40 protein-coding genes and 1 pseudogene (1 of these 41 running past the window's edge) are annotated in these 50,743 nt (G+C 44.7%); 17 read left to right on the forward strand and 24 right to left on the reverse strand.

Translation table 11 applies throughout. The features are described 5' to 3' along the window. Positions 1-545 carry the 5' portion of a DNA polymerase III subunit epsilon gene (gene dnaQ, locus L5M38_RS04370; RefSeq protein ID WP_198573302.1) on the reverse strand. The gene continues 184 nt to the left of window position 1, outside the view, so only the first 545 of its 729 coding nucleotides appear in the window; it begins with the start codon at positions 543-545; its stop codon lies beyond the left edge, outside the window. A gap of 70 nt (positions 546-615) precedes the next feature. Between dnaQ and rnhA the strand changes: the two genes are divergently transcribed. Beyond that, the gene (gene rnhA / locus L5M38_RS04375) at positions 616-1,086 is read left to right on the forward strand and encodes a ribonuclease HI (RefSeq protein ID WP_006081489.1); all 471 of its coding nucleotides are present in this window, start codon (positions 616-618) and stop codon (positions 1,084-1,086) included. Between the two features lie 196 nt (positions 1,087-1,282). On the opposite strand, the gene L5M38_RS04380 is transcribed toward rnhA, so the two are convergent. Both L5M38_RS04380 and L5M38_RS04385 read right to left on the reverse strand, forming a co-directional pair. Further along, positions 1,283-2,191: a LysR substrate-binding domain-containing protein gene (locus tag L5M38_RS04380; protein WP_105252337.1), complete on the reverse strand. Its 909-nt coding sequence runs from the start codon at positions 2,189-2,191 to the stop codon at positions 1,283-1,285. A gap of 33 nt (positions 2,192-2,224) precedes the next feature. Beyond that, positions 2,225-2,962, reverse strand: coding sequence for a class I SAM-dependent methyltransferase (locus tag L5M38_RS04385; RefSeq protein WP_263166328.1), 738 nt, complete (start codon positions 2,960-2,962; stop codon positions 2,225-2,227). A 153-nt stretch (positions 2,963-3,115) separates the two neighbouring features. On the opposite strand from L5M38_RS04385, the gene gloB reads away from it, so the two are divergent. Continuing rightward, positions 3,116-3,907: a hydroxyacylglutathione hydrolase gene (gene gloB / locus L5M38_RS04390; protein ID WP_263166329.1), complete on the forward strand. Its 792-nt coding sequence runs from the start codon at positions 3,116-3,118 to the stop codon at positions 3,905-3,907. 232 nt (positions 3,908-4,139) lie between these two features. After that, positions 4,140-5,687: a LysM peptidoglycan-binding domain-containing protein gene (locus L5M38_RS04395; RefSeq protein WP_168827800.1), complete on the forward strand. Its 1,548-nt coding sequence runs from the start codon at positions 4,140-4,142 to the stop codon at positions 5,685-5,687. Between the two features lie 128 nt (positions 5,688-5,815). Here L5M38_RS04395 and L5M38_RS04400 read toward each other — a convergent pair whose 3' ends face one another. Genes L5M38_RS04400 through L5M38_RS04410 form a run of 3 tightly spaced genes read right to left on the reverse strand, consistent with a single transcriptional unit; the run spans position 5,816 to position 8,814 of the window. Then, positions 5,816-6,436: a BsuPI-related putative proteinase inhibitor gene (locus L5M38_RS04400; protein WP_113939588.1), complete on the reverse strand. Its 621-nt coding sequence runs from the start codon at positions 6,434-6,436 to the stop codon at positions 5,816-5,818. Then, positions 6,436-8,262 carry an AsmA family protein gene (locus L5M38_RS04405; RefSeq protein ID WP_263166332.1) on the reverse strand — a complete coding sequence of 609 codons (1,827 nt, stop codon included), beginning with the start codon at positions 8,260-8,262 and terminating at the stop codon, positions 6,436-6,438. The genes L5M38_RS04400 and L5M38_RS04405 overlap by 1 nt, the downstream gene beginning before the upstream one ends. A gap of 57 nt (positions 8,263-8,319) precedes the next feature. Continuing rightward, positions 8,320-8,814, reverse strand: a complete 495-nt coding sequence (locus tag L5M38_RS04410; RefSeq protein ID WP_028760092.1) for a putative 4-hydroxy-4-methyl-2-oxoglutarate aldolase — start codon at positions 8,812-8,814, stop codon at positions 8,320-8,322. A 220-nt stretch (positions 8,815-9,034) separates the two neighbouring features. Between L5M38_RS04410 and L5M38_RS04415 the strand changes: the two genes are divergently transcribed. Further along, positions 9,035-9,355 (forward strand): hypothetical protein, encoded by a 321-nt coding sequence (locus L5M38_RS04415; protein ID WP_028760093.1) that lies wholly within the window; start codon positions 9,035-9,037, stop codon positions 9,353-9,355. A 251-nt stretch (positions 9,356-9,606) separates the two neighbouring features. Here L5M38_RS04415 and L5M38_RS04420 read toward each other — a convergent pair whose 3' ends face one another. After that, the gene (locus L5M38_RS04420; protein WP_263166334.1) at positions 9,607-11,379 is read right to left on the reverse strand and encodes a DUF885 domain-containing protein; all 1,773 of its coding nucleotides are present in this window, start codon (positions 11,377-11,379) and stop codon (positions 9,607-9,609) included. A gap of 312 nt (positions 11,380-11,691) precedes the next feature. On the opposite strand from L5M38_RS04420, the gene L5M38_RS04425 reads away from it, so the two are divergent. From L5M38_RS04425 to L5M38_RS04440, 4 genes are all read left to right on the forward strand, one after another. Then, a complete protein-coding gene (locus L5M38_RS04425; RefSeq protein WP_263166337.1) occupies positions 11,692-13,095 on the forward strand; it encodes a DEAD/DEAH box helicase in 1,404 nt (467 codons plus the stop codon). A gap of 61 nt (positions 13,096-13,156) precedes the next feature. Continuing rightward, a complete protein-coding gene (locus tag L5M38_RS04430) occupies positions 13,157-13,657 on the forward strand; it encodes a peptidylprolyl isomerase (RefSeq protein WP_263138382.1) in 501 nt (166 codons plus the stop codon). Positions 13,658-14,329: 672 nt separating this feature from the next. Then, positions 14,330-14,584 carry a hypothetical protein gene (locus L5M38_RS04435; RefSeq protein WP_263166339.1) on the forward strand — a complete coding sequence of 85 codons (255 nt, stop codon included), beginning with the start codon at positions 14,330-14,332 and terminating at the stop codon, positions 14,582-14,584. 3 nt (positions 14,585-14,587) lie between these two features. Next, complete coding sequence (locus tag L5M38_RS04440; protein ID WP_263166571.1) at positions 14,588-15,220, forward strand: DMT family transporter; 633 nt, start codon at positions 14,588-14,590, stop codon at positions 15,218-15,220. Between the two features lie 562 nt (positions 15,221-15,782). Here the strand turns inward: L5M38_RS04440 and L5M38_RS04445 are convergent. The 16 genes from L5M38_RS04445 to L5M38_RS04520 all read right to left on the reverse strand — a co-directional run bounded on the left by L5M38_RS04445 (position 15,783) and on the right by L5M38_RS04520 (position 44,060). Continuing rightward, entirely contained in the window at positions 15,783-15,941 is a 159-nt protein-coding gene (locus L5M38_RS04445; protein ID WP_263166341.1) for a hypothetical protein, read from the reverse strand. A 208-nt stretch (positions 15,942-16,149) separates the two neighbouring features. Continuing rightward, positions 16,150-16,851 (reverse strand): GIY-YIG nuclease family protein, encoded by a 702-nt coding sequence (locus L5M38_RS04450; RefSeq protein WP_263166343.1) that lies wholly within the window; start codon positions 16,849-16,851, stop codon positions 16,150-16,152. 159 nt (positions 16,852-17,010) lie between these two features. Further along, positions 17,011-18,447 (reverse strand): hypothetical protein, encoded by a 1,437-nt coding sequence (locus L5M38_RS04455; protein ID WP_263166345.1) that lies wholly within the window; start codon positions 18,445-18,447, stop codon positions 17,011-17,013. Position 18,448: 1 nt separating this feature from the next. Continuing rightward, positions 18,449-23,452: an AAA domain-containing protein gene (locus L5M38_RS04460; protein ID WP_263178437.1), complete on the reverse strand. Its 5,004-nt coding sequence runs from the start codon at positions 23,450-23,452 to the stop codon at positions 18,449-18,451. A 279-nt stretch (positions 23,453-23,731) separates the two neighbouring features. Then, the gene (locus tag L5M38_RS04465) at positions 23,732-26,836 is read right to left on the reverse strand and encodes a type III restriction-modification system endonuclease (protein WP_263178438.1); all 3,105 of its coding nucleotides are present in this window, start codon (positions 26,834-26,836) and stop codon (positions 23,732-23,734) included. Between the two features lie 12 nt (positions 26,837-26,848). Beyond that, entirely contained in the window at positions 26,849-28,780 is a 1,932-nt protein-coding gene (locus tag L5M38_RS04470) for a site-specific DNA-methyltransferase (RefSeq protein ID WP_263178442.1), read from the reverse strand. A gap of 75 nt (positions 28,781-28,855) precedes the next feature. Then, complete coding sequence (locus tag L5M38_RS04475) at positions 28,856-30,472, reverse strand: DUF2130 domain-containing protein (RefSeq protein WP_263178443.1); 1,617 nt, start codon at positions 30,470-30,472, stop codon at positions 28,856-28,858. Positions 30,473-30,474: 2 nt separating this feature from the next. Then, positions 30,475-32,355 carry an ATP-dependent nuclease gene (locus tag L5M38_RS04480; RefSeq protein ID WP_263166353.1) on the reverse strand — a complete coding sequence of 627 codons (1,881 nt, stop codon included), beginning with the start codon at positions 32,353-32,355 and terminating at the stop codon, positions 30,475-30,477. A gap of 34 nt (positions 32,356-32,389) precedes the next feature. Further along, positions 32,390-33,079: a DUF4391 domain-containing protein gene (locus L5M38_RS04485; protein WP_263166356.1), complete on the reverse strand. Its 690-nt coding sequence runs from the start codon at positions 33,077-33,079 to the stop codon at positions 32,390-32,392. Then, complete coding sequence (locus L5M38_RS04490; RefSeq protein WP_263166357.1) at positions 33,076-36,375, reverse strand: helicase-related protein; 3,300 nt, start codon at positions 36,373-36,375, stop codon at positions 33,076-33,078. Before L5M38_RS04490 ends, L5M38_RS04485 begins: the two co-directional genes overlap by 4 nt. A 106-nt stretch (positions 36,376-36,481) precedes the next feature. Then, positions 36,482-37,417 (reverse strand): restriction endonuclease, encoded by a 936-nt coding sequence (locus L5M38_RS04495; protein WP_263166358.1) that lies wholly within the window; start codon positions 37,415-37,417, stop codon positions 36,482-36,484. A 253-nt stretch (positions 37,418-37,670) separates the two neighbouring features. Then, entirely contained in the window at positions 37,671-38,279 is a 609-nt protein-coding gene (locus L5M38_RS04500; protein ID WP_263178444.1) for a condensin complex protein MksE, read from the reverse strand. 6 nt (positions 38,280-38,285) lie between these two features. Then, positions 38,286-39,677, reverse strand: a complete 1,392-nt coding sequence (locus tag L5M38_RS04505; RefSeq protein WP_261731168.1) for a hypothetical protein — start codon at positions 39,675-39,677, stop codon at positions 38,286-38,288. Between the two features lies 1 nt (position 39,678). Next, the gene (locus L5M38_RS04510) at positions 39,679-42,621 is read right to left on the reverse strand and encodes a hypothetical protein (RefSeq protein WP_263178445.1); all 2,943 of its coding nucleotides are present in this window, start codon (positions 42,619-42,621) and stop codon (positions 39,679-39,681) included. Continuing rightward, complete coding sequence (locus L5M38_RS04515) at positions 42,618-43,427, reverse strand: Wadjet anti-phage system protein JetD domain-containing protein (protein ID WP_115014925.1); 810 nt, start codon at positions 43,425-43,427, stop codon at positions 42,618-42,620. Before L5M38_RS04515 ends, L5M38_RS04510 begins: the two co-directional genes overlap by 4 nt. A gap of 3 nt (positions 43,428-43,430) precedes the next feature. Further along, positions 43,431-44,060: a WYL domain-containing protein gene (locus L5M38_RS04520; protein WP_263166572.1), complete on the reverse strand. Its 630-nt coding sequence runs from the start codon at positions 44,058-44,060 to the stop codon at positions 43,431-43,433. Positions 44,061-44,697: 637 nt separating this feature from the next. Between L5M38_RS04520 and radC the strand changes: the two genes are divergently transcribed. From radC to L5M38_RS04560, 8 genes are all read left to right on the forward strand, one after another. Then, positions 44,698-45,204 (forward strand): RadC family protein, encoded by a 507-nt coding sequence (radC, locus tag L5M38_RS04525; RefSeq protein ID WP_263178446.1) that lies wholly within the window; start codon positions 44,698-44,700, stop codon positions 45,202-45,204. 40 nt (positions 45,205-45,244) lie between these two features. After that, the gene (locus tag L5M38_RS04530; protein ID WP_263178447.1) at positions 45,245-45,607 is read left to right on the forward strand and encodes a hypothetical protein; all 363 of its coding nucleotides are present in this window, start codon (positions 45,245-45,247) and stop codon (positions 45,605-45,607) included. A 139-nt stretch (positions 45,608-45,746) separates the two neighbouring features. Beyond that, complete coding sequence (locus tag L5M38_RS04535; RefSeq protein WP_263178448.1) at positions 45,747-46,103, forward strand: type IV toxin-antitoxin system YeeU family antitoxin; 357 nt, start codon at positions 45,747-45,749, stop codon at positions 46,101-46,103. A 246-nt stretch (positions 46,104-46,349) separates the two neighbouring features. Then, a complete protein-coding gene (locus tag L5M38_RS04540) occupies positions 46,350-46,763 on the forward strand; it encodes a DUF2787 domain-containing protein (RefSeq protein WP_263166368.1) in 414 nt (137 codons plus the stop codon). Between the two features lie 194 nt (positions 46,764-46,957). Continuing rightward, entirely contained in the window at positions 46,958-47,365 is a 408-nt protein-coding gene (locus L5M38_RS04545) for a DUF2787 domain-containing protein (protein ID WP_263178449.1), read from the forward strand. 108 nt (positions 47,366-47,473) lie between these two features. Beyond that, the gene (locus L5M38_RS04550) at positions 47,474-48,040 is read left to right on the forward strand and encodes a site-specific integrase (RefSeq protein WP_263177401.1); all 567 of its coding nucleotides are present in this window, start codon (positions 47,474-47,476) and stop codon (positions 48,038-48,040) included. A gap of 80 nt (positions 48,041-48,120) precedes the next feature. Continuing rightward, entirely contained in the window at positions 48,121-48,843 is a 723-nt protein-coding gene (locus L5M38_RS04555) for a lecithin retinol acyltransferase family protein (protein ID WP_263178450.1), read from the forward strand. A 284-nt stretch (positions 48,844-49,127) separates the two neighbouring features. Then, entirely contained in the window at positions 49,128-49,412 is a 285-nt protein-coding gene (locus L5M38_RS04560) for a CopG family ribbon-helix-helix protein (protein WP_011920070.1), read from the forward strand. A gap of 183 nt (positions 49,413-49,595) precedes the next feature. Here the strand turns inward: L5M38_RS04560 and L5M38_RS04565 are convergent, their stop codons facing one another. Further along, positions 49,596-50,339: a hypothetical protein gene (locus L5M38_RS04565; protein ID WP_259215834.1), complete on the reverse strand. Its 744-nt coding sequence runs from the start codon at positions 50,337-50,339 to the stop codon at positions 49,596-49,598. Between the two features lie 262 nt (positions 50,340-50,601). On the opposite strand from L5M38_RS04565, the pseudogene L5M38_RS04570 reads away from it, so the two are divergent. Then, positions 50,602-50,743, forward strand: a pseudogene (locus tag L5M38_RS04570) (IS4 family transposase); the annotation flags it as partial.

A 50,743-nucleotide genomic window follows, 5' to 3' on the forward strand; every position in this document is an offset into this window, starting at 1 on the left:
GTCATGATCAGATAAACATCAGCGAGGATCTCGGCATCGAGTAATGCGCCGTGGTACTCGCGGCGAGAAGTATCGACGCCGTAACGCTTACAGAGCGCGTCGAGATTGTTTTTCTGACCGGGATGTAAAAACTTAGCAATCTCTAAGGTATCGAGGATCTGACAAATATCAGCGGTTTTCGGACCACGCGGCTGCAGCAGTGAAAACTCATGATCCATGAAGTTCACGTCGAAGTTCGCGTTATGTGCGACGATTTCAGCGCCGTCGATAAAGTTGATAAACTCTTGAGCAATTTGATGGAAACGCGGCTCTTTGGAAACGCGTTCATCGGTAATACCGTGAACAGCGATAGCTTCGAGATCAATTGCTTGACCAGGATTGATATATTGGTGGTAATAACGCCCCGTCAAACGACGGTTTACCACTTCCACACAACCAATCTCGATGATCCGATGGCCTAAATAGATGGCGCCGCTGCCTTGGTTCATACCTGTGGTTTCGGTATCTAAAATAACCTGACGGCTAGCATTAGAGATAATATTCATGTTTTTATGCGCTTCTTATGACAATTTTTAGTTATACTCGGCCGAAATTCCCGGCTATGGTAACAATTTGATGACTGAACTAAAACTGATCCACATCTTCACTGACGGCTCTTGCTTAGGCAATCCCGGTCCTGGCGGCTATGGCATTGTAATGAATTATAAAGGCCATACAAAGGAGATGTCCGACGGTTTTGCGCTCACGACCAATAATCGCATGGAATTGTTAGCCCCAATCATAGCGTTAGAAAGCTTGAAAGAGCCTTGCCAAGTCGTGCTCACCAGCGACAGCCAATATATGCGCCAAGGCATAATGACATGGATACATGGCTGGAAGAAAAAAGGTTGGATGACATCAAACCGTACCCCAGTCAAAAACGTTGACCTATGGAAACGATTAGATAAAGCCTCACAGATGCACACTATCGACTGGCAATGGGTTAAAGGTCACGCGGGCCACGCCGAAAACGAACGTTGCGATGTGTTAGCTCGCACCGCAGCAGAATCTAAACCAACCCAACCCGATTTAGGTTATCAGCCTTAACCCTGTGGCCCTTAGCTTAAACGAGCAAAATTCGTATAGCCAAAGTTGATATAAGCTAAATTCGAAAAAGTAAGTTCGATGCCATCACGCCTAAGCTAAACACTTAGGCGTGATGATTTATTTCACTACTCATCTCACTGTCAGTCCACCGTTAACATTTATGCTCACTATTTATGAGCCATTGCTATCAAACGGTTTATTTCAATTCCACACCTGCAATATTGAAAAAATTCTCACAAAACAGCACAAAAGCTTGACCTAGGGATGTCGCCTGACGGCTCTTATGGGTGATGCGATAAAACTGCCGCTCGAGTACGAGTCCCTCAATCGTGACTAACGCCAACTCTTTACGACTGATTTCTTTCTCCAGCGCCAACTCAGATAACACCCCAAGCCCAGCACCTTGTTTCACAGCCAATTTAATCGCATCCGGCGTAGTAAAGCAGAATTTAGCCTCTGGCTGCATATCCAACTCATTGGCGGCATTTACAAAATATTCGCGAGTGCCCGATCCTTCCTCACGTAGCACCCAAGATAGGCCTTTAACCGCCGCAGGTTTAACCACTTTCCCCGCCAGAGGATGCGCCGGATGACAAAACACCAGCAACCTATCCTTATGCCATGCCTCGACACTCAAACGATTGTCAGTGCAATGGCCTTCAATAAAACCCATTTCAGAGCGGAACTGCGCAACCGCTTGGATCACATCTTGAGTATTAGTAATTGCCACATCCACATGGGTTTGAGTATGTTGCTGACAAAATGCCACTGCGGCTTTCGCCATCAGATAATTGCCGATTGTCGAACTGGCACTGATGCTTAAACGCCCAACCAGATCACCACCATGATAAGTAAATGCCTGCTCAATTTGTTCAACACGGTGTAATAGATCCGTTGCCAATGGCAGCAGTAAATTACCCTGGGAGTTAAGCTGTAATCGATTGCCAATACGTTCAAATAGGCGGGCATTTAGCTGCTTTTCTAATTCAGCCAAGGCCATAGATGTCGCCGGTGGTGATAAATTCACTTGTTCAGCCGCCTTTGCGACTTGGCCGCTACGTGCCACAGCCTCAAATACTGCCAGTTGTCTTAAGGTGATCCGCATATAAAAACCTGTACTTAAAATGGAAATGCCTTATCAGTTTTCCGAATGCTCTGATAAATGTCCCGAACGACCCGCAGTCGGTGCCGTGGTCCAATTTGTCTGCCGCACCTTACGTTTATCGCGAATAGGTGTGAGTGGCGACTCGAGTTTACGTGCCACAATTAAATACAAACTGCCCGCGCTAGGAAGCCATGACGCTAAACTCTGTTGCAAAAATTTGCCTTGGGTAAACTCGCCCATTAATGGGTGATAGACCAAACGCTCATCCCCCACCACTTGATAACCTAATAAACCTAACCAATCTCGCACCCTCGAAGGCATAAAAAAACGGCCATTCCAAGGAAGACAATCCTGATATTTAGGCCATAACTTACCCAAAAATACCGGACTCAAGGGATTAAAACCGACGATAAAAAGATAGCCTCCGGCGATGAGTACCCTATCGGTTTCGCGAAGAATACGGTAAGGATCGGGTTCAAATTCGAGCAATAGACTCATTACCACCGCATCTATCGCCGCATTCTGCAGGGGTAGATGGCAAAAATCGCCTTCAATAGAGGCGCCTTTAGATGGCGAGAGTGAAAAATGATGGGCGACTGGCGATGCCATGCTCGACAATTCGGCACTCAAAGGCCCTAACTTTAATAAATGATAACCAAAGACTCTTGGCCACCACTCTTCAAGCTGTTTAGCGACGGCTTGCTGTAGTGCCTCACCATTGGGTAGGTCACTCCATTGTTCGGGCTTGAGCTCAGTACTAAAATGCGACACAGAGTTCCTCCGTTAGTTGGGTAGACAAGTATCCAATGGGGTCAAAGATGACCACATTCTGCCACAGGGCAAAAGCGGCAAAGGTCGCCAAGGGCCGTTCACTCATGGATAATATCTTTATCTTCAAATTGAAATACGGACATAGGCAGTTCTATGCTCACTATAACAGCGATCAAAGCCTTTAATGACAATTATATCTGGGTGTTACAACAACAGCCCCATACTCAGGTTTATGTTGTCGATCCCGGCGATGCAAGTGTGGTCATTGACTATCTGCAAGCCAATCAACTCACGCTAGCGGGTATTTTACTGACCCACCACCACAATGACCATACGGGTGGCGTAGCAGCGCTTCAAACCTATAGTCATAATAGACTCAGGGTTTATGGCCCAGATAATGAGAAGATCGAAGGCATCACACATCCACTGCACGCAAAAGCCAAGCCCAGATTCACACTGGAGTATCTCAGCGCTGAGCTGCAAGTCTTAGATGTACCAGGCCACACAGCAGGACATATAGCCTACGTTGTTGAAGATGCCTTATTTTGCGGTGACACCCTGTTTAGCGGCGGCTGCGGACGCTTATTTGAAGGCACGCCAGCGCAAATGCTCAACTCACTACAGCAACTTGCCCAGCTTCCCGCCGACACTCGGGTGTATTGTGCCCATGAATACACACTTTCAAACCTCAAATTTGCCCTCGCGGTCAATCCCAACAATCGCGAGCTCCAAGACTATAACGAACGCGCGATGCAGTTACGTCGCCAAGACAAGGCGACTGTTCCCTCCACCATCGCTTTAGAGCGTGCCATCAATCCCTTTTTACGCCCTAGCGACACTGAAATTGTTGATAACATAAAACAGCATTTTAGCAGTCTAAATCACGCAAATTTAGACGAACTCAGCGGTTTTACCTTACTCAGACAGTGGAAAGATAATTTTTGATCACAAAAGCAATATTATAGATTGAAATTCAAACAGTTTTTCTCATTTTTGATGATGTAAGTCAAAAATGGCCTTACATTATGTACGATAATTAAGGGACAAGATCGAAAAGATCCCATAGAATGGCTCGTTTTGCGTGAAAACTTTGCGCACTGCGTCGTCTTTATCTTCATATAAAACATACTGTTACTATAAAGAAAAGCGATGCACTAACAGAGGACTACCGTTTTCAATGAGAGTATCACTTTATGTTGTTGTAGGGGGATTTGCCCTACTCACAGGCTGTCAAACATTAGACAACCATGGCGTTAACCAAACAGAAGTTGAAGCCGTCACAACCGAAAATACAGTCCCAGAATATTACCTCGCAACCGAGGCTCCATCGGCGCAAATTACCGATGTGTGGGAGCGAATTCGTCAGGGCATGCAGTTACCGGTTCCAGATCAAAAATTGGTGAATCAATACCGTGATTGGTACATCAAAAATCCACAGCATCTGGCGATCATCTCGGAACGTGCTGCTCCTTATATGTACATGATTGTAGAAGAACTTGAAAAGCGTCATCTTCCTATTGAGATAGCTTTGTTACCCATAATTGAAAGCGCCTTTGATCCTTCCGCATCATCGACTGGCGCGGCATCGGGTCTGTGGCAATTTACCACACCTATGGCCAGTCATTTCGGTTTAGAAATGAACTGGTGGTATGACGGTCGTCGTGATGTCCCCGCATCAACGACTGCGGCGCTCGATATGCTGGAATACCTCTACGATAAAACCAATAACAATTGGCTTTATGCTATTGCTGCCTATAACTCGGGTGAATCACGGGTGCTCAATGCAATCAAACGTAACGAGAAAAAAGGCTTAAAAACGGATTTTTGGTCATTGGATTTGCCCAGAGAGACGGAGCGCTATGTGCCGCAACTGCTCGCACTGGCAGAAGTCATTAAACACGCTGATGAATATGGTATTTCTTTAGCGCCAATTGACAACAATCCGACAATTGAAGTGGTTGATATTGATAGCCAAATTGATTTAGCCATGGCGGCAGGTTTTGCCAATATGACCACGCTTGAGTTACAAAAACTCAACCCAGGTTATAACCGCTGGGCTACATCGCCACTTGGTCCGCACACCTTAGTGCTACCAATTGATAAATCGGAAGAATTTAAAAAAGCGCTCGCTGAAACAGAAACCGAAGATAGGATCAGCTGGTTACGTTACACGATCAAATCTGGCGATAGCATTGGCAAGATTGCTACGCAGCACCATACGACCGTTGCCGCTATTCGCGCCGCCAACGGCATGAAAAGCAACACGATCGTCGCAGGCAAGCATTTGATTATTCCTGTCGATGCGCAAGACAAACAGCTTTATGCCCTGTCAACTAAGCAGCAATTGCCGAAAAAATCACATGCTGCAGTTGAATCAACAAAAATTGCTTATCAGGTTAAGTCAGGAGACACACTCTCAGAAATAGCCCAAGCCCATAAAGTGACGGTGAAACAACTCAGCACTTGGAACAAATTGGCTAAGAATAGCAAGCTACAAAACGGTCAGCAGTTAGTGATCTTAGCACCAAAGGAGCTTGAGCAAACCGCACAAATTCGTACTGTTAGTTACAAGGTAAAATCCGGTGATTCACTTGCCCGTATCGCCAATAAATTTAACGTAACTGTTGCCGAGCTACTCGAGTGGAATAGCCTAGCGCAATCACAGTATTTACAACCAGGCCAAGTGATCAAATTAGTGGTTGATGAAACTAAGTTGAGTGCGTAAGGACTAAACTGGCACATAGTTCGAACGGATTAGTGCTATAAATCTGAGCCATAGATAACAAAAAGGCAGCAACCCTATCGGATTGCTGCCTTTTTCTATTACGGGCTTTTCTATTATGAGAGGCGGCGTTATTCCATCGTCAGTAATAAGACAACGGGCGCCATAACAACGGCATCAGACTCTAATGCTTTAGCGGCAAAATGCGCTTCTAAGCGAGCACCATCTGCAGGTATTCCTGCAAATGCTTTGGGCGGAATACTAAATGAAGTCGTGATCACTTTCCCTGCCGCCAATTGGCTATCACGTAATGCTTGGGTAAACATCATATCATCCGACCAAGCCCACAGACGTTTGCCCTCTTGCGTTACCAACCACAAATCCGCCGTCATCCCAGAGTTATAACGTAGGCCGACAGCATAGGTTTGTGGATTTGTCACAGTCAATGTCGCCTTAACCGACTGCTTAAAATCGATAAAAGGTTCTAGAGTTAATTCGCCGCGAAGCAAGCCTTGTGCCTTTTCTGCCATCACAGGTTCAGCCTTTAATGTCGGAGTGCTTTTAAGCCCAGAAACATCGAGCGCCAGATCGGCAGCGCGAATAATCTCAGGCTGAACGGCCGCAGCTGTTGTAGTCTCACCCTTGGTTGACTGACTCGTGTCAGCGGCTTCGGGCGCCGAGCACCCAACAAGTTGCCCGCCGACAAAAGCACTCGCGCAAACAAGTAATGCGTAACGCGTTGAAGCAACCATTAAAAACCGCCTAGTTTTTTCAATAAGGAGTCTTTTAATTTTTCCTTAGCTTTGTCGGTTTCTTCCTTTAGCTGATTATTCAGTAAGGCTTTAGTATCCAAAGCATATTCAGGTTTTTGGAAAGTGCCTGTAATCGCCAACGGAATGTCAACTCCAGCCAGCGCATCTTTGTCGCTACCACCCTGACCCTTCAATGAATTCACTAGGCTAGCGGTTAGTCTGTAGTCCAAGGCTTCAGTCAATAAATTCGCAGTGCCTTTACCATCCAAACGCAGTAAAGGCGAAGACAAGGCAAGATCTGGATTCGTGGCAACGCCATTATCCAACGAGAAACTGCCCGTCAGACTCGAGAAGTCAGTTTTGCGCTCCGCCTTCGTTTCTGGCGATAAGTCGCCCTTTAACTTAGCTTGGGCGCTGCGGATCATCTGTGGAATATTTACCCCGTACAGAGCACCGTCATTAATATCAAAATGACCATTCGCTAACAGGTTTTTCTTTAACTGCTCAGGGATCAAACTCTTACCTTTCCCCTTCACATCAAAGTTGGCTGTACCCGCCAGTAAATCCACATCCGCTGCATCTTTCAGCAAAGGACGAATTTGTACGCCCGTCACTTTTTTATCGAATTGATAACTTGCCACCGCTTGACGAGCATCAACCTGAGCGCTCACCAGCAACTGACCTTGATATAAATCCGCATTCAGTTTCGTCAAATCTAACACGCCATTTTTAATGCCCACATCCATTAACCAATTTTGAGTCGACAGATTCGCGACCTTAATAGACTTAACAGTCAACTTGAGTTTTACATCAAGCTGCTTAAGGGCTGAGAGATCAGGCTCAACTTCCTGAGTGTTTGCTGCTGGCGCTTGTTCAGCGGTGGCCGCAGCCTCTGTTTTTGGTAGCAGTGTATCTAAATCAATATCACCAACTTGAAAATCAGCATTAATTTGTGGGATTTTCGTACCATAATTAACACCCACTTTACCCGCAGCGGTAATGCTCGCCGCGGTAAGCTGCGCAATATCGACGGACAATTGCTGTTTATCAAGGGCGATTTGAGTTGCTAAGCTGACAGATGTTTCGAGTTTCTTGTTCGGAATACTCTCACCTTCCACCACAGTATCAATTTTCAGCCCATTGATAACGAGTTGTTTAAAGTCTCGACTGAGTTTTAGTTCACCTTTAGCTTCGCTACTTATCGTCATATCCGGCATAGTTGCACTGAATTCAAAGGCGATAGGCGCAAATTTATCTAAAGAGAACTCACCTAGGGTGAAGCTACTTAAGGTAAAGACTTGAGTCTGCTTATTAGCTTCGTCAATCATATTAATTTGGGTATTGGTGATAGAAATGCCACCAATATTAATGTCGTTAAGTTTGGCATTCGATGAGGATTCGGCGGCAGTTGGAGACGCAGTTTTTGGGCTATTATCGCCACTCAACCCATCGAAACTGCTAGTGCCATTTTTACGGGTGACTAAATTGATCGTTGCGCCATCGAGACTCAATTCTGCAATTTCAATTTTCTGACTAAACAACGGCATTAGCGCCACTTCAGCAACGGCTTTTTTGACTTCTAACATAGCCTTAGGCGTAAAGCCTTCAGGGTTAGATAAAGACACCCCTCCTAAATTAATACCTATAACAGGGAAAAATGTCCAAGATAAATCGTCAGAAATGACTAATTCACGACCCGTTTGTTTTTTTACGGCATCGACTATTTCAGGTTTAAAATCATTAGGGTCGAAAAAGACGGTGAGATAAACGGTGACTAAAAGAATGAGCGTCACCATTAAGGCTAAGAGCCACTTAATGAATTTCATATAAATATCCTTATCAAAAACAACTTGAATTTATAGCAACTAATGCATTTAGAAATGTTAATTTAAAAATGCAAAGTTCAACATTTCATCACTTACTGCAATACCATTTTCATCCGCATAGAGCATCATACCGGGCTTAACCGTCACGCCCCCCATATCGACAGCCACATTAATTTGGCCTTGACCTAACTTTTCGGTTTTTATCGGCATAGCCCCTAAGGCAAAGACACCTAAGCTGAAAGTATTTAATCTTGCCACATCGCGAACACAACCATTAATCACTATCCCTTGCCAACCATTATCTAAGGCGCTCTGCGCTATGAGATCCCCTAACAATGCGCGGCGCAGAGAACCGCCGCCATCGACAACGAGCACTTTTCCATGCCCATCCTGTGCAAGTATCTCTTTTACCTTTGAATTATCCTCAAAGCACTTTACTGTGACTATCTCACCCCAGAAGAGCCGTTTACCACCAAAGGGTTTAAATGCAAGGGGAAGTAACTGTAATTTAGACGGATAGTGGTCGAATAAATCTGGTAGTAGATCAAGCATTTGAATCTCCATGATAGTCTATAACTTTAGACTACTCATAATTGTAGACCCCGACAAGGTCAAAGCAAAAATCAGCGGAATTTTTTATTTCATTTTAACGTGCAAAGGCTTGGTGTATATTGGCATAAGCATTATAATCTGCGATAGTTAACGTCCTATGACACTCTTTAAAGTTTCATACATTTGTTCCCACACCTCTTTGTTATAAAGCGAAAACCAAATGACAACTGATCTTGATTTACAGAGCGCAATCGCAGCTCTTGATGAGTATGGATATGATAAGAAAGTCTCAACGGATCTTGAGCAAGCACGTAACAAGCAACAAATGGGTAAATATATTAAATCTCTCGACTATAGTTTACGTCGACTATTGATATTACAAGAAACCGTTAATGAGTTAGTTGAAGAAAAGAAACATCAATTAGCTCAGCAAGAGAATATTCAAACCTACAAAACAAAAATCATTAACTTGTCGAGAGAATTTAACATTTCTTACGATGAAGTATTAGCGCTGATGGCATCATCTAAATCTAAGAAGTAAATTTATCGCCATTGTGCTCTATCACCTCGCAGTTAAATTGTTTGATTAACATCTGCATATGCCATATAACGAAATATATACTTTTTCGGTTATATGGCAGAATTTTCGGCTTTTCATTATTCGCACAGTGTTAACGATTTCATTTCATAAGTAACAATGCCAACTTATGTTAAGCTCACACTATACCTGTCTAGCGATTTGGTATAAAAAAGCAGAGCCTAAGCTCTGCTGATTTATATCAATATGCGAACTTATTTGCTCTGCATTAATTGGCGAATATATTTCACTGGTGCACTACCATAACTCAAGAATGTTTCGTGGAAGGTTTTAAGGTCAAAATCTTTACCTTGCGATTTTTTGTATTCTTCACGGAAATCATAGATTTCTCGATAACCGGAATAGTAACTCGTCAGTTGCACTTGACTAAGTGTCGCACGGCGCCACTTGCCTTCGGCTTCAGCTTGCTGTTGGAAGGCTTCATTCATCATCAGGGCAATAGCTTGGTCTTCGGTCATGCCTTTCACATGAATGCTATAATCCAAAATAGTGTTACAGATAACACGTAAATTCCACTTGTAGTACATCAACCACATTTCAGGCTCAAAATTACCATAGCCTTCTTCTAACATCATACGCTCGGTATAAACCGCCCAACCTTCAACCATAGCGCCATTGCCAAATAAACTTTTCACTAAACTCGGAGATTGATTAGAGTAAACGAGTTGAGTGTAGTGCCCTGGGATGGCTTCATGAATATTGAGGATTTGCAGGATCCAGTGATTATATTCACGTAAGTAACTCTCGGCAGACTCATCACTCATGCCATCGAGTGGCGTCACGTTATAATAAGTATTACCTGACTTCTCATAGGGTCCAGGCGCACTAATTGATGCACCGGCATAACCACGCATATATTCGGGCGTTTCACGAACAACGAGTGGCTTTTTAGGATCCAATGTGACTAGTTTTTTCATATTTACAAATTCAATCAGCTCTGGAATTTGCTTACGCACTTCATTCACGAATTCATCGCGCTGAACATGCTGAGTCGATAATTTATCGATTAATTGGCGAATGGCGAGCTTACTGTCAGCAGGTTTTGGCGTAGTAAAATATTTAGGCCATAACTTATCGGTAATTTTGGCCATTTCTCCTTGAACACGCTCTTTATCGGCTACGGCTTTTTGATATAGCTGTTTCGCCGTCATCCCCGCTTGAATATCAAAGGCAAATTTTTGCTCATATAACACCTCGCCAATTCTAAAACTACGTGCTCCATCTTTTTTAAGTTGAACCACTAATTTGTCTAACCAAGCGATATGGCCGTTAATCGCGGCAGTTGCTGCATCGAAACGCGTTTTAAATAACGCTTTTTCCGCATCAGTCAGACCAGAGTCGGCGACCTGTTTTAATAAGTCATCGGAAAAAACCGAAAATGCACCTTGATTCTGCAGCACAGCTAACTCAGTGTGCTCCAATGTTGGTTTGCTAATGTTCGCCTGCGCGGCAGCATAATAAGCTGGCACATTTTCTAAACGCGCTAATACCGAACGTAATCTGTCATCTAATGGAGCGAAATTTTCATTGATGATTTGGGCAAAACCGCCCGATACGTTGTAGCTTGAAGGATCCCACTGCCAGGATTTAAAACTGTCAATTTCCCATGCCATGCTACCGAGTAAATTGTCGATCAGATGGTAATCAATCAGCTCATTCGGCGTTAGCGACTTTTGCTCGAACTGAGTCAATTGCGCTTGCTGAGCTTTCACAAACGCTAAGGTCTTTGCTCGACCTGCTGCATCGGGGATTTCAAGGTAACCATCGTTAACATGCTTGCCACTGTATAAGGCCCAAGTCGGTGATAATTCCCACAATGAATCAATAAAGGATGCTGAAAATTGCTCAAATGAGTGGGCTTTAACTTCAGGTGCGACTACGGGCGCGGTTTGACTCGTATGGGATTGACAACCAGCAAGGCTGGCCAGCGATAGCACTATCGCAAGGGAAATAGCGTTTTTTTTCATTATTATGGGTCCTTTGTTAAGATTTATCAGGCATACAAAAATTACCTCAGTTAATCATATTGCCCCAATAATTGCAGCTATGTTAGCCATGAATACATGCGCGGTTACAAAATTGTAAGTTCTCAATATTTTACCGCCTATCATTCGCCTATTCGACGTATAAGCCCCTCTTTACCAAACACACACACAAATAATGATAATCGCCTATTCTGTTTCACCTCCTGCTATAATATCGCCCTGCTTCACTGTTCATGCTTTAGCGTAACAGTTTGCTTATACATTATTGACCTGACCCTTTACCTGAGACATTCAATGCCATTTTCCAAACTTGGATTAAGCGATCCGATTTTAAGAGCCATCACTGAGCTCGGCTATTCACAACCTACTCCGATCCAAGAAAAAGCCATTCCGGTGATCTTGAAAGGCAAAAACCTGCTTGCTGGCGCGCAAACAGGTACAGGTAAAACCGCCAGTTTTGTGTTGCCAATACTGCAAATGTTCGCCGACATGCCGAAAATCCGTGCTAAACGCGTTCGTGCATTAATCTTAACGCCAACCCGCGAATTGGCCGTTCAGGTAGAAGACAATATTGCCAAGTACGCCAAATACCTGCCGCTGACGTCTATGGCCATGTATGGTGGCGTGGATGCCACACCGCAGAAACAGCGTCTTATTGAAGGCGTCGATATTCTGGTGGCAACACCCGGTAGATTGCTCGATATGTACACCCAAAGAGCGATTCATTTCGATGAAATCTCGGTATTAGTCCTAGATGAAGCCGATAGAATGCTCGATATGGGATTTATCGAAGACATCAATAAGATCATCGAACGTCTGCCAACAGAACGCCAAAATCTGTTGTTTTCGGCAACCTTATCTAAGCAAGTGCGCTTTTTAGCGAAAACAGCGGTTGAAAACCCTGTCGAAATTGAAATTGCCCGCGACAGCGCAAATGCACCGCAAATCGACCAATGGTTGATCACTGTCGATAAAGATAAAAAGTCGGCCCTGTTAAGCAAACTCATCACTGAACAAGCGTGGGAACAGGCACTGATCTTTATCCAGACGAAACAAGGCGCCGCCAAACTGGTTAGCCAACTCGAAAAACGTGGCATTGCCGCCGAAGCCATTCACAGCGGTCGCAGCCAAGCGGTACGCGAGCAACTATTAGTGGATTTCAAATCTGGCAAACTACGCTTTTTAGTCGCGACTGGCGTTGCTTCCCGCGGTATCGATATCGACGCCCTCACCCGTGTGGTCAATTATGATTTGCCCGATGAAGCCGATGATTATATTCACCGTATTGGCCGAACCGGTCGTGCAGGCGCCTGCGGCGAAGCCATCTCCTTTGTTTCTAAAGATGATTTTAGGAATCTATGTGCTATCGAGCGGCGTCTAGGTCACCTCATAGTGCGTAAAGAAATTGAAGGCTTTGTGCCGAACAAAGAAGTGCCTGTGTCTATTCTCGATTTTGTGCCCAAAAATACTACGCCAAAAACCTTTAAAGCCCGGGCACCTGAGGCCAGATCCTCGCGCCCCGCGAAAGAAGGCTCCTTTGAAACCGCCCATGCGAAAAAGCATCGCAGCGCGAAATCAAAGCCAGAGGTTAAAGCCAATGTAACACGGCCGCAATCTATTCAGACTGACAATGGTAACGAGACAACAGGTCGCAGCGCGCCCTTTAATCCGTGGAATAGCGGCCCTAAAACTAAGTAATAACTCAGTACAAGTCGTGACTTATTAGATATAAAAACTCATTAAGATAGAAGATATTAGCATGATTACATTTAGCACCAATCTAGGCGACATCACTATAGAACTCGATTTTGAACATGCGCCTGTCAGTTCAAAAAACTTTGTCCGCTATTGTGAAGAAGGCTTCTTTGAACACACGATTTTTCACCGAGTGATCAAAGGCTTTATGATCCAAGGCGGCGGGTTTACCGCAAAAATGAAGGAAAAACCAACCCACGAGCCTATCGTTAACGAAGCCAACAAAGGCCTAAGTAACACCATAGGCACAATCGCTATGGCTCGCACCGATGCGCCTCACTCGGCCACCGCGCAATTCTTCATCAACACAGCCAATAATGACTTTTTAGACCATACTGCCACCACCAATAACGGTTGGGGCTACGCGGTATTTGGTAAGGTTACTGCGGGAATGGACATTATCCAGCAAATTGAGAAAGTCAAAACCTCCACGGTCGCTGGCCACGAAGACGTGCCCCGTGAACCTATCGTCATCGAGAAAGTAACGATTAATATCCAAAGTTAATTTTTAAAACAATAAGACTTTTTCGTTAATATGATTAATCGCTCAGTTTTAGTTAAGCGATTAATCATTTCCCCAAAGTTATTTAGTTAACTTTTCAGTACCATTCAACGCAATTTCATTTTATATAAACCTAAAAACACTAAATCCCCAATACAAAATCACTTAGTATAAAATCAACTGATGGATTATTTAAGCGTTGCCATTATTGACTTAAGACTACTACATATAAAATTAACCTCACAATATAGACCTCTTTCAAACAATGTTATTCATCATAAAAGCTGAAAAACAGCAGCACATACCTGACATCAATATCTTATACTAGCCGCACAAGTTGATAATATTAAAACAATACACCAACCATAATCCTTATGGTAAAAAGAGGCTTAACTTGCCATCTGATATAGATAAAAAAACCATATCTGTATCTATTATCATTTCTTGCTAATGCTTATTATCCCTATTTATTTTTAAGCCAGAATCATTACTACCTTAAGCAGCGAATCCTATTCAGATAAGCAGAGAAAGCTTGCTATAGTGATCAGAAAATGATGTTTCTATTGGATTCTAATAAGCTATATCGTAACTTCTGTGTCTTTGTTGATTAAACCAGAACTCTCATGACAAAACTTTTTGACTAGAGATAGCGTCTAAGCATTTAGGGAATTTATTTTGAATAATAGAAAAGGTAGTCTGTTTATGGTTGCTGCGATGGCAGCATTTTCTATTGAAGACATGCTGATCAAATCCGCAGCAGAAACCACCTCTATCGGCCTCATTTTAGCGTTATTTGGCCTAGGTGGAATGTTGATTTTTATACTGTTAACCTGGCGAAAGGGTGAAACTGTGCTTCATCCTGCAGTCTTGTCTACCCCCATATTAGTACGTGCACTATGTGAAATCGTCGGCCGATTCTGTTTTGCTTAAGCCATCACGTTAACACCACTCTCAAGTGCATCCGCTATTTTGCAAGCCACACCTTTAATCGCCATGCTTGGCGCGGCATTGTTGTTCGGTGAACAAGTGAATCACAAGAGATGGCTTGCAGTATTGATTGGTTTTATGGGCGTGCTGATGATCATTCGTCCAGGACTTGATGGTTTTGAGGCCACATCTTTATTCGCCGTTATCGCTACCTTAGGTTTTGCAGGACGCGATTTAGCAACACGCGCAGCCTCTCCCGTATTATCTAATATGCAGCTTGGAGTGTATGGTTTTTTTGTGTTGATTCCTACAGGCTTAGCGATACTGATTTACCAAAATGAAGCAATACAGTTTAGTGCTACCGCAGCAATACAAATAATTGGAGCAATCGTCTTTGGTGTAGTTGCCTATAATGCGCTGACAATCGCTATGCGCACTGGAGATGTATCGGTAGTAAGCCCCTTTCGTTATACACGTTTACTCTTTGCCTTAGCTTTAGGAATATTTATATTTGGAGAATCCCCAGATTTGCTGACTATTCTGGGAAGCCTACTCATAGTATTAAGTGGCGGCTATACCTTAGTTCAAGCGCGTAAAAGAATGACAACGAATAACATAGCTAATGTGGCAAAAACCTAAGGACTCACTAAGAATGGCTAATCGTATCTCTGAAATGATGGGTTTTAGTGAGGATAATAACGGACTAGAACACCCTGAAATGGTCCCAAATAGGTCCCAGAGCAACAAAGGGAACCAGTAAGATACTGATTCCCTTTGCTTTAATTTGGCGGTGAGAGAGGGAGTCTACTTCATGATATAACGTATTGAAAAATAAAATTAATATAAGCAGAAGGCAGGGCTGCATTACTTTTTGCATTACTTCTGATTTTTGATGTTTTTTTCAATTAGACCAATGACTTACCCTGGGAATCCGGCTCCTCGACTTCAGCTCAAAATAACAGCATAACTAATTGAATTCATTTATTTTTACAAGCTTACCGGGAAGTCAATAAAAATTTAACTATAACTAGCACTAGTCGCCATATTTAACTGCTATTCGTACATCTGTGATTTATTTTGATGGCTTCAATGCGTAGATCAGACGTTGTTTGAGCAACGGCTTCATCGCTAACTGGCAAACGTGAGATAACGCTTGCATGGTGTTTAAGTTTAGGTGTGCCACAACAAGCATGCCATATAACTAACCATCATTCTCATTCGCTTTGGCTATCACCTCTTTTTGTTTTTGGGTCGCCTCTTCGATAATTTTTGTAAAAAACTTTCTTTTCTCCCTAAATGATGCGTTGCGCACAAAATCAGAGAATGCTGTGGATTTGACTTTGCGACGCTTGGTAATCATTAATACCTCCCAAACCTGCAGCAAGCAGAACAACCCATATAAGATGAAAAATCAAACATTAACTTTTTGTAATAATTGCATAATTTTAAATATAACGTTTATCAGCACAGTTTAAATCACTGTTTCTCACCGATAGTCACTTTGTACATTTATATCAATGATGACTTCAGGATGCGGTCTCTAGGTTTTAATAATTGTTTATAATCCTTCACAAGCCAGCCACCGGTATCTGAGCGCCCTGGCTTTTAATATAATCCAAGTCTGCTTGGTCTAAATCGAACCACTCACCTTCCCGTCTCTTATGTGCAAATCGGACGTGTAACTCCCGTTCCGCTTTGGAGTAACTATCAAACCAGCTGTAATTGATAAGCTTAATCGGAAACGGCAACTTCACTTCGAATAGCCGGGTACGAGATTTTATATTTACAGTCTTGCCTATTTTGTAACCGTATTCCGATTCGATCAAGTACACGTAACCGGGTACATCGAGATACTGACCACTATTACCCGGCGATTTAAGGCCAAGGATTTTACCAAACTCCATGTCATCCAGTTCGGGGAAGTGTTCGGCGAATAAATCTGCAAGCATATAGCGCACGCATACATCGTCAGCGAATTTAAAAAATGGCTTGTTTCGCCAAAACTGCCTGCCGCTTGGATTCGGTTTAAGGGTGATGTCTGCTCGAGCCCAACAGACTTTGGCACTGCCGTCTTGAACATTAACTGATAGCACTACGCCTAAAGCAACGACATCCCCGACAGTTTCAGCTTCGTTCCACTGTGCTAACACCACACAGTGCCGTGGACGCAGTTTTGAATAAAGTTCCGCTGGCGCCAACAGACAGCTTTCAAGAATCATAGTGTCTGCTTCTGACTCAGAATTGACGGCTAATCTCCAACAATGGTTCATAAAAGTATCCCTATCAATTGTAAGTAAACTGGCCAGAACGAATATCTAGAGACTGCAAACGCAAGATTGAATGCAATGTACTACTATTTCTCTATAGACAGAAAACCCTCATGACCCGGCGCGATATCTAAAGCGCCAAGCCATCACGATTAAGTGCTGTTACCTTTTCTTTGCTAGCACTGAAATTAGACCGCAGTCATTTGGCTTATCAAACGAAGCGCTTCCACTAATATATTCAGCTATTAGTTTTCCGATTTTGGCAACGGTAGCGGGATCAGTTGAGATAAATCCCAAAGGCATGGTTACAGGTAAAGATTTTGGTTGAGTGAAATGATAAATAACCGCTACCAATTCATCTTCAAGGTGAAGGATCTCGACATTGCCATCCAAGAAACCTTCAACAAGCCCTTTTGTCTCACCATGGAACTGCCCAATTTCTGTCTCCCATTGTCTAGCAGCTCGGTAATTCCCCTCATCGGATATTGGTAAATACAGGGTCGGCTTATAAAGGTTTTTGTGTTTTGTACTCGACTTATTGCCAAAATCACTTAAGCAAGAAGTGAAACTTTCACTCTTTGCCCAGTATGGATCTGAAGGCGCAATCCAACGAAATCGAGTACCGCCGGTATCTACTTTTGCCTTGATTCGTTTTGCAAGGACCGGTGCTAGTGTCTTCTGGAACGTATCCCAGTTGCTTGTCGAATAAATAGGACCTAGCAAGGTTACTCTTGCTGATTTGGTATGCTCCTCCAACATCTTCAAATCCTCAACAAAGTTAGGATTGACAAGGTTTGTCTTGCTATCAAATACCTTCAAGGTGTCTTCATCACCGAGTGTGACCATTGCCTTAAAAAGGCTCATCATGTTATCAGGTCTTGATAAACGAGATAACTCTATAGTCACCAACTCATGAACATACTCAGAGCTATTTAGCTCTTCAAAGTCTTCACGTTCGACAGCTTTGCCATCGTTGTCCATCTGAAATTTTGTTTTCAAACGCAACGGTAGCTGGCGCAGCTTATTGACCGAGTTGACAGTGTATACAGAAGGGCGTTGATTGCCCGCCAGCGTCAATAGGTTAGGTAGATAGTCCTTATCAAGGATCTGGTTAAACTGATGCTGAAAGTGCTTTTCCACCAGCTTTTCGCTTTGAGATACCGTACTATCGTCAATTTTCAGAAATATACCTGCTTTCCACTTGTCCTGAATATTCTGATTACTAAAGCAGCTGAACGTCGCTAAATCAAATGATAACGAGGCGCCACTATCCTGTATGGTAGAAAGCAATGGGATCTCACCGACATCAGAAAAGTAACCTTTTGATTTTTCTGTTAAAGTAAGCCTACCATCCGGCGACAGTTCCAACTCTCCACGCTGAACAAGATCAGAAATCGCTTCTTCAGTCTCAAGCCGACTTAGTCCAAAATAGTTTGCTACATGTGACTTACTCATTGGAGCAACATGTATAAGCCTCAGCACAAACTCTCTTATAAAAGGCAACCCTTTTTGCGAAATATATGAGAACTGAATATTAAACCTTTGAGCTGGCAGTAAAAAGTCAACCTCATGATAAGTAAAAGCATTTTCCGGACTCATTTCAGTTACCTCCCTGCTTAGCTGCAATAAACTTGTACCCAGCTTGCTGACCACCCTCATTCATATAGCGAATAACGGAACCTAACGGAAGTTCCTTGTTAACACCCTTCCAAAGGTCCGCATTACCAACAATTAACAAACGGTCCATGGCTCGAGACATGGCAACGTTAATTCGATTTGGTGCTCGCAGGAAGCCTGGAGAATGTCGCTTATCAGACCGTGTCAATGACAAGACAATTATTCTGTTTTCCTTTCCTTGGTAGCTATCAACTGTGTCAATTTTGACAAGATCCTTAAAGCCATCACTCCAAATTTCTTGATTGAATTTCTGACGAATTAGCCTTTTTTGTTCGGCATACATGCAAATTACACCGATTGCTGCTTCATCTTTATGTATTAGCTTTAAGAGTTCAGCGACGAGCTCAGTATTCTCTGATACCTGTTTGAGCACATTAATAATTTGATCAGCTTCGCAGCGGTTGTAGATACTCATCCCACGGTCTTCTGAATGATGCGACCTCTGCCCTAAGCTAGATGTGTCAAGCCAGGTCACGACACTGCGAATGGCTTGTGGCGCATTCTTATAGACATCTGGTACAACTCGCTCCCCATTTCGCAGTTTTCCGTCGTAAAAGGTCTTGGATACCAAATCACCAATTGGTGGGGCCATACGGTACTGCGTCAGCAACGCTGCGCTGGCCTGCCTACCATAAACAGAGTTAAACGCACGAGCAAAATCACTTTGTAATACTTCATCAATATCTGTTCGCGAATTGTTTATCCCTAATTTCCTTGCCAACGCAGCTTTATGCGCATCGGAATATAACGGAGGAAGCTGTAGGTGATCTCCCACCAATAGAATGCGTCTAGCAGACTGCATCGCAATGGCTAATTCACTCGCAATTGAACGCGCAGCTTCATCAATGATAACCCAGTCATAAATTTTGTCCTGTATACCAATGTGCCCCTGCCCAATACCAACACATGTGCCAACCACCAGCTGTCTGGAGCGTGCATAAAACTCATCAATGTTAACTCGCTCTCCCGACAAGGCATCCTGCATATCCCTTGATATTTTTGCTATCGCTTTGACACGACGAGCCTCATCAGGCCTTACCCCATAATTGGTACACAGCTTGGAAATCAGTAAGTCTTTGGCATCAGAGACCTTAGCTTCAGAATCTAAGCTAATGCCATACGCTGAACTCAGTTTGGAGCGGATAGAAGAGTCGAGTTCTATTGCAACATCCTTCAACTTTCTTCTGTCCGTCTCATCAACCAAGTCATTGACTTGGTATAGCAATGACTCGAGATGGTCAATTTGCTTAAAAAGCTTAAGCTCTGCTAACACAACACTCGAGATAAACTCTGGTTCCAGACCAATCGCATCGCTCAAGGCTTCAACTCGGTACTTACTTTCAGCATTGAACAGTTCACGCTTCTCCGTTGTAATCGCATTTGAGTAAACGTCTTTCAGGCCTGGCGATACAGCGCCTTCGCGGTTACTAAATCTAACAACTTCCAAAGGTGTATTCAGACGAGCACAATGCTTTCTGATCCGCTCTGCCGCAGTATTCACGGCTTCATGTGACTGGCTAACAAGCAAAATTCTTTGGGTGTTCTGCTTTTCTACCAAATAGTGCACAAAAGCGGCAATAAATTCTGTTTTACCAGTCCCTGGTGGTCCCTGTAATAAAGAGAGTGGGCCATTATTGACCAACTTGGCAAAAGCGTCCCGTTGCTGCTCATTCAAACTAATCCTATTTCCGTATTGGTCCTCTCGGTCATACCTGGAGAAATCTGAATCGCTTAAGGTGATACCGTAATTTTGAGCAGTAGTTTTGCAAGAGGGATCGAAAAGATCGATTAAGTCAGGCATTACGCCTTCACGGTCGAGTAGTCGCTCCAAAGCTCGTTTGCGCTTCTGGTACGATGCGCGATCCTGCTTGGTACGAAAGAACACAATATCTGAGTCAGTCAACGAGTAGGCTGCTTGACGGGTTTTGACCAGACGGATCTCCTTTAACGCAGATTTCTTAAGTGACACTTCGCCAATGAATCGCTCTGCCCCATCTTGATCAACCACTAATGCTTCGACTTCATCGCTACTGCTGAATCCACCAAGAGGGTCTATATCCGTTGAGTAAGGGAGCAACAATTCACCTTTGGCTTCTGCAACAGGAACAATTTCACCGCTGACTTCAATATTGGGATAAGATTCTGTCTCAGTATCCAAAATTGATCGCCAGAGTTTCGTTGTCGAAATTTGTAGCCTTTTTGCCGAAGAAGGTTCCAAAGCTTGTTCGTCTAGCCTTGCGAAAGCTTCCTTTAGCTGAGTAGTAAGGTCGTCTTGTTGTTCTTGCTCGTCTTCAGGTTCTAACTTATCTTCCGGTGCAGTAGCCAGTTCAATCGCACGAGCAAACGACTCTTGATCATTAAGTAGCTTAGTTAAAGCAGACATATCTTGCGGCCGACCGGGAATAATCCTTATTCCCGTATCAATTTCAAACTGACTTTCATCTATATCCTGCTTTCGAATCGATGTACGTGGCCATGGCTTTAACCCAACTTGCAGTACTCTCTGCTTTTTACAGTAAAATGCGGAAAAACTACCACCGATCCCAGAAAAGGTTACTTTGACTTCATTTGACGCCTTCTGATTTGGCTCAACTTTGACGTAAAGGTGTCCATTATCAGGTAAGAGAGTAATAGCTTCATCGGTGCGGCTTACTATAATCTCAATTAGTGGTTGCTCTGACAAACCGATGCCACTGGATATCGCCTTCTTAAAGCGACCCAATCCCCTGAAACCAAATTGAAAGTCCTCCAATTCAGCCCTAATTGCCGTCGCCAAGGCTGGGTAAGTTTCAGACTCGTGCCCCCATTGCAGGCCTAACAACTCACAAGACATCTTCATCACGGCAAAATTATCACGCTCAAAAGAAGTGCATCCATCAATATATTCGGGGCTGTAGAGGTGATTTTTTTGATCCTCGCCTGACGGTGAGAAATCAGGAATATCGACTAAGTAAAGAGAGCGGCTTTCAGTCTCAAGCATCACATTGCCAGGATGGATATCGCCATGAGATATTCCAAGGTCGTGTAAATGCTCAACTGCCGCAACAAACTTACTAATTAGCTCGATTTTTTCATCGTCAGCAATTAGCGCTTTATCCCAAGTTTCTCCTTGAATGTGATCTGTAACCAAATACAGACTTGAGGACTTAGAAGCAATACCATACTCACGGATTTGCGGCAGATACGTCGGTTTTACTGAGGATAACTTATCCAAAAACTTAAGAAACTTCAAAACCAGGAAATTTGTTGTAGGGTGTTCTCCCTGCCCACCAACATTCAACCATGCCTTTACAAGTCTTCCTTCAGATACATAGACTTCCTTTTCGCCGGTTTCGACTAAAAAATCATCATCTTCGCGATACTGACGCGAGTGATTGATGGGATGCCGATAGGGGTCAAGCTCTGCGTCATCAAACGTTGGAAAAGCTTCGCTTGCTGGTTCTGCTTGCTTCAACGCATCGAAGAACTCTGTTGCAGACGTGAATCTTGCAGCAACAGCATCCAGCAAGACTTCAGAGTACCATTTATCACTCTTTAGCATGTCCTCCTGAACAGTTTCTAAGCTCTTGGGAGACATTCGCTTTGCACTTAACAAGTGCCATGCAACAAGCCCCAAGGTATGAACATCCTGCTGAAAGGGCGTCAAATCCGTCTCGTCGAGCATGTCTAGTGCTTCAACAGCGCCAACAGAAAGACTTTTACGATAATCGCCAACGGTGCCAATAGGTTGGTGGTACGCCGAAATAAAGCTTGAAAGTGCGACTTCTTTAGAAGGAGAGAGCCAAAGACTATGATCCGCAATATCTCTGTGAGCGATTTTTATCTCATGCAGATCACCAAACTTGGCAATCAAAAGCTTAGTGATGTTTAAGCGGTCCAAGTCAGAAAATGCATTACCATATTTTCCGATGAACTCGTTAAAGCGGACATGGCCAGGTGGAAGTTCGTATACTTCACAGTATTCTGCGGTAACTGCATCTTTTTGGACGCTCGTCAGTGAACGCAAGCAGTGGTTGTAAAGGTCCCGGTTCTGGTGATTGATATAGTGCAATACTTCACGCTCGCGTGAAACAATCTCAACTCTTCCTTCTGGTGTGTAGCCTTTACTTCCAGGGGCATTCTTGAAGTTCCAGACACGCAGTAATACTTCTGAGCCAGAGGATATCTCAGACTTTGCAAGGTACTCCCGATAAACATTTTTCGGATGATCGAAAATCTTTTCCTTGGCTTCATAGCCATCTACTCTGAGCGCTTTGGGTGCAGTTTGAACACCTAAGAATAACGTATCGAAGATAGGGAAATCTTTATTCAAATTCTGTGCGTTAGGGTGTGGCCTGAATTGGTTATTAAAAATATTTCGATCAGCAAATTTAAGGAAATCGTTCAATGAGACAGTATGAAGGAGCTGATCCGCTGGCAACTGACTAAAATCGGCATTCCCAGTCATCACAACGAAGAAATGCACTTGAGGAGGGTAACCTTTGTTTGTAAATTGATTAGCAAGGCGCTTCAACTTTTTGTCGAGCATGAACTTTTTGCCACGGGTCACACTGACCGGCGAGCGTCCCATATTTTGCTCACCTTTGTACCAATTATCACCTCGTTGCGTCACAGGCTGATGGTTCCAGTTTTTCAACTCAACGATGATGGCATTGCAGTGGGTGACAATAACTAAATCGAATTCACCTTCTTTTTTTGCCTCAACAAAACGAAATCCTGCATAGCCCTTCCAAGGGAGCATTCCATTGCTGCCATTTCTTTTACGTTGGTCCTTTCCAAACCCAAGGTTTTGCAGTTGATCGCCAAGTGAGCCCCCGGCACGTTCCTTTGCCACCTGAGAATCATTGCCCGAAAAGACGTTTTTTATTTTTTCAATGGCTTCAACTTCGTGTTCTTGAAGACCGCCGTCCCAAATTTCTACTTCCAACGTAAATTCCTTTTAATATTAACCAAATCGCATATAGTCAGGCCGCTACAACGAGGCCCCCGCGACTAAAACAAATAAAACAACGTCTCTTGGCTGAATTACCCTGTGCATTTGGCACCTCAAAGAAGCAATTATGGCCATTGGCATGAGTTTCGTTCTGGTGGCCTAAAGGTGAGAGTTAACTCCTTTTAAATTGACCAAAGGTTCGAAACCTTGATCAAACCGGTAACTCTCACCTTTCCCAAATGATGCGTCAGATGACGTCGCACCTAATCTTTGTCAGCGCACTAAGTCCATCAAGCTTTTGAAATTGTCCACAACGTTGTAAGTGACATTCTTCGAGGCAAGCTCAGCATTGAGCTTGTTGAAAAAACGCTGAGCACATTCAATTTTTGCCTCTTCCATTCCTTTCAGTTGGAGCGAAGCCATTGAGCCTTTCGTCTCCGCGACAAAATAGACGTGCTTGACAGCCCCCTCTTCAAAAGCGATGGCCCAATCGGGGTTATAGTTACCAACCGGGGTCGGAATAAAGAAACCTTTAGGTAACTTAGCGTAGACACTGACCTCTTTAGCTAGCTCCAATCCACCTTGCTCATCTGATTTGGTATCACCAAACACAAACTTCCGCTCAACCTCTGAATCAGTCACCAGGTAATCATAGATATGCTTTTTCAGTGGATTACCTGCATTTGTGAAGTCTTGCTTGACCTGACCAGCGGTAAAGATTGAGGTATCAAACCTTTCTTCCAACAGATCATAGGTTAAATGCTCAACGACCATAGTCGCCTTTTGCTCATTAATGAGCAGCGCCGCCTTACTGATAAAATCTTCCGGATTGTGCCTGAATTGGGCAAAAATCGTGGGATCTATTTTTTGCAGAATGGCAGCAACCGTACTGCGTTTAAGTTTAGTCAGCTCACTTACCTTACCCAGCAGATCATATTTCACTGACGAGTGGACCGAGTGTTGGTACTCCTCACGCTCAGTCTCTGAAACCATAAAACCCTGTCCTGCTTTCAACTGTTCGGCGGTCGCCCCGTCAACTTGTTCACCGCGAACAATGTTGAAGTGCAATTTTTCCACCCGTAGCTTGGCATCCAGTGCACGACTCGCTTTATTAACGAGTTCACTTGAATCAAACTCAACCTGATAGATAGCTTTGTGGTTAATCCGCGACCAGAGCTCCTGAAATTCCTTTTTATCGAAATTACTGTTGAGCGGGTTTATCTTTCCTTTACGGTCATCACCCACATCAGGCAAGCGCTTATCACTATAGACGGCATCCAACATAGTAACTATCTGATCGGCAAACGGCTGCAGCTCCTCTGGCAATCGTGCCAAGGTACCTTCTTCTTTTGCCTTCAAGTAGGTATCGGTAATTCGGTCCTGCTCATCGGTGTAATCATTCTTAACCAGATAACGTTCTATCTTTCTGGCCATCTCTTCGGAGATCTTGATATCGCCTTGCTCTGTATGCAGTACCAAACCCGTAAAATACTTAGCATCCGCTTTTTGCGGTCTGGCAGAGAGCGAGTCACTAATGTCTCTTTGTAAGGCTGCAACGAAATCCTTATAGCTCTCACTCGCCACAACCGTTAAGCGATTAATATCATGAACTCGCAGAGGGTCATCCATGCGGTCACCAAACTGGTTCACCGCCAAACGTAAACCTCGGCCCACTTCCTGGCGGCGTGAAATGGTGTTATCACTGTGCTTAAGGGTACAGATCACAAACACGTTCGGGTTATCCCAGCCTTCACGCAACGCTGAATGGGAGAAGATAAAACGGGTTGGTTCAGAAAAACTCAGCAGTTTCTCTTTGTCTTTAAGGATCAGGTCATAGGCATCGACGTCGTCTGTTTCTGTCGCCTTTTTGCCGACCACCGGGTCAACCAAGCGTTTTGACTTTTTGTCGATAGAGAAATAGCCATTATGGGTTTTCTCAACCGCAATGTCCTTAAGGTAGGTCTGATATTCGCCATCAAATAACCCAAGGTGATTGTCTCGCTCTTGCAGGTACTCTTCTTCGAACATCCGAGCGTATTCACCCTTCTCATCCGCCGCTGAATAATCGCGGTACTTGGCCACTTCATCGATAAAGAATAAGCTCAACACCTTAATGCCTTGCCCAAACAACTGACGCTCTTTTTCAAAGTGTGCTTTAACCGCCTCGCGGATCTGCATCCGGCGCAGCGCTGACTCACTGACATCTCCACAGGCATCGCCAGCGGTCAGCTCAACACCATTGGTAAAGCTGATGGTATCGGTATTCGCGTTAATGTCTGAGACAACGAATCCCTGATACTGGTCAAGTCCGTTGGACTGCTCAAACAAGTTGTAACCCTTGTTAACCTTGCGGACCTCACGTTTTATCCCACCACTGGTCAGGCGAACTTCAAACTCGAGGCGTGCGACCGGTGCTTTTTTCGCTGAAACCTCTATCTGCTCCAAATAGAGGTAGGCATTGGTACCAGCAAGCCCTTTGGTTGTAATACCACGCACAGCGATTTTCTTTACCAGCTTTTGGTTGTAGGCATCCAGCGCGTCGAGTCGAAATACCTTGTTATGCTCAGTCTTATGCGTAGCTGAATAGCGCAGCATAAACAGTGGGTTAAACTCGGCAAAAGAGTCGAGGGTCTTCGCGCCCTCCATCTTCTGCGGCTCATCGAGGATCATAATAGGGCGATTAGCCTTGATGATATCGATGGGCTTTCGCGATTGAAAACTGTCCAGCCCTTCGAGCACCTTAGTACCATCGGCAAGTGTGCGCTCCTGACCATAGATCCGACGTGCATCGGCTCCCCGGGCGTTGAAGGCCTGTACGTTGATGACCATGACATTGATGCCGCCATCAGATGAGAAGGTTTCAAGCTCATGCAATTGCTTGGAGTTGTAAATAAAGAAGCGAGCTTTTTTGTGGTAATCCTCAAGGAAATGCTCAGCGGTAATTTGCAGCGATTTATAGACGCCTTCGCGGATCGCAATGCTAGGCACAACAATAATGAACTTGCTCCAGCCGTATTGCTTGTTGAGCTCGAAAATGGTTTTCACATAGCAGTAGGTTTTACCCGTACCGGTTTCCATTTCGATATCCAGATTCAGCGGGCTTGCTTTACTCGCCACCAGTTTAGTGGATTGTGGTAAATACTGCCGGGCCTGCACCGCCTGAATATTGGCCAACAGCTGCTCACTGGTTAATTGTAAATCCGCATTTTTAAAACCCTCGTCAACCACTACCGTTGAACCAATATGACCTTTGGTATCCGAGCCTGGATCTATTCTGTACCGGCGCGCCGCGTCATCATGCCGTTGGCTTTTAAAACAATCGACGATCGCTTGAACCGAGTTTGCCTGATAGGCCTGGTGTTTAAACTTTAGTTTCATCACCTCACCCCGTTAGATAGTCTTGACATCGGTGGTGGGGCTTAACTGCTTAAGCAACTGCTCCACATTGATTTTTGCCGCATCGGAGGCAAAGCCCGCATCGCGGAACACCAGTCGCAGCGGTGAAAAAGCCGCTAACGTTTTGATGAAAGCTTCATTCACCGCCCCGGTTTTATCAAAACAGGCTACCAGGGCACCCTGGCAGTTATTCGCGTCGGCATCGACAAAGAACACTGTCTTACCGGCAATGGTTTCACGGCGAATTGGCAAGGCAAGATCCACTCCCCAATCCAACATGACCTGGAACAGCAAATCTTCTTCTGTGCGATCTTCTTTGACATTTTCGACTTGAGCAAACAGATCAGCTTGGGTAATCGCATCAGGATTGTAATAAACATCAGACATGTTCGATGAGTCTATTTTCAGAACACGAAAACCTACATCCTTGTTCCAGTTCTCATTGGGACAATTCTCTAGAATCTCCTTACCTGCTCTACGAAGGCGTTCCTTCGTCAATTCGGCAATATTTGTCTTAACACCAATTTTCTTACAAAATATAGCCGCACTTTTTTGAGTATTATTGTCTTCTAACAGCGGCTCAGGAAGTTGAATTGCAATGTATTGGCGACAGCCGCCATCTTGTGCATTAGCTTTCAAGGTTGCGTGTGCAGTTGAACCAGAGCCTGCGAAAAAGTCCAGAATGATTCCATCCTTTGCACCTGCAATAGTAATCATTCTCTCGATCAGCCGAATCGGCTTCGGTGTAGAGAACACTTTTTGGCCAAGTAGCGCTGCTGTTTCTTTTTGCGCTTCATCGTTGTGCCCACACTCCGCAAACGTCCACCAAGTCGGAGGGACAATTCCCTGTTTAACCTCGTTTAGGAAACGCTTAAGCCTCGGTTTCTTGTAAGACTGATTAGGCCCCCAAAATAGCCTACCTTCGCGTTCAATTTCCAAGTGTTTTTCCTTGGAGTATCGCCAGACCGCATGTTCTTCTGGCCAAACCGCCTCGCCTGTTCGAGGATGCGTAATTGAATACCAGAGAGTGGGTCGCTCATCTTTGGATTTGTTACTAACGTAATTATCTGAAGCCCATTCGCCCCTAGGGTCATTATCTGGATTTTTGTAGCGCTCGTTTTGCTCTGCTTTGCGTGGTAGCAAGCCTCTGACGAAAGCCTGCGATTTTCTATAGACAAGAACGTGGTCGTGCATTACACCGATTCCAGGATCATCATTTGCCACTGCATATTTTTTTTGCCATACAACGTTTGCCACAAAGTTGCCATCACCGAAAATTTCATCACCTATGCGTCGCATATTTGCAACTTCGGTGTCATCCAGCGTGAGAAAAAGCACTCCGTCATCGGAGAGGAGATTTTTAGCCAACTTAATTCTTGGATATATCATTGACAACCAATCTGAATGAAAACGGCCATTCGAATCTTTATTGGTGACAAGGCGATTTCCTTTTTCATCGACTTGGTTTGATCTCCTTAAGAATTCTTCACTGCTTTCGGCGAAGTCATCTTCATAAATGAAGTCATTTCCCGTGTTGTATGGCGGATCGATATAGATCATCTTGACCTTGCCCAGATAGGTCTCTTGCAGCAATTTCAGCGCATCGAGATTATCGCCTTCGATAAACAGGTTCTTGGTGGTATCGAAATCCACGCTTTCTTCCTGGCAAGGTCGCAGGGTCTTGGCAATCGGTGCATTGGCCGTTAGCAGCGCTTTGCGCTTACCCGGCCAGTTGAGCTCATAACGCTCCTGTGGCCCCTCGACGATATGGGTCGAGAGCTCTTGTTTAAGCAAATCGAAATCGATGGCCTGTTTAAGTTTGCCATCTTTGCCGCGTGATTCGGTGACGCAGCTTGGAAACAACGCCGCCAATTGCTCAATATTCTGAGCCACCAGATTGGGGCTATGCATTTTCAGTTTTTCCATTATTGGTTCCATTTATTCTTCTAATGTTTAGGCAGTACAGCACCTAAGCGCTACGGCTTCAGCTAAAAAGTTGGCTTATTCCGTCTCAGCTGCAGTGTCATGCTTGAGTTCGGCAAACTTTGCCGCCATGGTTGGGTTGTCCCGCGTCAACTTTTTGATCGTCACATCTTGTGCTTTATCGTTGGCCAGCCGTAGGTTGCGGTCTGCTCCCAGCAGGGCGTCTTTGGTTTTTTGCAGGTGGTCAATCGACTTGTCAATCTCATCAATGGCCGTTTTAAATCGACGTGCTGCCAAGTCATAGTTTTTGCCAAACGCATCCTTGAAACTATCCAGCTGATTTTCAAAGTTGGTGATATCAATGTTCTGCGACCTCACCAAGGCCAGCTCGGTTTTGTATTGTAGCGATTTCATCGCAGCGTTGCGCAGCAGCGTGATGATCGGAATAAAGAACTGCGGGCGAACGACGTACATTTTCGGGTAGCGGTGAAATACGTCAACGATACCGGCGTTATAGAGCTCATTATCAGGCTCCAGCAGCGACACTAACACCGCATATTCGCAGCCTTTTTCGTTACGGTCTTTATCGAGCTCCTTGAGGAAGTCTTCATTCTTCTTTTTGGTCGCTGTTTCATCGTTTTCGTTTTTCATCTCGAACATGATAGAGACAATTTCCGTGCCTGCTTCATCCAGGTCACGGAAGATATAATCGCCCTTACTGCCAGTGCGCGCGTCGTTGTCTTTCTCGAAGTAAGCCAACGGAAAAGCTGTGGCTCTGAGACGGTTAAACTCAATCTCGCAATGTTGCTCCAGGGTTTCACCGACCATTTTGGTTGATAATTTCGCTTTCAGATCCTTCAGACGCTCGATGGCATCGTCACGATCCTTAAGTTGGGTCTCGTACTTATCTTTAAGTGCCTTCTCGGCAAGCTGCTTTTCAAGAGCCGCTCTATCAAGACCACTCTTCAAGTCATCACGCTCCTTTTCAACCACACTGAGCGCTTGAGTGAGAGCAAGCTGCTGCGCAACTTCACTTGCATCGAGCTTGGCTTGCAAACTCTGGATCTCTGCATCTTTGATGGCTGCAGCATTCTGCAATTCGCTCAGGCGTTTCGCTTCGGCCAGCTGAGCGGCGGAGGCCTGTTCGTGCTTGAGCTTCTCCAACATGCTCGCCAGTGCGTCACGATCCTTTTCTACAACACTCAGTGCTTCGCTAACGGCAAGTTTCTGGGCTACCTCGCTAGCATCAAGCTTGGCCTTCAGCTCTTGGAGTTCAGTATCCTTGGCTGCGGCCGCTTTTTGAAGCTCGTTCAGGAGTTTTGCCTCCGCCAGTTGAGCGGCAGATTCCTTTTCTTGCTTAATCTTCTCCAAGGCATTTGCCAGCGTATCGCGATCCTTTTCCACGGCACTCAGCGCCTCACTAACCGCAAGTTTCTTGGTAACGTCACTGGCATCGAGCTTTGCCTTGAGTTCCTGGATTTCAGAATCCTTAACAGATGCAGCTTTTTGCAATTCACCAGCAATCTTGGCCTCTGCAAGCTCAACAGCATTGCGTTTATCTTGCTCTGCCAGTTCGAGCCGCTCATGCAACTGCTGTTCAAAGTCGCTATCACGAACTTGTTTTAGGATGTCTGCGTATCCAGCTTCATCTATCTTGAATGCTTTTTTGCAGTGTGGGCAAATGATCTCGTGCATGGCTAAACTCCTTTTACTTTGGCAAGAATTTGTTTAAGCATCTCAGGAACGGTTCCTTCGGCCCTAAGTGTTGCAGTCCGGTATGCGAGTTGATTCTTCACAAGACTAACGCCTGTGGCTGCCTCTAATTCATTGCAGGCGGTTAGCCACTCAGGCCAGTTAGCTATGAGAAACGATTCCAGATGGTCTTCAAAAATGGCGACTGTGGCACTAACGGTAGCTCCCGGAAAATCCTCTTCTGCAATACCGAAGTATTTCAGTATTGTCCGGTTCTCTTTGGCATTCTTTGCCAGTTCTTCATCGATCTTGTTTTGCTGCTTTCCTTTAGCTTTCGCTCGTGCCTCACACCCTCTGTCGGCATCGAAGAGCGCATAAACAGGGATACCGATCGCGGACAGGATTGCATGGACAAGAGGGATCGACGTCTTACCTCCAACAGGGACGATGGAAATGCCAGTGGCTTCAAGCGCACCAAGAGATATCTTGTCGCCAATACCGTGGAATATCGATGACTCGGTGGTGCCCTCCACAAGAAAAGCGCGATGAGCAAAGAGCGCTACGGCCAGTTGATCCGAAACAACGCCGTCTAACTGACGTTCTACCACATCAGCATTCACTATCTGGTACAGTCGAGCCTTCACATCATCAACAGTGGCAAAGTGGATTGTCACAGTCGGAGTATCTCCTGATGATCGCGTCAATCGCCTGACTTGATCAAAATGGCGAGCCTCAAGGAAGTAGGGGCTATGCGTCGCATAAGCCACCTGGATGCGTTTGCTCGAATCCTCCGCAAGAGCCCGGAGAACCTTCGCGAAGGCCTGAGCTTGGATCGGATGCTGAAAGAGCTCAGGCTCTTCAATCGCCAAGCAAATAACCCCATCTGTTGACGCTGCTCCTGACTGCGCTAAAAGCTGGAGCGCCGAGATTAGAATCGTCCGTTGGAAGCCATGCCCCTGTCGGTCCACTGCCGTCTCGGTTGAACCATCAAGTACAGCCACTTCGAAGGTTGTCTTGGGGGCTTTAAGTTCAACCTCGGCAGGAGAAACAGTAACGGTTCGCCCTGGCGAATAAGACGCAACAACCTCGTTAAGCTGCGATGTTATTGCTTCGAGCTGCCCCTTAAACTTCTCTTCATACACTTTTTGCTGTTGTGCTCGTGATTCCTCGACAATCTTCGCAATTTCCTCATCAGCAGCAGCGCGGTCTACAGAACGCTCAAGGATACGCCCAATAATACTTGACTTGCCATCAAGCGATTCTTCACTGGCCCTAAGGTCGGCAGTTACTAAGACAAAGTCAAAGAGCCCGCTCATCTTTCCGCCGCTGTTAAAACCGAAGAAATTGGTTTGCAGTGATTCAGGCGCATCGACAAGTTGGTCCATGTGAGATGCTTCCCACGTTATCATGGCCTCGTCAACTAAAGGACCTGTTTTCGCCTCTGGCAATGCAAGTTCAGGACTGCTAACGCGGAGAGTTTTGTACAGTTCCTTTTTTGCAGTCGCGCTGTTTGCCGCTTTGATTGCATTGAAGGCAGCAAATCCTTTTGCGTTGGCAGAGAGGACTTCGACGCCATCTGGTGAACGGCATTTCCATGCTGTGAAGGTGACTGCACCTTCAGGCGCATACTTGCCAAGCGCCTCACGGTCTTTTTCAGTGAGGTCGTAGAATGTGACTTGAACTTCAATGTCTTGCTCTATCGCCCCAAAAGAACAGTCTTTTTCCGTCAACGAACCAGGTTTGCCGTTGAAGAACCAGTCGAGTGCCCGAAGCACCGTAGATTTTCCGGCACCGTTCGGCCCAATGAAGGTTGTCACTGAGTCGAAAGGAATAGTAACATCTTTTAATGCTCTGAAATTCTTGATACGAACGGATTGAATCTTCATTTTTGTTGTCTTCCCTTGACTCTGTTTTTATCAATCAACACGAGAGTTCTACCAGTTCAGCTTTTAACTTCCGCAATAACGCATTCATCTCCACCCTGCGGTTGAATTGCTTTTCTTTGGCAAGCTTACAAGCAACCTTTTCAATCTCACGCTGCTTTGCCTTTACCTGAACACCCCGTTCAAACAGTTCAGCGAGGGGTTCATGCGGTCTTGCGGTTACCGGGAGTAGTCGCATCATGAGCTGTTCGTACAGCAATGCTAAATTGAGTGTTGTCGGCATAGGGTCCCTGACACTGTCGCTTTGTAACCAGGCTGTGGCGAAGTAATCCGACACTACCCAGCGATTGGCGTCTGCCTCATGTGGGCGTTTGTACGCGGCAACTACTTGTGTTCTGCCAGCAAAACACAGCTCAAAGATAATAGGATACGGTACTGCGCCATCGATACAGCGCAACACATCCCAATCTAGCTCAGGCGTTTTAAGTCGAATGCTAAAAATCTGCAGTTCAGGCACCTCTGGCTTGGCCGGCAGGTTAATAGTTTCCGGCGCAAGCTTGTACTGCCAAACTATCTGCTCAACCTGTTCAATAAACAGCTCTTTTTGCTTGGTATTTGCGCTGCTGTGTTCATAAATTTTATTTTTTGGCACCACACGCCCAAACTCCGCTTGTTTGGGATAACTAATCAAGGCCGTCTTGGCGGCGGCTGCCAGCGAATTACTCATTCAGTCTCCTGAATAACCAAAAAGGTAATAAGCTCAAAGTCATCCAATCCAGCGATTGTGTTAGTCAGCGCAGAGGTTTTACCTGAGCTGAAAAGGCTATCGAGGTCTTTTTCTGCTTTGACTTCGATCATCGAGCGGATTGTCATACCAAGGAGCTCTGAGTAACGCTGCATGTTTCTGCCGTCATTGGTTTCTTTGTTGAATGACTGACAGGCAATAGCAATGGGTAATGCCTGCCCTTTGCAGCCACTGCGTACCAAGTCAAGCAAACGCTTTACCTCTGTATGGTCATTAATAACCTTACCGCTTTGCGCAATGTAGACAAGATAATAAGGGTGTAACCTGTTATGTTGATTCACATTCACATCAGGATTACGATTTCTCAGGGTAAAAATAACCCCGGGCTCTAGATCTAACATCGGGTTTGCTGACACGACAGCATGCATTCCGTTGGGTATGTGCCTAGGTTCACCATGTGCTTTCACATAGTTGAGCAAATCCATCCTAAAGTCGTTGAGCCCAAGGTCAGTTATAGATACACCGGTTTTAAGATCTTCGAGCTCAATGACCTCTTCCTGAAGACGCCGCAGTTGTTCTTTGCGGTAAGTAACATCATTTGCCTGCGCCGAGAGCACATTATCATCACCAGTTGCCGTGACGTCGGCGATCATCATCCGGCTTTCAACCCGTTCTTTCAAGTTGATATACTCGTCAAGTGTGATATCCGGCCAATAGTTCACCAGTTGAATACTGGTGTTTAACGAACCAATACGATCTACGCGCCCAAACCGCTGGATAATACGAACGGGATTCCAGTGGATGTCATAGTTAATCAGGTAATCACAATCCTGAAGGTTCTGACCTTCTGAAATGCAGTCGGTACCGATAAGCAGGTCGATTTCGGCGGGTTCGTTAGGCAATACAACGGCCTTTTCTTTGGAGCGCGGTGAAAAAAGCGTCAGCAATTCCTGGAAATCATAACTTTTCTTCAACTGACTGTTCTTTAGCGTTGATTGTGGCGCTCCTTTCCCTGTGACTTTGGCGCTGTGCAACCCCTGAGTTTCCAACAACTCGGGCGCCAAATTGGCATAGAGATAATCAGCGGTGTCTGCAAACGCTGTGAAAATCAATATCTTCTTATTTCCAGGATTCAAAGGAGCGTTGATTTTACTAAACACCAAGGCCTTTAGGTGTTGTAGCTTGGCGTCATCGGCTGGGGTAATTTTGTTCATCGATGTCAACAGGGCATCAATGATTTCCAAATCAACTTTCAGCTCATGTTCCCACGAAGGCAAGTCCATGTCTGCAAGACTGATTTTAATCTTTCCGCCAATCTCGGCATCCCCTATCAAAGGGAGGTCGTCATCGTCGGCGTCCAGATTTTCCAACTGCTCTGTCAAATCTCCCACGCTATAGCCAGTGCCAGTAGCTCCTGTGCTCTGATTAAAAGCACAGATCTTATCCAAGGTATTCACATGGTTTGATCGCAAGGACTTGAGCGTTAACCTGAATGACTCAATGGAGCTCTCCAAGCGCTTTAATAGGTTGGTGGTCATCAACGCCTGCAAACTCTTTTCGCGATCCGCTTGCCTGAGTTTCCCCCTTCCCCCACCCACCTGAGTATCGTACATCTCTTCGTATTTTCTGAGTCGACTTGGCAGGATGTAACTAATCGGTGCATACACTGCGAGTTTGAGCTGGGATAATTGCCCAAAAATTTCATTAAAACTCATCACATCAGTTCGATTTGTGAGTGGGCTGTGAAATGATAATGGTTTGCGGCGCTCAGGGAATTGCCCTATGTCCTTGGTATCGTAAAAAGTCTGGATGTGCTTTCGTGATCGTGCAATCGTGACGCTATCGAGCAACTCAAAGAAATCAAAGTCCAACGAGTCAAGAATCGCCCTAGCTGTACGCTCTTCAGGTTGTAATTTTACCCAAGCATTAAAACTCGCTTGAGCACCACGAAATATCTCTTCCACCGTCTTTTCGGTACGTAACTTCTTGGTGAGATTTTCGGACTCTCCCTCGTAAGCCAGCGCCAATTGATTGCGCAAATCATTAAAGCGGTTATTCACGGGTGTAGCTGAAAGCATCAGCACCTTGGTTTTAACCCCCTCCCTGATAACCTTGTTCATCAACTTCTGGTAACGGGTTTCTTTATCCTTATAGGCGTCGTTATTACGAAAGTTATGCGACTCATCTATCACCACCAGGTCATAGTTACCCCAGTTGATACGATTCAGCGGCGTACCAAACGACTCTCCGCTAGTGCGGCTTAAGTCGGTATGACAAAGAACATCATAGTTGAAGCGGTCACGCGCAAAGATATTGGTCTTGAGGTTACGATTGTAATTCAGCCAGTTGTCTGCAAGCTTCTTTGGGCATAAAACCAACACAGACTTGTTGCGCAATTCGTAATACTTGACGACGGCCAAGGCGGTAAAGGTTTTGCCCAATCCGACGCTATCGGCCAGGATACAACCACTGTAGGTCTCAAGTTTGTTAATGATTCCAGTTGCAGCGTCTCTCTGATAGTTAAAGAGCTTCTTCCAAATGAGCGTTTCTTGGTAACCGGTACGATCATTGGGTAACACATCTTCGTTAATATCATCTAAAAACTCATTGAAGATGTTGTACAGCATCAGAAAGTAGATGCTCTCTGGCGAGTTTTCCTGATACACAGACTCTATCTGTTCGCATATCTGCGAGGTCACATCCTCCAGTTTCTCTGGATCCTGCCATATCTGGTTAAATAGATTGACGTAGGTAGCTGTAAACGTTGGTTCGTCCATTTTATTGACGAAGTTTGAAACCGCATTGCCAGGCTGATAGCCAAGGTCGACTGCAGTAAATCCATGTAATGGCATGTAAGCCGTCAATTTATCGCTGGTTTGAACACTGGCAAACTGCTGCATCGGGGCTTTACTGCGATTAGACCTGAACGAAGCCTTACGCCTCATCCAGTCAGCACACTCTTTGGCAATTGCTCGTTGGGTGAGTTTATTACGAAGTTGGATCTCGAATTCGCTCCCATATAAGCTGCGTTCCCGATCAGCTTTGGGAATGTGAAATTCTCGGCGCTCCTTACGGAGCTTATCGGTCACCTCATTGGCGGTAAACGTCGGAGAGGTAAAGATAAATTGAAGCTCATCAATTTTCTCAAGTTCAGCCTTCAATGCTTCAAACGCATACATAGAGAAACAAGAAGCAGCGATTTTCAGCCGAGCACCTGGTTTAAGTGTCTGCCTTAGGTCATCACCAAGTAGCCGATTAATGTTATCTATCAGTTCCATTCAGACCTTGCCTCTATTATTCGACTATTTGTTGACCGCCATTCGAGGGGGAACTTTTAAGGTTCAGATTTACTAAGCAATAAAATGTGCCCATAACAAGGCTCCATCACTCTTCCAAAAAATAATCTGAATCGATTGCCTTAACGGCGTAAAGCTCACGGGTAGAAACCCCAACATTGTGCTCTATCATGAGCGCCGCGAGTTCACGGCCATCGATGAGCACGATGCGCTTTTCAATTAATGAGACGAACTTGCGGGCGTCTTTACTGAAGCTGGAGGTGGTAATAAATACCCCTTTGCGGGCACGGTGCATATCAAGCGCCCCGGCAAATGCTTGGATGTCCGCCCTACCGACGGTGTTGTCACGATAGCGCTTGGCTTGCAGGTAGATGGAATCGAGTCCGAGTTTATCCTCTTTGATGATGCCATCGATACCACCATCGTTACTGTATTGGGTTGCTTGACCAGCATCCTTTTGACTGCCGCCGTACCCCATGGCTAACATTAAATCAACCACCAGCTGCTCGAAAAACTTAGGCGATAGAGTGTGGATTTGTTCAATTAATTCATCGGAAAGGGCTGAGTTTAAGGCGGCAAAGGCTTGCGACATTAACTCTGTTGGGGTTTGAGTATTATCGTTATGACTGATACTGGCATAACGCTCTACTTTGCCTTGTTCTGTTGATTGCTCTTGGTGGGCACTTCTAAAGTCATTAAAGGTATCAAACAGAGATAAGTAATCGTTATTAATGAGCTGACCACTCGCCAGAGCTTCCCTTCCCCTGCTAGTTATCTCGCAGATACCACGCTTAGGTTGATGGATAAGTCCCGCTTTAACCAGGTAGGTTTTAGCCCAACCAACCCTGCTACGAATGTAGGTTTGTTTACCACTGGGCAAGGTGAGCGCAAGCTGCTCTTCAGAAAAGCCATAGAGGGCTGCAACGTCATCATAAACCTGCTTCAGTGGTTTTTGTTGCCCGTCAGCTAGCACCTTAAGCACCGCTGGCATCATCTCTTCGTAGCTTGGAATTGTATCGACCATCCCTGTGCCTCACCTTTTATTATTCTTGTGGCAAAAACTGCAATCGTAATCGCCTAATAGCTATTCAATATCATGCACAACAGAGATCAATTAAACCTATTAGATTGATATACATAATTGTAAGATTTTGTCAGAAAAGTTCTATCAAATCCAGAGAGATAGCACACAGTCTTTGTAAAAACACTATTAACGTTAAATTCAGTGAAATGCTGGTCACCTGAGAAGCGATAAGGCAAAAATTACAATACATATATCAAATGTCATTTAGTTCCGCCTTCAATTCATTTTCACGCTGTATCAAAACATCGATGTAGGACATTGCACCTCGGCTAAGTACAAGTCGAAAGTCTGAAACCTTGAAGGCAAACCCCCTTTTTCGAAGGAACTCAACTGCGTCTGTCGGTGACTTCAATTTTAATGAGGAAAGAATGGCACTACATTTTTCATCGTTCGCCATTGAGTCCAAGTCCTGCGAAGTTAGTCCAACAACTGGATTTTCAAGCAGCTCTAATCGTTGACCGCGGGTGACGATTTCCTTGGATATCAGTGTTAGGATTGCGACAATTTTGATTGATGTTTCGTCAATCTGATCTTCATCACTATCAAAGTCCTTCAGTGGTCGTAACGAATAAAACTCACCGTTGTTATCGTGCAAAAGCTCATATCCTAGATGACGATAGAGTAGCTTGTAATGGTCAAATCTAGACAGCAGTTCTAGGTAAAAAGGTGATTCAGTAATTCTTCCCGTATTCATCATGTATTGGCATTTGTTTATTACTGAACCAGTAGTAAACAACCGGAAAATCTCCTGTGAATACTCTTCCTTTACCTCATAAAACGTGTTGCTCATTTCCATCTTCATGGTCTCTTAATTCACGAGTGACAATTGCCTTACTCGGTAGTTAATTTTGTATTCGTTGTCGGAAACGGTCTTGAACTCGTTGGTAACGAGAATTTTGAACCTAGGATCAGATTGGAGGCTTGAAAGCACTTCAAGCAGATCCGGCATTTTGAAATCTGGAACATGCTTTGAAACTTCATTCAGAGCAATCTGAAGGCAATCTTCCCCTAGTGGCCAGTGATGGTTCTTTGACCATTTATGTACCGCCAGTGAATGCTGTATCTCCAAAACATTCTTTCTATCGATTAACTCGGACAATAGGATCTCGCCATCTAAAAATTCATTGCTTCGATGTGCTCTTTGCTCAATCTCAATGAATACGTTGTTAAGGTAAGATGGTTCCTTATCGATGCGTAAAGACATTGGCTTGTTTATTGCAGGCAAACGGGTAGGCATTGAAAGTTGTTTAAGTTTGCGCAAATCGATGTACTTGTTTCGCATATCCGTGGAAAGCGTTTGTTGATATGCAGCTTCAATATCAGCAAATGCCTTCTCAATACCTGACTGTTCAATTAACGCCTCACGGCTCTTCTTGAGGAAAACGCTTATTTCATCAGCGATTTGCTTAATCGGAGTATGCATATCGCAAAACTGAACATGGTAGGTCAGCATCATATCCGCGAGCACACTATCGTCGATTGATTTGAATATCGACGCAAACAACTCTAGGCACTTTGTTATCCCGCTCCCCTGGTCATAATTTGCGTGCCGGCCAAGAAAGGTCACAAGAGGTTTTATCTCACGACGATATATCGAAGATGCGCGTTTAAATATTTCTTTCTTAAGTTCAAATTGTCGCGTTATCTCAGTAGATGAACAAGCCTGTTGTTCAATCAACATGCTCATGTTTTGAAGCTTGTCGATGTTAGATTTGATCCTGCCGATAAGGTCACTTAGATGGTTAATTAGCTCATCTGTCCATTCTTTATAGTCTTCACTGCCCTTCACTAAGGATAACTTTCCTTCAGTATGAGACTTCATCATTGCCCAAATCGGACTCATCGCGTTGTTAAGCGCTTGTACATTCAGAGAACGGATTAAGCTGGTTTCACAGAGACGAAATAGGCCAATCACATGAGGGTTAAACATAATCACGGAATGACCATCGAGCATTTTCTGATCGGTTAATATTCTTGATTGCTTTAGGTTCTCGATGTCGAACACAGCTAAGAGTTCCTTTGCTACTTCTTTTATGCTCGACGCGGGCATCCGAAGTACATACTTTTGGAACTCGAACTCGGGTATAGATGATGTTCGATTGACATCCATGTACCTGATTACATCAAACAATACGTCTCGATATACTAATAATTTTTGGATTGTCTCTACGCAGCCAAATTGCTTTTTAACTTCGGACATACTAGAACCCCAATTCATCTTGTGTCGTATGGATCACTCGCCTCAAGTATTCTTGGACTCGGGGGAAACTGACCTTAGCTCTACTTGGATGATATGGTTTGCCGGATGTCATCTCATCTAAAATTTGGAAGTTACCGAATTCAGCAATCATGCCGCCACTTTTACCATGAGTGGTAATCCCAATTATGCTTTGATCATCTTCGTACAGAAGGTCGATAATCGGTCTGAATTGCTCTGAAGACACCTGACCACATTCATCCATGATAAGTGACAATGCTAACGTATAAGCTGATGGCGTGAGTCTATTGAGAAATATCTTGCAGAAATGGATTGACGTCAGAAGCTGTGTGGAGGTTGACTGGGTTTTCTTTTCCCACAGATTTCCAAGCTTTTTACTCTCATAACCTGCAGACATGATCAGGTTATCTATCAGAAGTTTTCCGTCTAGGGTTACAGCTTCAGATGACATAAACTCCTGCAATCGATTGTACCAAGATGTTGGCAAAGAGTTATTTGGGTCCAAGTCGTCAAACTCAATCCAAGATTTAACTAGGTCCTCAAATGGGCCGTTGAGCACAACACTTAGTCTTACACCCTCTAAATCATTGATTGATGCTTCGGCCAGCTCCTGATTAATCCCGTCGACAGTGGACTGAATAGTTTCCTTGGCAAGTTTCATTCTATCTAATCGATTGCGGATATATTTATTGTGGATCTCCGTATCGCGCCGTAATTGGTCTTCGTTGTCTTCCAACAGATTAAATAAGGTTTCTAGCTCAGTGAAAGTGTTGTGAATTGCTGAGGTCGTTGTTTCTTGTTCTCCTTTCAAAATGCCTTGAGTATCTTCAATTACTCTCTGGGCGCACATGTTCACCAGCGCTTTTATAACAAAATCCCTTGCTTCTTTGGCTTTCTCAATAGCAGTTCTCATGCTTTCAATTTGACTGATTTCTGCTGGCTCAATGGCAGCGATGTCGGGGTCAATTTCTGGTGAGGATAGCTCAATGATTTTTTCAACTCTTGGGTACCGAGGTAGAAACGCATTGATCATCTCAAGCGCACGTTCAAATTTTGCACAAGAGGCTTCCACCTTCTCCTTAGCAACTTGATGTTTTGCTAATTCACTTTTTTGATGCTCAATACTTTTTATCACTTCAGATAATTGGGTAGTCAGCTTTTCATTTTTCTGCATGTAGTTAGAAATTTTCTCATTGGTTTCAGTTAGAGCCTCCCGGTCTGAATCTAGGCGTTTGACTGATTTAAGCTCTCGCTCAGCACTTTCAATGTTTTGTTCCAAGCGCTTAATCTGAGATAGATCATGTAATGTCTGTTTGTCGTTCTGGCGGCAGAGGTCATAGAGCTTGTCTTTGAGTTCTTCAATCTGTTGGCTCTCGTTATCAATACGGTCCTGAAGGCTATCTTGCTCTGACAGAAATAAGGCAGAGTGAAGCAGATCGACGTTGAAGAACTTAAAGCCGTTATCCAGAGGGGTAAACAACCCATACATCGAATCGAAAGCTTTCAACTCCGATTCTGAGAGAGTTCTGAGAGGGTTAGCATCAAATAACTTCGGATTAAGGGTCATTAGTAGTTCAAGCTGCTCATCGGGCAGTTGCGACACTAAGCTAAACCCGAAGTTATCTCGCTTCTCAATCAGTATTTTTAACGATGATTCTCTTGCTTCAATTTTCTCTTTAATATCTCTGACTTTTCTATTTCGAGTGTCGACATCGATGATGATTTGAAGATCCTCCCGGTGTTGCAGAAGTTCCTCTTCAATTATCACTTTAACGGTATCCGCATCTAAACTTGGATAGCGAAGTAGATAGTCTTCAGCGTGTTTTATTCGCTTTTTTATTTTTTCTAAATCCGTATTTGCACCATCAATAAGGGCATCATTAATCCTGATTTCACCTTCTCGCTGAGATTTCATCTCCACATACTCTCGGAGGTGGCTTTGGCGCGGAGTCATTTCACTTATTACCGATGATAGAGAACGGTTGCTTAGCTCAGCCCCTGCACGCTGCTCAATGATCAGCCTTGCCAAAGATATGTCCAGCTCATGCTCTGTTCTCAGTTCTTGGTACTTGGATTTTAGCGCTTCGAACTCCGGTTTAAGGCTTTTGAGATGCCTGATATGTTGCTTTTTATTTTCGATGTCAGTGTGCTCGTGAATTAACTTCTGTACATCAACCATGAATTTATTATCGTTGTTTTGATTGCGCTGATTGACCGCGGCACCCGTCATCATAGTTATCGAGTGGCTATCTTGGTTGAAGATAAGTTTAACCAGCGAACGTACAGACTCAACGGCTGTATCGGAGAGGTCTTTCAAAGGAAATATGACGTAACACGGTTCATGCTTGTTCATGAAGTTCCCAGCGTCATATAGGTGGCGGTTCAGGCTTTCTGTTTGTTTAACTTGGATTGCTGAACGGTCCACTTCTTTTAGTGCTGAAAGTAGGTTTCTGCCTGAGATGTTTTTCGGCCGTTCGCCTGCCCCTTCGTCCGTTTTATCCCAAAACAGATGCTGAATATCATCATACGGCTGATTGATGAAATAACGATTGATTTGGTAGTCATTACCACCAGCAATTATCTGACAATGTCGGCGACGGGTGCCATCACTCAACCGATGTTCAACTTCAAGAATTAATCTGCTATGTTCAGATGGGAAGTAATGATCCCGAACTTCATCTTTGCTGTAGTAAGCACCCTTCTGGCTAGTGTCCTTTGAAGAGAGAAACGCAAACTTAGTAGCGCAGTTGGCCAACGTCGTTTCGGGGAGCAAGAAAAAGCGCATTGCATTAATCAAGCTGCTTTTGCCCCAGTTGCCAGTGCCAAGAAGAATAATCGTTTCGTCGATAGGGACTTCGATATAAGCGATGGATGCAGAGTCTACGGCAATGAGTTTAGTGGGTTTGACTACAAACAAGTTATTCATGCTTTTACCATCCCGTTTAAGAAAACTTCTTGCTCGACGAAACTAAGGTTTTTTGTGAAAAAATTGGCCATATCATCTAAACCGGCTTCAACGCATAAGCTGTGAGCAGTGAAAAGATCTTCTTGAGATTTCGGCGGAGATGTTCCAATGGTCGATGCACCTGGCAGGTATCTTTGTGGGTGCGATAAAAGCTCATCTGGCAGTACAAATTTTACTTTGTTACCAAGGGCGGATTTGAGCGTTAGAAATATCCTGATCCCCTCAAGGTCGTAATCAGGACAGTAGTAAACAGATTCAAAGTTATTGGCCAAGAATCTCAAAGTTTCGGAGTGGGTAACGCCCTTGCCTTGAGACCAAATAACCACTGCAGGCTTGGTGTTGTCTAACCCCATAGCCCGTAGGAAGTCGTCAGCGTAAGTAAAACACTCACTGTTTTCGATAAGGACCGCATCGGTACAGTCACTAAATTGGTGATTTTGACTATAATCAGAATCGGGCGCACACGCTATGGCAACTAATTCACGATTAGGGCGCTTTGCAAACAAATACGACGTCGTTGTACCGACTCTATGTGAATTACCTTTTACGGCCGCTTCTACGCGGTTTACTGGTGGCTTAAATTGAAGCAGCAGTATATTGAACAGGGAACCGTTTATTACATCTACTTTATAGGTGTCGCCCTTTATGTGACGTAATTTACCAAGGGCCTCTAAACTAACACCCTGAGCTTCGAGCATATGCTTAAAACGAGGGCCATTAACGGGCTTGTTTCTAGCGATGGCATCCAAATAACCATACAAGTTCATAATTTATTCATCCTTGAATAGGTACAGTTCAATTTCATGGTAATTTTGCACTATCAATGGGTTTTCCAGCGGTGATGTCTTCGCTTGGTCTTTCCCTATCCGATAATACTGCAATGTGTAGTCGAGCATGGCCCCACGAACTTTAAATGTAAATGTACCAGATTGGCCATAATCACTTAGCACCAATTCACGAACTGCCGGGTCTAGCTTTGGGTGCGCCTCAACTGTGACTTCAACTTCAGTATGCCAAGCACTATCGTCTGTGGTATCTATCTCGGCCCGCTCACCTAATGTGATGGATTCGATACGACACAGATTGAAGTCCGAAAATCGATATCTCAAATGGCAATACGCTCGGCAATGCCATCGGATGCCATCCGAGGCAATAGCATGCGGGGTAATCCGCCTTGTTTGACCTTTAGGTTCAGAACGGCTTCTGTAAAATATCTTTACGTCGCGATGAGTGCGGATTGCTTTGAGCAATATGGATGTCGTTTCATGTGATACTTGCGTAACGGCTGGTGGAGCAACGAAGAATGCATTCGAAGAATAAGTCTGTGAAGTGTGCTCTGTACTAACTAGGAGTATTTCCTTTACGTATTCCTCCCAACTTCCCGAAATATACTGCGGCACAAACTCAGAGGTAATGACAAAGAGCTTTTCTGGATCTTTCCCGTTATAAGCCAGATTAAATGGATGTAGCTTTCGGTACCTGACAAGTGCAGCGTTAATTACATTCGACCCAATGGAAAAAATTCGAGATAGTCGAGTCGCATTTACGCCACCTTCCCAAAAGGAAAGTAGCTCTATACATTTGAATCGTTGTAATAGTTGAGGTGTTAAGTCCAATCTGTCCCCATTATTATCGTGTATACGTTTTTAGACTATAGATTAATGCTTACTTATTAGACATGTAAAGATGTTTTTTTAAACAGTGGTTTTACAGTCAAAAAACGAACGCTCCAATAGAACAGGGATATATGCCAAATCACCACAGATTTCCTAGACACATTTAATTAGCGAGATTTCCAAAAGTGTCGAATCCGACAATGAATCTTCAAACCAAATTGCATAGACACCGAAGCTCGCGGAACTGAGTCACCTATTCGTCATCACGTTCATTCATTAGTTCTAATTCCTCTCTTCAATCTCATGATGTACCTAAGCTACTGCGCATCAAGTAATATCCCGCAGTACTCCAATCTCGAAATCATTTCAGATATATATCACTCCTGTGCATAAGCCCATTAACGCTTTAAAGGAGCCTGATATGTCAACAAAAGCGATACCCACCAAAGCTGAACCTAACAACTCGATAGACCAGCCGATCAACCAGTGGCCGCAAACTGCCGAAGAGGTCCTCGCTTCTGCCGCCAATATCATTGCCGAACGCTATGTGAAGAAGGACGCCTATACCAACCCTCAAGCCACTAAGGATTTTTTAACTTACAAACTTGGAGGATATGAGCGGGAGGTGTTTGCGGTGATGCTGCTCGATAACCAGCATCAATTACTGGAGTTTAAAGAGCTGTTCTTTGGCACTTTAGATGCTGCCAGTGTTTATCCACGGGAAGTGGTTAAGGCTGTGTTGGCCGTCAATGCCGCAGCGGTGATCTTTGCCCACAACCATCCCTCCGGCGAATCTGAACCTTCAACTGCAGATAAGCACATCACTCAACGGTTAACCGATGCATTAGCACTTATCGATGTGCGCGTGCTTGACCATATCGTGGTAGGCCGCTTGCCGGTGTCCTTTGCTGAGCGCGGCTTACTTTAGCCAGCGTTTAAACCTGCCACGCCAAATCAAGGAGTCCATCATGATTGAATTTACCGACAGCTTTTCTCAGGCCTGTGTCGCCGAAGCCTGCGCCGCTTTTCCTGAACTGCTTAACCGCTTAACAGTTGAGCTGATTTTGCCGATGTTTGTACGCCCGCTCAATGCCATGGGCCAAGTGATTGGCAAGCCAGTCGTTGCACCACACCGCGAGCTACATAAAACCGTATTATTTGTTTTTCACCGTGATGTGGTTGAGCACTTGCCCAGGGAGATCAGCTTTTGCCGCTATGTTTGCCCCTGTGATAGTTATGGTGTGCCAACAGGTGAATGGCAGCGTGTGATCAACGGTGTGTACTTCAACCATGGCAGCAACGAGCAACCGAATTGGAGTGTACACACCTAAAGAACGTTACCTGTCATCACCCACTCCACTAGTCGGCTGTATTAACCGCTCTTACTAGCACTGGTATTTATCACTGCTCTCGCTAGTCAGCTAATGAGCCCCCTACTCCCTAAAGTTCTTTTCAACCATTGAGGTCACTATGACAACGCTAAAACTTTTCGATATTGAGCACGCCTGGGGCTTGCCCCGTAAAGTATCTCCCCGCTTTGGTGCAAGGCTGATTTTACGTGGTCTGCACTTGGATTATCTCAATGACCGTGCAAGCTTTGTCGGTGAATTTCCACCAGCAATTAAACAACAATTTATCGAGGCCTTTCCCGCCATGGTTAAACAGCTTGAACGGCTGCTGGCCACCGGCGATATTGATGCCACTGAGCAGCACTGCGTCACCATTGAGCACGTTGGCTTTACCTGTGAGGCTGACACCTTAGGCAGCCACGGCTATTTGTATATTGCGATTTATCAAACCGAAGCTAAACCAAAGCTAAGCCACTGACCACCAGCAACCTCGCCCTCACTCGATAACCCGTTCATTATCGTAAGCCAGTACCAATCTCGTTAAACATAACTACCAAACTTTAATCTCCCAGCTCAAAAGCCTTAGCAAGCAGCCCTTAGCGACTCACATTAAACCGCTCGACCAACAACTCTTTTATTAACTAAACCGCATAGACAGCAAAAGCCAAGGCGTGACTGCGCCTTGGCTTTTGCATATGCACGTAAATCAAAGAAGGAATATCCCATGACATTAACCATCAAACGTAATCAACTGCCAACGATGCCTGATCGTTTTTACCAAGTGATCGAAAAGGAACTGGCTGAAGTCACACCAAAAGACGCCAACGCCATCACCCTTAATTTTCGCGATCCAGATTACAGCGCCGAAGCCGGTGGCTTTCATCCCGTCGAAGTGCGACTTGAGAAACAGCAAGATCACTGGCGTTTCGTTTACGTCACCGACTTTGCTTTTCGTGGCCATCCCTTCCCTGAACTGGTTAAAGACATCGATATCTGCTTTAACAGCAAGCAGGTCTATAGCCTGTTTAGTGGCTGGATTACTGAGCGGGAATCACAGGGGCTGATTAAGTTGTTTAGCGATAACTTTGTCAGTTACTACCAGATGGAAGCCTACCAGGTGCAGGTGAGTATGGATTAACCCGCCTCGCCCTCATTTCGCGCAAGCATCCTAACCATATCGACCTGTTTCTGCCCTATCGCAATCAACGGGCCAAGCACATCACACCCGCGCCCTTGTTACCCTAAGTGATTACGTCAAGCCTCTGTCGTTAACAACAACCTACCCCGCCTGCAACGCCCGTCGTTAGCGGGCTTTTTGTTTTGGAGTCCACCATGAAAATACACCGCGAAACCATCCTGTCACTGCCAGAGCCTTTTTATGAATTGTTAGAACGGCAACTGGCCGCACTCAATAACCCGAGTCTCAACATCGTCACCCTGAACTATCGCGATCCCGACTACAGTGCACAGAGAGGTGGTTATCACCCAGTGGAGATCAACCTCTACCGCCAGGGGGATTGCTGGTATCTCAATTACTTCACCGACTTTGCTTACTGCGGCGGCCCCTTCCCTGAGCTTGAGAAAGAAATGGAAGTGCTGTTTCAGGAGAAGCAGGTCTACAACAGCTTCTTTGGCCGTTGCGACCTCGAGCATGCCGACAGCCTAGTACGCTTGCTGCTGGAGAACTTCTGTAACTACGTCGAGATGGAAGTCTATCAGGTTCAAGTCAGCGCCGACTGAACTTGGTGCCCACAAAGGTATTTTGGGAACCAAGCAACGCAGGCCCGATGCGGGTTTGCAATGTGCTGGTGCCCACAATCATCACATAGCTAATTGAGGGAACCAAGCATGAACGAAGTCGAAGCGGTCAAGAACCGCGACACCATCAAGCTTATCAGTTACCTGCTCGAACGTCACTTTGGTCAGCAGATGGCGGATGTCTGGAATATCGGCCTTAACCTGGCACTGCGGATCTCTGACTTACTGGCGATCAAGTTCAGCGATATCGACGGCGACCGCTTAAATATCATCGAGCAGAAGACCGGTAAACGGGCCAGCATCAAACTCAATCCGAAGACGCTGGCGTTGATTGAGGCGATCCACCAGCGTCACCCCGAGCATATCTACCTGTTCCAATCCCACCGGTCGAGCCAAGCCAAAGACCGGCAGGCCCCCGCCAAACCGCTGACACGGCGCGCCGTCGCCAAAGCGTTTGCCTTTGTCGGTGACGATATCAAGTTAGCCTTGGGCACCCACTCGATGCGTAAAACCCGCGGCTATCTCCTGTACCAAGCCTGCAAAGACATTGGCCGGGTGATGCGCATGCTGCGGCATCAATCGGAAGCGGTCACCCTGCGTTATATCGGCATTACTCAACAGCAAATCGATAAAGACTTTGTCGAGCTGGAAATCTGAGGTCAATCAGCACGCCCTATTCAACCCATTGGCAGATGCGACCTAAAGTTATCTGCGTTGATATTCTTGGAGTACATACCATGTATACATTTCAACCCGGAGATCATCTGGTCACCAATATCGATCCACTTGGCTTAACCGAACACCACGGCCTTTATGTTGGCCATGGCAATGTGATTCACTTATCTAAACAGGGCATCATCGAAGAAATCGATCTGCAGCAATTTGCTGGTGGCCATAGCGTTAGAGTAAAGAAATCCACGCTGTTTCCCCATCAGGCCATTGAGCTTGCACGCAGTCAGCTGGGTCACAGTCCATACGGCGTAGCTACCAATAATTGCGAGCACTTCGTCAATGAATGCTTAGCAGGAAGTAGCACCTCCAATCAAGTCAGTAATCTCACCCACATTGCGCTGCAAGGCTCAGCCAGAGCAGGCTTACTGGGGAGCGCTGCTTCAAAGCTGGCCACGGGAACTGTCGCCAACGTCGTGTTAGCCTCTACCGCCATCAAAATGACCGGTGAATACCTAGGGCTACCCGACAACGTCAACACACTACTAGGGACACCAGGAGATCTTGTCGCTAAACCTGCCGAATGCCTACTAAAAGGCACCACCCAAACTCTAGGTGAAAGTTATGCTTGCTTAAGCCAAGGAGAGATAGCCGATGCAGGGTTCAAACTCGTCACGGGCAGTGTAGAAACCGGCTTAAACACCGTGCTGACGACAGCAGAAGTGGGCATCAATGGCGTAAAAGCCGGTGCTGAGCTTATAGCCGATGCATGGCACTGGCTAAGGTCATGATGCTTCACCTGCAATATTGAGAGTACTCAGTCACCCATTACCCAAACCTATAAACGAAGCGGCATGCCGCCGCTATCGTTTTCAACTCTCTTGCGATTACGTTGAAGATTAGCGTAATGACGGCGTAACATGTTTGCCCAGTTAAGTGATACAAACTATCTTCTATCATCCTTGAGCTTATGGCGTTGCTCGAACAGACAAGTAAACGTGTAATCATTATTTTTTGTACCACGTTATGCTAAGGTAATACCTAGTAGTACTAAGCATTACCTATGGAGTAACAGATGAGCACAATCAAACCCGTGTCGGTTAAATTAGATGCCGATATTAAAGCCAGAGTCGAGCATTTAGCCGAAACTCGTAAACGTTCATCACACTGGATGATGCGTGAAGCGATCCGTGAATACGTTGAGAGAGAAGAGAAGCGCGAGGCGCTGCAGCAAGAAGCGTTACGCGCATGGGAAGAGCACCAGACATCAGGCTTGCATGTCACCGGTGACGAAGTGGTGAGTTGGCTGGAGTCCTGGGGAAGTGAAAATGAAAAGGCTGCCCCTACCTGCCACAAATAGTCTTCACTGCCACTGCGTTAGCTGATTTAGAACGCTGACCTTTAGCTCTTCGTATTTAAGCCTGACGCTCGATGAATTAACTGACCGCTTTACCTTTTAAATTTAGACTGTATCACTGATGATAAAAAAGGCCTGTCCAATACTAAAATAATCACCATAATATATCTGCAGCTAACTCCACTATCAATTAGGAGATAGATAGACTTCCGAGTTAAATACACTAGTCTCAAAAACCCTAATTTCACCTGCAGTCAATGAATGTGCTAAATTCGATAATTTCATGTAATTGTTATCATCCCAATGTTCCTCCGGTACCCATGTTTTCATTATTGGAATGCCTGAGTTTTCTTGACGAACAAAAGGTATATAGCAATTTCTTGTAACCACAACAAAATCTTCAAATTTCACATCGGCATCTGAGTAAATCATTCTAATTGTATTCTCATTAAATATACCTGCTACCGTATCAACAACGACTTTAATGCTCTGTTTACTATTACGAGTAATCATTCTTGCCATTGCATGCTCAGATATATACACTAATGCTCTGATACAATATCCATCATTTCGCATAGGCCGTTTTTTATCCACTATGTGGGAGCAAAGTGGATAAAAATGTTCATCTTTTGTATATTTATAACCTTCTATGTCAATAGCCGTGGCGCCAACATATATATATTCTGTTAGCTCTGCGGTTTTTCCCTTGTTAAAAGTTTTATGTTCAATCAATAACTCAGACAAAGATTCTCGATTGATATCAAGTTGTAGTTGATAAAAATTTTTCAATGTTTTATTTTTTCTTTCAAACGCTAAATTATGCTTATCATTCACCGAATTAAAAAGCTCCCTAAGCCGTCTAAACTCTCCTCGTATAAAAGCCTTTGCAGCACTTTCGTTAGATATTTTGATTAGTTTACTGTTATCCATATACACTCCTTTGCTAACTAAATAACATATAAGTAACGTCACATAAATTTTGTAAATTCTGGACTCGAAAAATACCTATCAATATCTACCTGACTACAGCTACTCGTTTGTTCATGGGCCAACAATTTATCTATTGGAATTATCACACCTTTAACACTGAAGAATCCCCTGATGATTTACAAATAAATCATCAAATTAGGGTGGAAGCGCATCTTGTTGCATGATCAAATGGTTTCGCCAAAAACTACACTTGGACAACAAGATGCGCGAAGCCAATATCCTACAACATTCTTTACACCAATACTGCCCAGAACTTCACCTAAAACGATTAAACAGCTTGATGCTGGCCTCTAAGGCACTGATTGAATGTAAGACACTGACCTTGACTGAGTTAGGTCGAAATT

Origin of the sequence: Shewanella sp. SM101 (genome assembly GCF_025654465.1) — a bacterium.
In the GTDB taxonomy this organism is placed as follows: Bacteria; Pseudomonadota; Gammaproteobacteria; order Enterobacterales; family Shewanellaceae; genus Shewanella; species Shewanella oncorhynchi.

Bases quoted from the DNA above. Each gene is read 5' to 3' on its own strand.
- rnhA (WP_006081489.1), top strand. From the start codon at position 616: ATGACTGAACTAAAACTGATCCACATCTTCACTGACGGCTCTTGCTTA.
- L5M38_RS04380 (WP_105252337.1), bottom strand. From the start codon at position 2,191: ATGCGGATCACCTTAAGACAACTGGCAGTATTTGAGGCTGTGGCACGT.
- gloB (WP_263166329.1), top strand. From the start codon at position 3,116: ATGCTCACTATAACAGCGATCAAAGCCTTTAATGACAATTATATCTGG.
- L5M38_RS04395 (WP_168827800.1), top strand. From the start codon at position 4,140: ATGAGAGTATCACTTTATGTTGTTGTAGGGGGATTTGCCCTACTCACA.
- L5M38_RS04400 (WP_113939588.1), bottom strand. From the start codon at position 6,436: ATGGTTGCTTCAACGCGTTACGCATTACTTGTTTGCGCGAGTGCTTTT.
- L5M38_RS04405 (WP_263166332.1), bottom strand. From the start codon at position 8,262: ATGAAATTCATTAAGTGGCTCTTAGCCTTAATGGTGACGCTCATTCTT.
- L5M38_RS04410 (WP_028760092.1), bottom strand. From the start codon at position 8,814: ATGCTTGATCTACTACCAGATTTATTCGACCACTATCCGTCTAAATTA.
- L5M38_RS04415 (WP_028760093.1), top strand. From the start codon at position 9,035: ATGACAACTGATCTTGATTTACAGAGCGCAATCGCAGCTCTTGATGAG.
- L5M38_RS04420 (WP_263166334.1), bottom strand. From the start codon at position 11,379: ATGAAAAAAAACGCTATTTCCCTTGCGATAGTGCTATCGCTGGCCAGC.
- L5M38_RS04425 (WP_263166337.1), top strand. From the start codon at position 11,692: ATGCCATTTTCCAAACTTGGATTAAGCGATCCGATTTTAAGAGCCATC.
- L5M38_RS04430 (WP_263138382.1), top strand. From the start codon at position 13,157: ATGATTACATTTAGCACCAATCTAGGCGACATCACTATAGAACTCGAT.
- L5M38_RS04445 (WP_263166341.1), bottom strand. From the start codon at position 15,941: ATGATTACCAAGCGTCGCAAAGTCAAATCCACAGCATTCTCTGATTTT.
- L5M38_RS04450 (WP_263166343.1), bottom strand. From the start codon at position 16,851: ATGAACCATTGTTGGAGATTAGCCGTCAATTCTGAGTCAGAAGCAGAC.
- L5M38_RS04455 (WP_263166345.1), bottom strand. From the start codon at position 18,447: ATGAGTCCGGAAAATGCTTTTACTTATCATGAGGTTGACTTTTTACTG.
- L5M38_RS04465 (WP_263178438.1), bottom strand. From the start codon at position 26,836: ATGAAACTAAAGTTTAAACACCAGGCCTATCAGGCAAACTCGGTTCAA.
- L5M38_RS04470 (WP_263178442.1), bottom strand. From the start codon at position 28,780: ATGGAAAAACTGAAAATGCATAGCCCCAATCTGGTGGCTCAGAATATT.
- L5M38_RS04475 (WP_263178443.1), bottom strand. From the start codon at position 30,472: ATGCACGAGATCATTTGCCCACACTGCAAAAAAGCATTCAAGATAGAT.
- L5M38_RS04480 (WP_263166353.1), bottom strand. From the start codon at position 32,355: ATGAAGATTCAATCCGTTCGTATCAAGAATTTCAGAGCATTAAAAGAT.
- L5M38_RS04485 (WP_263166356.1), bottom strand. From the start codon at position 33,079: ATGAGTAATTCGCTGGCAGCCGCCGCCAAGACGGCCTTGATTAGTTAT.
- L5M38_RS04490 (WP_263166357.1), bottom strand. From the start codon at position 36,375: ATGGAACTGATAGATAACATTAATCGGCTACTTGGTGATGACCTAAGG.
- L5M38_RS04495 (WP_263166358.1), bottom strand. From the start codon at position 37,417: ATGGTCGATACAATTCCAAGCTACGAAGAGATGATGCCAGCGGTGCTT.
- L5M38_RS04500 (WP_263178444.1), bottom strand. From the start codon at position 38,279: ATGAAGATGGAAATGAGCAACACGTTTTATGAGGTAAAGGAAGAGTAT.
- L5M38_RS04505 (WP_261731168.1), bottom strand. From the start codon at position 39,677: ATGTCCGAAGTTAAAAAGCAATTTGGCTGCGTAGAGACAATCCAAAAA.
- L5M38_RS04510 (WP_263178445.1), bottom strand. From the start codon at position 42,621: ATGAATAACTTGTTTGTAGTCAAACCCACTAAACTCATTGCCGTAGAC.
- L5M38_RS04515 (WP_115014925.1), bottom strand. From the start codon at position 43,427: ATGAACTTGTATGGTTATTTGGATGCCATCGCTAGAAACAAGCCCGTT.
- radC (WP_263178446.1), top strand. From the start codon at position 44,698: ATGTCAACAAAAGCGATACCCACCAAAGCTGAACCTAACAACTCGATA.
- L5M38_RS04530 (WP_263178447.1), top strand. From the start codon at position 45,245: ATGATTGAATTTACCGACAGCTTTTCTCAGGCCTGTGTCGCCGAAGCC.
- L5M38_RS04535 (WP_263178448.1), top strand. From the start codon at position 45,747: ATGACAACGCTAAAACTTTTCGATATTGAGCACGCCTGGGGCTTGCCC.
- L5M38_RS04540 (WP_263166368.1), top strand. From the start codon at position 46,350: ATGACATTAACCATCAAACGTAATCAACTGCCAACGATGCCTGATCGT.
- L5M38_RS04545 (WP_263178449.1), top strand. From the start codon at position 46,958: ATGAAAATACACCGCGAAACCATCCTGTCACTGCCAGAGCCTTTTTAT.
- L5M38_RS04550 (WP_263177401.1), top strand. From the start codon at position 47,474: ATGAACGAAGTCGAAGCGGTCAAGAACCGCGACACCATCAAGCTTATC.
- L5M38_RS04555 (WP_263178450.1), top strand. From the start codon at position 48,121: ATGTATACATTTCAACCCGGAGATCATCTGGTCACCAATATCGATCCA.
- L5M38_RS04560 (WP_011920070.1), top strand. From the start codon at position 49,128: ATGAGCACAATCAAACCCGTGTCGGTTAAATTAGATGCCGATATTAAA.
- L5M38_RS04565 (WP_259215834.1), bottom strand. From the start codon at position 50,339: ATGGATAACAGTAAACTAATCAAAATATCTAACGAAAGTGCTGCAAAG.